Consider the following 57,671-nt stretch of genomic DNA (forward strand, 5'->3'; position numbering starts at 1 on the left):
TTTTGATCATTTTAACGCTTCCAGTGACCGTCCTTTCTCTAGGATTGTTCTTATTTGTCATCAATGCCATTACACTCATGATGACATCAAGCTTTATGGGAGATAGCTTTAACATTGATGGATTCGGAACGGCCATTTGGATGGCTGTCATTTTGTCCATTTTCCATCTGTTGATACAAAAAGGAATCGTAGAGCCGTTAGCGAAAAAAAGCTAACGGTTTTTTTGTGCAAATTTGTATCGTTTCTCCGTTCCATCTGACATAAAAACCACCTTCAGGAGACACAATATCCGAAGGGAGGCGGTGCAAGATGGTGAACGTGAGCAGACAAATCATGCTTTTATGTTTTTTTATCATTCTTTTTTGTTTCAGTCAGCCTGCTTCAGCAAGGCCTTTTCTTCAAACAGAAGTGAATGTACCGGACAAGCCTTTTTCGCCTTTTATCTTTGATCAATTTCATGTGGATGTCCGCCCGGTTCAAGGAAAAAGCCATGACCTTCAGTTTCGTGCGTCCATTAGTGACCAAGAACAGATTTTGTCTGCGAACTTGTATTATAAACAAAGTGATGAACTGGGGTATCGCTTGATTCCAATGGAACGGCTGCCCGGAATGAAGCCAGAATTTACAGCGAAAATTCCGCCAGATCAATTATGGAATCCAACCGTTCATTACTATACTGAGTTCCTTACGCAAAAATCAGTGATCAAAACAGCAGAGAAATCGGTTCATATAAATGGATTTGAAGAGGATCTTTCGCATATCCCGGACTTATTCATCACAGAAATTGTCGTTAATTCAAAAAACCGAAAAGGCAAAGATGCTTTTGAGTTTATCGAAGTATATAACACGACACATGCGCCTATCTCACTTAAACATTATCAGATCCGCTACCGCAATCCCGCGCAGGGCATCGAATTGGATGATGTATATTCCTTTCATAAAAATCCAATCACCATTTCACCTGGAAAACCTTATGTTTTTTGGCTGAGAAAAAAAGGGCAGGAGCATTTAACTGTAGCGGACTTTAATGCCATGTACAAAAGCCAATTAAAAGAGGGCGAGCATCTAACCATTATCGAGAGCAAAGGGCTGTCCAACTCTAAATCTCGTCTTGTTTCGATCACAACAAATATAGGTGAAGAGATTTCTTCTGCCGCATTTCGTTTGAAGCCATCATGGTTTAGCGAGCATAAATCCTTGCTGTTTAAGTATCCAATGGATGGTACGACGCAGACGAAGCTGATTTCGAAAATTGAGGAAGAGCCCACTCCAGGTAAAGTGCTAAAAGCACAAATTCCATCTGAGAAAAAGGAAATTTCTCAAGATATCCATAAACCTGTGATTGAAGATATGACGATAAGGAAACCGGTGAAACCAACTGAAAGCGTAGAGATTAAAGCAGATGTCCAGGATGATCAGGCCGTGAAAACCGTCAAGCTGCGTTATCGAACGAATCGAAAAGAAGCGTTCAAGGAAATACTGCTGCAAAAAGACCAAAATGACCGGTTATTTCATCATATTATTTATTCACCTGAGTTGATTGGGAAGGAACAATTGGAATATCAGCTTGAAGCGTCAGATGGCGAAAATGAAGCCAAAACGTTGAAAAAAACGGTTGATGTGGAGCAGGTTAGCAAAGCCCACGGTCTCCGATTCAATGTAGAAGAGGGAGATACGGTTTCAGGGTTATTTTCATTAAAGGCAACGTCTGATCAGAAAAAAAGCATCGAATTACGGATTGATGGAAAACGGAATCAGCAAGTATCCGCTGCCCTTGAAGCAGATCCATATATCGCATTTGATGTCAAAGGAACAAATTTATATTTTAAAAATGGTGTATCTATAGGTAAGCGTTTACTTTCTGTTTTTGATGATTCGACAAAAGTGTATCGTACCTATACAATGCCAATACCAGAAGAAGAGATAAAAAAGGCAGGTCTCCAAACGATCTCATTCCACGCTGGCACAAAGTCTTCTCCGATAGACAGGCTCCCTGGAGAGAATCATGATGATTTTGAATTGAAAAACGTCAGGATGATCTTATCGAATGGAACACAAATTCATCCAATCAATGCGAAGCCGCAAAAAGAATGGAGAATGGGAGACAGCGGGAACGCAAAAAAGGTTAGAACGTTTCAATTTGAGATTCCAAAAGAGGCTTATGTCTCAACCTATATAAAGTGGGATACAAAAAGGCTGAAAGAAGGGCCGCACCTAATTGAGGCCAAAACCTCAGACGAGCACGCTTCAGTACGTGTGAAAGTTGATAACACTGGGCCGAGAATTAAGACCAACGTACAAGCAAAGGATCAATATAAAGGCGCCTTTACATTAAAAGCAAAAGTAACGGATCGCTGGAGTGACATAGAGGAGCTGAAGGCATATGTAGATGGCAAACCAGTTTCTTTGCCATACCAGACGTCCTCTAGTGAATTAAAGCCTGGGAAGCACACGTTTACGATCAAAGCAAAAGACGCTGCTGGGAACATGTCGACGTTGAAAAAAGAGTTCAAGACTGTACATGAGCATCCAGAAACACCAGAACGGGTGGCAGATAAGACGAAAATGAAATCATCAAAGCAAACTGTGCTAACCAAGGATCCAACCAATGATAAGTTAGATTACTCTTTTTATCGTGCCTATCAATATACATCGCTGCATCCTTCAATGAAGATTTTTAAGTATGCAGCAGAGACAGAGCCGCCAAAGAGTTTTCTCCAAAAAGGAGAAATGATTTTTTCTGATCAAGAAAGGAACCGCATTGCATTTGTTGATGGGAAGGCAGTTGAAACGAAGGATTTACAGCGTTTTCCTTATCATCGTTTTCAAATTAAGGTTCATCATGATGTGCGCGAAAAGGATGTCGTCGAAGCTGTATGGAAAGGGAGTTCATTGTCGGGGAGAAAGGTGACAATGTACGCATGGAATCACCAGCAGGAAAAGTGGGATAAAATCACTCATCACTTTGCCAAGGATCAAAAGGAATTTTACCTAAAAGGGCTGCTATCAGTGAGACAGTACATGAAGAATCAAACGTTTGATTTGCTAGTACAGGATGAAATCAGCAAATCACAAAAGCCATATAAGATGGTGTGGATGTCTGACACTCAATATTATGCAAAGAGCTATCCTCATATCTTTAAACAAATGGTCGAATGGATCAGAGATCAGAGGGAGAAATTAAACATTCAATATGTGTTCCATACAGGCGATATTGTGGATGATTCAAAGGATAAGCAATGGCACCGTGCTGATACATTTATGCGTGTATTAGATGAGAATCACATTCCCTATGGTGTTTTAGCAGGAAATCATGATGTTAGACACAAGGACGGTTTATATGCGGAATACGGGAAATATTTCGGGGAAAAACGCTTTGCTGATAAGCCTTACTATGGTGAATCCTATCGAAACAATAAAGGTCATTATGATCTCATCTCTGCCGGCGGCAATGATTATATGATGGTGTACATGGGCTGGGGGATTAAGCAAGATGAAATTGATTGGTTAAACCGCGTGATTTCTGAGCATCCAGATCGTATTGTCATTTTAAATTTCCATGAGTATTTGTTAGTGAGCGGCAACCGAAGCCCGATTGGCGAGCTCATCTTTCACCAAGTGGTGAAACGCCATCCTAATATTGTGGCAGTATTTAGCGGCCACTACCATGGAGCCAGCAGGAAAGTAGATGAGCTTGATGATGACCATGATGGAAAAGCAGACAGGAAAGTATATCAAATACTCGCCGATTACCAGTCAGGACCTGAAGGTGGGCAAGGGTTTATGAGGGTCATAACAGCGGATCAAGAAAAAAATCAGCTTCATTTTACAACATATTCACCTTACTTGAATAAAGAGCATTTTTACGATCCTAAAACGTATGGAGATCAAGATGAATTTTCAATCGATGTGGATTTGACACCGAAAATGAAATCTGTCAAAACCAATTATTTTGAACTCAATGTGTATACGAATGTTCTTCTAGGAGAAGCGCGCGGCGTAAAAAGCGGCAAAAAAGCGAGCTTTGAGTGGAAGGGCTTAAAGCCAAATGAAGATTATTATTGGTACACTGTAGCAAAAGATCGTTTCCAAGGAAAAGCCATTTCACCAATATGGAAAATTCATACAAAAAATGATGATGAAACAAAATTTCTTAGGAAATAAAAAACAGTGCTCCGTGTCAGGGGCACTGTTTATCTTTCCATTGTATGAATGAGCTTGTAACGATCCCCTCTATAAACGGAAACAACATACTCAAATGGAACGTCTTGTTGAAAAAAAGTCGTTCTTGTTATGGAAAGCACAGGATCGCCTGTTGAAATAGACAGCAAGTATGCTTCTTCCTTTGAGGCAACATTGGCTTCAAGCTCCTGTTTGGCATGAGCAATGACATGACCAGTGTGAGTTTCTATATATTCATATAAAGAGCCAGTTAAATGTTCCTTTGTTAAATCTCCTGCAAATCTTTCAGGTATATAGCTCGTTTCAATCGCCATCGGTTCATCATTTGCAAGGCGTATCCGTTTTAGTTCAAAAACATCATCACTAGTTGACAGTTGTAAGGCTGGCAGCAAGTGCTCTGGACATACGGTTTTTTTGAAGTCAATCAGCTGGCTTGATGCTTTGAGCCCTCGCTGCTGCATATCCTCTGAAAAGCTTGTTAAGCCTTGAAGCGGCTGTTCAAATTTTTTTCGGCTAACAAAAGTGCCTTTACCTTTTTGTCGATACAAATATCCTTCGTTCACAAGATTCGATAAGGCTTGTCTGACAGTCATTCGACTAATACCAAAGCGTTCGGCATATTCTCTTTCAGAAGGAATGAGTGTATCAGGTGCTAATGTTCCATCCTCAATCTGCTTTTTCAAGTTCTCCATAATCTGATGGTACATCGGAATAGGTGACTGCTTATCAATAAACATGTGAAAATCCTCTCGTTTTTAGCGTAGTGATCCAGCTTCTCGATCAATCAAAACTGTTACATCTTCATGGAGTTTCAGTGCAGATGCTGGGAAGTCTGGATGAATCTCTGCCTGTTCTAAATATTGTATCACTTTCGCTTTTGATTTTCCCGAAGCAAGAAGGAGAATCTTTTTACTTGAAAGAATGCTCGCAATTCCCATTGTGATCGCATGAGTAGGTACCTCATCAATAGAAGAAAAGTATCTTGCGTTAGCCTGTCTCGTGTTCTCATCTAATTGCACGACATGAGTCTTTGAGTTGAAAGGGGTACCAGGTTCGTTAAAACCGATATGTCCATTTTGACCGATTCCAAGGAGCTGAAGATCGATGCCGCCTACATCCTCAATAAGCTGGTCATATCTTAAGCATTCCTTTTCTAAGTGAGCTGCATTGCCATTTGGAAGAAAATACTGACCCTGAGGTAGATCAATATGGTCAAATAAATGACGTTTCATGTAGGTCATATAACTATTTTCGTGTTCTGGATCAAGCCCTGCATATTCATCTAAATTGATTGTTTTTGTTTGCTTGAAAGACAATTGATGTGCTTGATGAAGTTGAATTAACTCTTTGTAAGTATCAATAGGTGTACCGCCCGTTGCTAGGCCGAGTACGGCATCGGGTTTAGCAGCTATTGCATGTGCAATAATGGCGGCTGCTTCTTTTCCTAATTGTTCCTTGCTTTCAAATTCGATGATGTTCATTAGTGGTTGGCCTCCTTTTTTTCAAAGACGATTTGTCCACGGCAGATCGTCATCATCAGTTCACCAGATTCATCCCAAATCACCAAATCTGCTAGTTTTCCAACTTCGATGGAACCGAGCTGTTGATCAAGTCCCAGCTGAACGGCTGCATTGGTTGAGGTCATCTTCGCAATCTCTGTCCACTCACAATTTGTGAGCTGTTTCATCCGTTTGACGCCATCTTTCATTCGCAAAATCGATCCTGCAAGTGTACCATCTTCCAGCAATGCCTTTTCGCCGCTGACTGTGACTGTCTGACCGCCAAATTCGTACGTTCCATTACCGAGCCCTTTTGCACGCATCGAGTCTGTGATCATGATTAAACGATCACTTCCTTTTGCCAAATACGCAAGCTTGATGGAAAGAGGATGGGAGTGAATCCCATCAGTGATCAGCTCGGTATAAAGGTTCTCATTCGTAAGAGCAGCACCTACAGCGTTCGGTTCACGATGCTGAAACGAACTTATTGCGTTATAAAGATGCGTTACATGGCGTGCACCATGCTTAGCTGCTAAATTAATCATGTCATGATGGGCATTCGTATGTCCAATAGAAGGGATCATGTTCTTTTCCTGTAACAGGGACAGAAAAGCAAAATCTGTGTCTTCCTCAGGCGCAAACGTGACAATTCGAATTAGCTGTTCAGATGCATCCAGCCATTTTTTAAAAAGCGGAATATCGGGCTGTTTAATCCATTGAACTGGCTGTGCCCCTGCCTTATCTTTAGAAATAAATGGACCTTCTAGGTGGATTCCTAGACATTGCGCCTGACTTCCTGCTTGTTCTTCATTACTTTGTTTCCACTGAGCGACATTTTTAAGTGCCTGCTCAATCTCATGATGGTTTTGTGTAATGGTTGTCGCTAAAAAACTTGTCGTTCCTTCTGATGGAAGGTTGTCAGCGAGTGTATTCATCGCTTCTGCTGTCGCATCCATCATGTCTGCACCATATCCGCCATGAATGTGAATATCAATCATTCCAGGGAGTAAATAAAAGTTTCCCGGGAATATATACTTTTTCATAATTTCCTGTCGGTGGTGATGTTGAAATATAGTCAATCTTGCCATCGCGTAAACCGACAAAACCGTTTTCAATGATCTTTGTCTTTGTCACAATATGAATATTGGAGAGCAATAAAGAACCGCTCATGTTTGAGCCCCCTTATTCGTTATCTTTCATTTAAGTTTACTCTTTTTAAGTATAGTTGTCTATACCAGTTAGGGCGGTGAAACAGGAACAGGATAAAATACTGTTTTGGGTTCATCATTGAAAGTGATAAAATAGAGCTGTATTTCTGAATCGCCTGTGATAAAAGGAGGAAGAAGCGTGCCGAAAGTTCGTACGAAGGACATAATGGAACAATTTCATCTTGAACTGGTAAGTGGGGAAGAAGGGATTAATCGTCCCATTACAATCAGTGATCTTTCCAGACCAGGTATTGAAATGGCTGGTTATTTTACATATTACCCAAAAGAAAGAGTTCAACTTTTAGGGAAAACAGAGCTTTCTTTTTTTGAACAGCTCCCAGAACGCGAACGAAAGCAGAGAATGATGTCTCTTTGTACAGATATTACCCCTGCCATTATTTTGTCTCGAGATCGTGATGTGCCGAAGGAATTAATCGAAGCATCAAATGAAAATGGCGTGCCCGTTTTACGATCTAGCCTAAAAACGACAAGACTTTCGAGTCGATTGACCAACTTTTTAGAAAGTAAGCTGGCACCAACGACTGCCATTCATGGTGTGCTCGTCGATGTATATGGTGTAGGTGTATTATTAATTGGGAAAAGCGGAGTAGGAAAAAGTGAAACAGCCTTAGAATTAGTGAAGAGGGGACATCGCCTCGTTGCAGACGATTGCGTGGAAATCCGCCAAGAGGATCAGGATACGTTAGTCGGAAGTGCACCAGAGCTGATTGAACATCTTTTAGAAATCCGCGGGTTAGGCATTATTAATGTGATGACCTTATTTGGAGCAGGCGCTGTCAGAAGTTATAAGAGAATTACGATTGTGATGAATCTGGAGCTTTGGGAACAAGGCAAACAGTATGATCGTTTAGGACTTGAAGAAGAGAAAATGAGAATTATTGATACAGATGTGCCGAAGCTGACGATCCCTGTGCGGCCAGGTCGAAACTTAGCGGTTATCATTGAAGTGGCTGCGATGAACTTCAGGCTGAAACGTATGGGGCATAATGCAGCAGAACAATTTACAAGTAAACTTGCCGATGTCATTGAAGACAATGGCCAAGATGAATAGGAGTTGACTATATGAACGAAGCAATTCAGCCAATTGATCCGATTGCTTTTCAGCTCGGACCTATTTCGGTTCATTGGTATGGTGTGATTATTGGGGTCGGAGCCTTGCTCGGACTCTGGCTCGCACTGAGAGAATGTGAAAAAAGAGGAATCGATAAAGATCTGTTTATTGACTTAATCTTATTTGCCATTCCAATCGCGATTATTTGTGCCCGAATTTATTATGTATCCTTCGAATGGGATTACTATCAGCAGCACCCAAACGAAATCATTAAAATCTGGAATGGTGGAATTGCAATTCACGGCGGGCTGATTGGTGCTGTGCTGACAGCCATCGTTTTTACAAAAGTGAGAAAGGTATCGTTTTGGAAAATAGCTGATGTCGCAGCACCTAGTATTTTACTAGGGCAGGCAATTGGACGCTGGGGGAACTTCATTAACCAAGAAGCGCATGGTGAGGCGGTTTCAAGAGCCTTTTTAGAAAATTTGCATCTGCCTGAGTTTATCATTAATCAAATGTATATTGATGGTACCTATTATCACCCGACGTTCTTATACGAATCATTATGGAATCTTGCCGGTGTTGTCATATTGATTTTATTACGGAGAACTTCGCTGCGCAGAGGCGAAATCTTCTTGTCTTATTTAATTTGGTATTCAATCGGCCGTTTCTTAATTGAAGGGATGAGAACAGACAGCTTAATGCTGACAGAACATCTTCGAATCGCACAGATGATTTCGATTGCGATATTCGCAGTGGCTGTTCTACTGATTTTCTTTAGAAGAATGAAAGGATACGCATCAATTCCGTATAAAGAGAACAATTCATCGAATTAAGCAGGGGGGATGAGAAGAGATGAGAGAGACATGGAAAAACGGCTTGAAAGCAGGGCTATCGACAACTTGGACTCTTGGCAAAGTTATCTTTCCAGTAACTATTCTCGTCAGTATCTTGCAGCATACGCCTGTCATGGATTGGATCATCCGATTCATTCAGCCATTTATGGGGCTGTTTGGTCTTTCGGGGGAAGCAGCGATTCCGCTTGTATTAGGAAACATGCTGAATTTGTATGCGGGAATTGCAGCCATTTTGACATTAGAGCTTCCTGTGAAGGAAGTGTTTATTTTGGCAGTGATGCTGTCCTTTTGCCATAACCTGATCATCGAATCGACAGTGGCGGCAAAGGTTGGACTGAGAGTATCTGTGATTTTGCTGGTTAGAATCAGTCTTGCTGTTATTTCTGCTATTGTCATTCATCTCGTTTGGCAGGGAGGCGAGGAGCCGGCGCAATATGGACTTTTGAGTGCAGCTCAGGCGGCTGATGTGCCTTCCAGCTGGTACATGATCGTTCTGCTTGCTATACAAAAAGCAGTACTCGGTGTGCTGCAGCTTGCCTGTATCGTTATCCCGCTCATGATCATCATTCAATTCATGAGAGATTTAGGCTGGCTTCATACACTGTCTAAGTGGCTGTCACCTTTTACTAGAATGCTTGGGATGAAAGAAAATACGTCTATGACAATGGTGGCTGGATTAACGATTGGTCTGGCGTATGGAGCCGGCGTGATGATGAAGGCAGTGGAAGAGGACGGTGTGAGTAAAAAGGACTTAACCCTAGCTTTTATTTTCCTCGTTGCCTGCCATGCGGTGGTCGAAGATACGCTGGTTTTTATTCCACTTGGTATTCCAGTATGGCCGCTTCTTGTGATCCGCCTGATTTCTGCAATTTTATTGACAGCTGCCATTAGCTATATTTGGCGGAAGCGGGAACATGCAGCTGTTAGAAAGGAAGCCATATGAACGAATCGACGATCAACACAGTGCTATTTGATTTAGATGGCACATTAATCAATACAAATGAATTAATTATTGCTTCATTTCAGCATACGCTGGATCATTATTACCCTGGTCAGTACAGCCGTGAGGATATTCTTCATTTCATTGGTCCGTCCTTGTTTGATACATTCTCTGCGATGGATCCTGAGTTGACGGATGACATGATTCAGATGTACCGCACGTTTAATCATGAGCAGCATGATCTGCTTGTGACTGAATATGAGACCGTTTTAGACACATTGAAAGTCCTGCAGGATCGAGGATTTAAGCTCGGTATTGTCACAACGAAGATACGGGATACGGTTTTAATGGGATTGAAGCTGACCGGTTTAGAGCCGTTCTTTGAGGTCATTGTGACGCTCGATGATGTACAAAATGAGAAGCCGCATCCGGAGCCTGTTCAGCTGGCATTATCAAAGCTTGGCAGTGATCCGCATGAAGCGGTGATGGTCGGTGATAATTATCATGACATTTTGTCTGGTCAAGCGGCAGGGACAAAAACGGCAGGTGTGGCTTGGTCTATTAAAGGAGAAGAGGCCCTTTTAAAGCATCGCCCTGACTTCATGCTGAAGAAAATGAGTGATCTCCTGGCGATTGTTGGAGCTGATTAAGTTGAGAAAAACAGATCGATATCCTGTAAAAGGGGTCAATTCACTGCGGCAAGTCTATCGGACAGTTCCCTTTTTCAAAGTGGTGAAAAATTTCATTTTTATTCAAATGGCAAGGTACACGCCGTTTATGGGAATGAAAAATTGGATATACCGAACTTTTCTTCGTATGAAGGTCGGCGAGGATACGGCGTTTGCCTTAATGGTGATGGTTGATCTGATGTTTCCTGAGAAAATCACCGTCGGTCGAAATAGTGTAATCGGTTATAACACGACCATCTTATCCCATGAGTATTTGATTAAAGAATACAGACTTGGGGAAGTCTATATTGGTGATGAAGTCTTAATTGGAGCTAATTCCACTATTTTACCTGGTGTGACCATTGGGGATGGAGCAATCGTATCGGCTGGCACACTTGTTCATAAGGATGTGCCAGCAGGCTCATTTGTTGGAGGAAATCCAATGCGTATGATTTATACGAAGGAAGAGATGGAAGCACGTCAATCTAAGTCTGCTGAGTAGCTCGGCAGACTTTTTTGTTGACAATGTGACATGGTGTAACTATAATGATTACAACAGAGGTGAGAAAACATGAAAATCAGCAGCAGATTTACTGTCGCTGTCCATATTCTGGCCTTGCTATCACTTGAAAAAGGATCTTTACAGACATCGGAGGATATCGCAGGAAGTGTGAATACAAACCCAGTGGTCATCCGCCGCATTATGAGTAAATTAAAAAAAGCAGGCCTAATCTCAACGAGTCTTGGCAAAGGTGGTTCGCAGCTGAACCGCAGTGAAGAGGACATCACATTGCTCGATGTGTATAAAGCGGTTGAAGTCGTAGATGAGGGTGAATTGTTTCAAATTCATGAAAGCCCAAATCCTGACTGTCCGATCGGTGCAAATATTCAAGCGGTGCTTGAATTAATTTTATGCCGCGCTCAAAGTGCGATGGAGCAAGTACTTGCTGAGATCAAATTAAGTGAACTAACGCATGTGCTAATCAAAAAAATTGGATGATCAATTCAATTTTTTTTACCTCTGTTGTAACCATATTGGTTACACCTTTCTTTATCAACATAAAACCATATTGCAGGAGGAGTTAACATGAAAATTGGAATTATTGGCGCAACAGGAAAAGCAGGACAAGAAATTGTGAAAGAGGCTCAATCAAGAGGACATGAAGTAACGGCAATCGTCCGCGATGCACAAAAAGTGACTGATTCATCACTAGCTGTTCTTGAGAAGGATGTGTTTCACTTGCAAGCAGATGACATCAAAGGATTTGATGTGATTGTGAATGCATTTGGCGCACCTCCTGGACAGGAGCATCTTCACGTAGAAGCAGGGAAAAAGCTGATTGATATTTTAAAAGAAACACCTGAGACTCGTTTAATCGTTGTTGGCGGAGCAGGAAGTCTATTTGTAGATGAGGCGAAAACAACAAGACTTGTGGACACACCAGAATTTCCGAAGGAGTATGTGCCTACTGCTTCTCAGCAAGGAGAAAATCTAAAAGATCTTCAACAGTCAGAGGGATTAAAATGGACATTCCTCAGTCCAGCCGCATTCTTTAATCCAGCTGGCAAACGTACAGGTTCATACGTGAAAGGGAAAGACAATCTGATTGTCAATTCTAAAGGTGACAGCTATGTAAGCTATGCTGACTACGCCATTGCACTGGTTGATGAAGTGGAGCAGGCAGCCCATGTTGGAGAACGTTTTACCGTCGTATCTGAAGCTGAATAAGCAGGTTCATGGCCGCCTAAAAATGATAAATGGGGAGTCTAACGTATGAACGAGCAAGAATTGTCTTTCATTTATGTATGGGATGCGTATTGTGGCTGGTGTTATGGATTTTCAAACAGTATCCGCACTTTGCATGAAAATCATCCGGATATATCACTAACACTTGTGTCGGGTGGTTTATTTGTAGGGGAAAGGAGTCTTCGGATAAAGGATTATCCGCACATTCCAGAAGCAAATCAGCGTATTAGTCAGCTGACTGGTGTCGAGTTTGGTGAACGTTATCAGAAGCTGCTAGCAAACGGAACGTTTCTTTTAGACTCTGAGGCTGCGGCCATTGGTTTTTCTGCATTAAGATCCATCGCACCTGAGCATTCATTGTACTTGGCTTCATCGATGCAAAAGGCTTTTTATCAAGACGGAAAAAGTCTGAGTGATGAGGAAACGTATCGGGAGATCGCTTTGGCGCATCATCTTGATCCTGACGCAGTCATTGAACGTATGAAAACAAAAGAAGCGATCAATGATGCATATGCTGACTTTGCGAAGGTTCATCAACTTCATGTGAATGGCTATCCTACACTTTTATTAAAAAGAGGGGATGAATACTTCAGCTTGGGCGGAGGTGCAATGACGGCTGAAAAGCTTGAAGACCGCCTGAAGGAATTTCTAGAAAAATAAATCATTTAAAAACAACTCTATGCGGATAGAGGTTGTTTTTTACGCTTTAATGATAATCGCCTGACTGCCCATCTGTTCCCAAGAATCTTCAAATTGATCACGGTCGACCTTTTGATTCTTTTCTCCATATGGGTTATTCAAGTAGACATGCTCCTTGTCATAGCCTGTGATGACTACGCTATGCACATTAAAGCTTACATCTATTTTGCCATTTGGTGTATTCCAAGTTTCGATGTTATCGGTTTTGTCGAAGGTGGATGTCGTAATCACCCAGACGGGATAGCCCTTTTCAAGTGACTGATAGATGGCCTTTTTAACAGGCTTTCCGGTTAAGTCGACAACTTGATCGCCCGCGTATTTTTTCGCAAGCTGATAAATCGGTTCGTGGTAAACCCCAAGACCCGGTCCATTCTCCATATCGCCTACAAATCCGTCATGAGGGTCACCTTTTAAGCCATTTTCATAATTGAGCGGAACACGTTTGATTTCATTTGCCAATGCGTTTTTCGTTACGTGTTCATAGCCGCTGTAATGAAGTAGCATCGCTAAGCTCGTGACTTCGCATCCATTATAAAGCCTTGGTGCATCCATTTGATTGTAGAGAATGACGTCCATGGCTTTTTTGCTTCCTTTTAGTGAATGATGTGTGGTTTCTGCTTTTTTTGTTGAACGAGTTTCTTCAGCCGCGAGTGCCGTATCGTTTTCTTTTTTTGCTGCTTCTTGCGGCGAAGCTGTTTTCTTGACTTGGTCGATTTGTGAAACGTATATAAAGCCGAAATAAACAAGACATGCGCACAACAAAGTTAAGATTAATGTCTGGATGAACTTCACTGTTAATCTCCTGTGTTATTCAATATTTTTAAGTATTATAGCACGTTCCTTCACCGAACATGCAGAAAAGGCACAGGTGTCACTTGAATGTAATAATTCCAGAATATGTTGATGAAAATAGAGAGAAATAAAAATGATTGATTTAATCACTTTATTTTGTTAGCATATTATCATATTAGCGAACTAAAGGATTCGGAATTTTTTGTTTTAATGTGTTGGAGGTGCGGAAGAACATGTTTATGTTTGAGAAACCATATGGTATGCGGGATTCATTACCTGGATTGTATGAGACGAAGAAAAAAGTGAGACATTCTTTAACAGAGGTCATGAATGGTTGGGGTTTCCGTTTAATGGAGACACCAACGCTTGAATTTTACGATACAGTCGGTGTGCAATCGGCGATTACTGATACACAACTTTTTAAACTTCTTGATCAAAACGGGCAAACCCTTGTACTGAGACCTGATATGACAGGTCCGATTGCAAGGGTGGCGGCTTCTAAGCTTCATGAACAGGCGTATCCGCTTCGTGTCGGGTATGCAGCGAGTGTGTTTCGTGCGCAGGAAAGAGAAGGCGGAAGACCATCAGAATTTGAGCAGGTCGGAATTGAATTGATTGGTGATGGTTCGATTAGTGCAGATGCTGAAGTCATCGCACTTGCCGTATTTGCCTTAAAAAATGCCGGGCTAAGGTCCTTCAAAATCGCGATCGGGCATGTCGCTTTAGCAGAGACGTTATTTGTCGATGTACTCGGAAATACAGAGCGTGCAAACGTCCTTCGCCGCTTCTTATATGAAAAGAATTATGTAGGATACCGTCAGCATGTGAAACAATTACCGCTTTCCTCCATCGATAAAATGAGGCTGTTACAGCTTTTAGAGTTAAGAGGCGGCCAAGAAGTGATAGAGCGGGCAGAGGAAATCGTCGTTTCACAAGAAGGAAAAGAGGTGCTCGCACAGCTAAAGTCGCTATGGGAGACACTTGAAGATTACGGCTGTACAGAATATATCCGTTTAGATTTAAGCATGGTGAGTCATATGAGCTATTATACGGGTATTTTGTTTGAAGTATTTGCTGATCATGTTGGATCGGTCATCGGAAGTGGCGGTAGATATGATCAATTACTTGCTCATTTTAATGCACCCGCACCAGCTACAGGGTTCGGACTTCGACTAGACCGTCTTCTTGAAGCGCTGGATGCGAAAGAGATCAATGAGCCGCAGGAAGCTGTGATTTTTAGCAAAGAACAAAGACTTGAAGCTTTTGCTTTTGCAGAAAAGGAGCGGTCAAAAGGGAAAAAGATCGTCCTGCAAGACTTAGCGGGGATTGAAAATATTGACGCGATGACCAAGGCATTTGAACAGGTGACTTATTTTATCGGCGCTAGAAAGGAAGAGCGAAATGGGTAAAGTGTTGACGATGGCGATGCCAAAGGGCCGGATATTTGAAGAAGCAGCCGGGCTGTTAAGACAGGCGGGGTACCAACTGCCAGAGGAATTCGAGGATTCAAGAAAATTAATCATAGATGTACCAGAAGAAAACCTCCGCTTTATTTTAGCTAAGCCAATGGATGTGACCACCTACGTAGAGCACGGTGTGGCGGATGTTGGCATTGCAGGGAAGGATGTCATGCTCGAAGAAGCTCGTGATGTGTACGAAGTGCTCGATTTAAACATCAGTAAATGTCATTTAGCTGTTGCTGGTTTGCCAGGAGCGAGCTGGGGTGGTGTCGCACCGCGTGTGGCAACAAAGTACCCAAATGTCGCATCGTCCTATTTTAGAGAGCAAGGGGAGCAGGTGGAGATCATTAAGCTGAATGGTTCCATTGAATTAGCACCGCTCATTGGGCTTGCCGATCGCATTGTTGACATTGTCTCTACAGGTCAAACACTAAAGGAAAATGGACTTGTGGAAACGGAGCATATTTGTGATATCACCTCACGTTTTATTGTCAATCCTGTGAGCTACAGGATGAAGGATACGGTGATCGATGAAATGGCACAGCGTCTTGCAAGAATCATTGAAGGAGAAGGGGAGGAATCATCATGAACATCACCTGCATACAAGAAGGTGAGACAGATACTCTCTCACTCAAACGGACTTTAGATACAGGAACAGAAGAGCAGCGTCAGGCTGTTCAGCGCATTATACAAAAAGTGAGAACAAATGGTGATGAAGCTGTACGGTCTTTTACAAAGCAATTTGACGGTGTGTTGATTGAACATCCGCTTGTCACAGAAGAAGAAATGGAAGAAGCTTACGAACGTTTGGACAAAGAGATGATTCAGATTATCCAAACGGCTATCAAGCATATTCGCACATACCACGAGCGCCAGCTGACCTCTTCTTGGTTTTATCATCAAAAGGACGGCTCAATGCTTGGTCAAAAGGTGACACCGCTTGATGCGGTAGGTGTGTATGTCCCGGGCGGAACAGCTGCCTATCCATCATCCGTCTTAATGAATGTGATCCCTGCGCTAGTCGCTGGCGTTGAACGAATCGTTCTTGTGACACCTCCTGGGAAAGATGGACGTCTCTCTGACGCTGTCTTGGCTGCGGCGAAGGAGCTTGGTATTTCTGAGATGTATAAAATGGGCGGTGCACAGGCGATTGCGGCACTTGCCTATGGAACGGAAAGCATCAAGCCTGTTGATAAAATCACAGGTCCAGGGAACATTTATGTAGCGCTGGCAAAGCGGGAAGTATTTGGTCAGGTAGATATTGATATGATTGCAGGTCCAAGTGAAATTGCAGTTCTAGCAGACGGAACAGCAGTCGCGCATGAGGTAGCGGCGGATTTACTTTCGCAGGCAGAGCATGATGCCCTTGCATCTAGTATTTTGGTAACACCGTCTAAGACACTTGCTGAAAGCGTGCAGACTGAAGTCAGAAAGCAGCTTGATACTTTGCCGAGAAAATCAATCGCAGCACAATCCATTCAAGATCATGGCCATATTTACGTGACAGAATCAATCGATCGTGCAGTAGACGTCGTCAATCAATTAGCACCAGAGCACTTAGAGGTGCTAACAGCATATCCAGAATCACTTCTTGGTCAAATCAAGCATGCGGGCGCGATTTTCTTAGGACGCTATAGTCCAGAGCCGGTGGGAGATTATTTTGCAGGACCGAATCATGTGCTGCCAACAAACGGAACAGCTCGATTCTCCAGTCCGCTTGGTGTGACTGATTTTCAAAAGAAAACGAGCATTATTTCATATAGTCAAGAGGCCTTTGAAACACATCGGGAAAGCATTGCCGCTTTTGCCCGATTAGAAGGGCTTGAAGCACATGCAAGGTCGATTGAAGCGAGAAAGCGGGAGGAATCGTAATGAGACAGGCGAAAACAGCGAGAAAAACAAATGAAACGAACATTTCATTAGCGCTAGAAATTGATGGAGAAGGAAAAGCGGATATTCAAACAGACGTCCCTTTTATGACGCACATGCTTGATTTATTTACGAAGCATGGACACTTTAATTTGACCGTCGATGCGAAAGGAGATACGGATGTTGATGATCACCACACAACAGAAGATATCGGCATTGTGCTCGGGCAAATGTTTAAGGAAGCGTTAGGCGATAAAAAGGGAATTAAGCGGTATGGTTCAAGCTTTGTTCCGATGGACGAAACTCTTGCCCAGGTCGTGGTCGATTTAAGCAATCGTCCTCATTTGGAAATGAGAGCGTCCTTTCCAAGTCAAAAGGTGGGTACCTTTGATACAGAGCTAGTACATGAGTTTCTGTGGAAATTTGCACTTGAAGCCCGGATCAACCTTCATGTCATTGTTCACTACGGAACCAATACACATCATATAATTGAAGCCATTTTTAAAGCGATGGCACGTGCCTTAGATGAAGCAACAACCATTGATCCACGTGTGAAAGGAATTCCTTCGACAAAGGGGATGCTCTAATGATCGGAGTCATTGATTACGGAATGGGAAATTTGTTCAGCGTATCAAAAGCACTGGAACGAGCAGGTGCCCGTTATATCGTTTCCTCTGATGTGGAGGAGCTGAAAAAAGCAGATGCTTATATTTTGCCCGGAGTTGGTTCGTTTCGTGATGCAATGCAGCTGTTAAAAGAGACTGGACTTGAGGCGTTTATTCATCAAGTTGTGCAGGAAGGAAAGCTGTTATTCGGCATTTGCCTTGGCATGCAGCTGTTATTTGAAGAAAGCGAAGAGGCAGCCCGCACAAAAGGATTGGGGCTGTTAAAAGGGCGTGTCGTTCTTTTAAAAGATCGTGATCAGGACGGGCAAAGGCTGAAGGTACCTCATATGGGGTGGAATGAGCTCACATTTCATCAGCCCTCCCCATTGTTTGACGGTGTACCAGAAGGATTTGCATACTTTGTTCACTCTTATTATGTGAGTGATATGAATCCAGATGAGCAATTAGCAAGCGCGGACTATGGTGTTCAAGTACCAGCAATCGTTGGCAAGGGAAATGTGCTTGGTGCACAGTTTCACCCTGAAAAAAGCAGTACAACGGGAATGGCGCTGCTCAAACAATTTATTCAATTAGCAAACGAACAGAGGGTGAGCAAATGAGTGAGTTTACATTATATCCAGCGATTGATATGAGAAATGGCAAATGTGTACGTCTTGTACAAGGTGATTATGATCAAGAAACCATTTATGGAGATTCACCGCTCGACATGGCCGCGAAATTTGCGAAGGATGGAGCAGCGTGGATTCATCTTGTGGATCTAGATGGTGCAAAAGCAGGGAAACGTGTCAATCATGAGCATGTGCTGGCGATTGCATCTTCTTTAGATGTGAAGGTACAAATCGGCGGCGGTATTCGGACAGAAGAAGACGTTGCTTTTTATTTAAAGAGCGGCGTCGATAGAGTGATACTTGGCAGCTCAGCTGTATCTAACCCAGCCTTTGTGAAAAAAATGCTGGCGCAATATGGAGAGAAAATCGCAATTGGGATTGATGCGCGAAATGGCTTTGTATCGACTGAAGGGTGGCTTGAAACGTCTAAAGTGAAGGCAGAGGAGCTCGGCAGGGAATTGGCAAAGGAAGGCGCAGAGGTCTTTATTTTCACCGATATTCAAATGGATGGCATGCTGTCTGGTCCCAATGTGGAAAGCACGGTTCGCTTAGCAGAAGCAACCGGCAAACAAGTGATTGCTTCAGGCGGTGTCAGCGCGGTAGCTGATCTTCAAAAGCTGTCAGCGCAAAAAGAAACTGGTGTGTCTGGTGCGATCATTGGAAAAGCACTTTACACGAAGCAGTTTACTTTAGCGGAAGCATTTGAAGGGCTTGACCGCATATGATGACAAAACGAATCATCCCATGTCTTGATGTGAAGGAAGGGCGTGTTGTCAAAGGAGTGCAATTCCTAGGCTTAAAGGATGCTGGTGATCCGGTAGAATTAGCGCAGATCTATGATGAGGCAGGGGCGGATGAACTCGTCTTTCTAGATATTTCTGCGTCGCATGAAGGCCGGAAAACGATGGTGGATGTGGTCAAACAAGTCGCGTCCACTCTTGCCATACCATTTACGGTAGGAGGCGGGATTAACCACCTTGATGACATGAAGCGTATATTAAGAGCGGGTGCAGACAAAGTATCTGTCAATACAGCAGCTGTGTTAAGGCCAGAACTGATTTCAGAAGGCGCTGACTTTTTTGGCTCCCAGTGTATCGTTGTCGCAATTGATGCAAAATACGATGAAGAGAAAAAAGCATATATGGTCTATACACACGGAGGACGCCGTCAAACAGATTTAGAGGTTAGCGACTGGGCGAAGGAAGCTGTGCAAAGAGGTGCAGGAGAGATTTTACTGACAAGTATGGATGCCGATGGTGAAAAGACAGGCTTTGATCATCGATTGACAAAGCTTGTATCAGAGGCAGTCACTGTGCCAGTTATCGCTTCTGGCGGCGCTGGCAATGCCCAGCATATGCTGGAGGCATTTACAAAAGGAGAAGCTGATGCAGCATTAGCAGCCTCCATTTTCCATTACAAAGAAACCTCCATTCACGAGGTGAAGACATATTTGAGAGAACACGGGGTGAAGGTCAGATGAAACAGGCAAATGAATTAACTTTTAATGAAGCAGGCCTGATTCCTGCGATTGTACAGGATGCTCAAAGTAAGGAAGTACTGACGCTGGCATATATGAATCAAGAATCCTATGAAAAAACGCTGGAGACAGGTGAAACATGGTTTTATAGCCGGTCGAGAAACGAGCTTTGGCACAAAGGCGCCACCTCTGGGCATACCCAGCAAGTGATTTCTATTCGATATGACTGTGACAAGGACGCTTTGCTTGTCCTTGTCGCGCCAAGCGGCCCAGCCTGTCATACTGGCAGCTATAGCTGTTTTTCGGAAGAAGGCGTAAAGCGTCAAAGCGAAGAGCAGGATCGTTTTGCGATATTAAATGAACTTGAACAGGTCATTGCAAAGCGTCAGGCGGAAATGCCTGAAGGTGCTTATACTACCTATCTATTTGAAAAAGGGGTCGATAAAATCCTGAAAAAGGTAGGGGAAGAAGCGTCTGAGGTGATCATTGCAGCGAAAAACCGAGATCAAGAAGAATTGAAATGGGAAACAGCGGACCTCCTCTATCATCTTCTTGTGCTATTACGTGAACAGCAATTACCGCTTGATGATGTATTAAAGGTATTAAAAAAGCGTCATCAAGGTGAATAAAAAGCCGGGGGATATCCCAGGCTTTTTATTTTTAAATGAAAAACAAATCCTTCCTTTCCTTTTGTTCTATGTGACGACTGGTGAAGTATGTTATACTACACACGGTACACTGTTCGAAATGGAGGGTATCGGTGAGTAAATACACTTCTCAAAATAATCACACACAAGTCGTCCAGCTTTTTCAAGATGGGCATTACTTTTTTCATAAAGGTCTTAAAGCATATAGAGAAAGAAATTTGTCTAGGGCAAGTAAGCTAATACAGCGGGCTATCGTACTTGAGCCTGAAAATGTAGAAATGTTGTCACAGCTTGCCATTATTTATACTGAAATGGGTCATTACCAGCAATCAAACGAACTGCTTGATTTCATCCTCGAACACATCGATGAAAACATGTCTGAGTGTCACTACTTTAAAGCCAATAATTATGCCAATCTCGGACTATTTCAAGAGGCATATAAATCAGCTACTGCTTATGCCGCGCTGGAAGAGAACGGGGAATTTGCGGATGAAAATGACGACCTTCTTGACTTGCTCGATATGAGCGACGAAGAGAACGAAGATTTTCCTTATGATCAGGATGACCTGATTGTGAAGCAGGATCAAGCAAACCATTTGCTAGAAAGCGGCAGACTCGATGAAGCCATTGAGATGCTGGAACAGATGATTGTTGAGTATCCAGAATTTTGGTCAGCGTATAATAATCTCGCTTTGGCCTATTTTTATTCTGGTCGAATCCATCAGGCGAAAGAAATGTTGAACCGGGTCCTTCATGAAAATCCCGGTAATCTGCATGCCCTTTGCAATCAGCTAGTCTTCTACCATTATGAAAAAGAAGAAGAGAAGGTCAACAAGTTAGCGAAGCAATTAACGCACGTGTATCCAATACTAAGTGAACAGCGTTATAAGCTTGGTGCAACATTTGCCCTTGTAGGAGAATTTGAATGGGCCTTTAAATGGCTTTATTCTTTGTACAAATCAGGTTTTCAGGGAGATAGTACATTTTTATACTGGCTTGCAAGCGCAGCCTATCATACAGGTCACAAGACGCTCGCCCAAACGGTTTGGGATAAGATGGTCGAAGAAGACATCGACGCAGATGAAATCAAGCCGTGGCAGGATAAACCTGAGGTGACTGAGCCAATAGTCTCAATTGAGGAACGGCTGACTGCGTATTATGTCAGTAAACAAAAAGGGGAACGTGACGTTCTGCAGTCTGTCCTTGATGCACGCGCAGCGAAAACGGCCTTTGAACAGCAATTCATAGAACTGCTTTTGTATGAAGATGAAATGAAAGAAAAGTCTTTTTCAGAAGATGCAGTTTTTGCAAAACAGGCGGCATCTAGTTTGGAGGAAGCCGTTCAGCCTGACAGCCATATGCCTTATTTTTGGTTATTCCATATTATTCAGCAGGCACGTGCTTCTGGTATTGATAAGAAAAATGCGCCTGCCTGGGCAGCAGCATCTTATTATCTATGGATGAATGAACAAGAAGAATCAGCTGTCAGCAAAAAAGACATTGCGTCTGCTTTTCAGATCAGTGTTCAAACACTGTCAAAATACGAACGAGAAATCTGTACGTTAATTGATTAAATAGGTAAATAGATTCAGAACATCCCAGCATGGCCGAAAAGGTCATGCTTTTTTCTTGGATAAAAAGGTGGGATTTGCAAGGAATTGGCGAAGTATGACAATCACGACATGTTTTTGAAACATAAATGTAATAAAAATATTAGCTCATTTTGTCGATGTCTCATGTATAATGAAAATCGTGGATTAAAACAAAGATAGATATTTAAATATTTTACTATACATAATGAAACACCTAGTGATAGAAACAATCTGGTCAACATCTGACTGAACAATCAGGAAGAAAGACATAGAGAGCACAGATTGGTCGCAGAGAATTTGCTGCTTTCTAATGTCGCTTGGGAAATTGTCAAAGGAGGAACTATTTGTGAAAAAGTTTATTACTTTCGGTTTAGCTTCGGTGATCGGAGCGAGCGGTTTATTTATTCCATTTACACATGAAGCAAACGCACAGAACTTTGAACAAAAGAAACAAGAACTAGACAGCAAGCAATCTGAGGTAAACAAGAATCTTCAAAAGAAAAAAGAAGAGCTTTCAAAGCTTGAAGCAAAACAAGAGGCACTTGCACAAAAGCTTAAAGATATTGATGAGAAAGCTTTAAAAACAAGTGATCAAATCGAAGAAAAACAAAAAGAAAATGAAAAAACAAAAAAAGAAATCAAAGCACTGAAAAAAGAAATTGCTGATACAGAAAAACGTATTGAAGAAAGAAACGAGTTCTTGAAAAAGCGTGTACGTGCCCTTCAAGAGAGCGGCGGTTCTACGAAATACATAGATGTATTACTAGGAGCAAAAAGCTTTAGCGATTTCATCAGCCGTGCAGGTGCAGTTTCTACACTGATCAACGCAGACAGTGAAATCATTAAAGAGCAGGAAAAAGACAAAGCAGAGCTTCAAAAGTCTGAAAACGAATTAAACACAAAGCTTGAAAATGTGCAAAGCACACTTGCAAAGCTTGAAACACTTCAATCAGACCTGAATAAACAGCTTGATGAAAAAGACAAGCTATTCAAGCAAGTGAAAAAGCAAAAAGGAAGTGCTTTTTCTGAAATCAGCGAGTTAAACAGTGAGGCTAACAGCATTGCATCTGAAAAGGACGCAACAGTAGCTGCACAAAAACAAGCTGAAAAAGAAGCTAGAGAAGCAGCTCAAAAAGCAAAAGAAGAAAAAGCGCAAAGACAACAGCAGCAGCGTCAAGCTAGTGTTCAAGCGGAAGACAACAGCTCAAATAACGATAGCATCCCATCTTCAAGTAACAGCGGGTCATCTAATAACAACAATAACAATAATAACAGCAACAGCAGTTCACCAAGCAAGAAGCCATCTACTGGCGGTGGATCACCTGTCAGCAGTAACGTAGGCGGAATTGAAGGTGCAATCAGCACAGGTTCTACTATTGTTGGACAATCTCCATATAAATGGGGCGGCGGCAGATCACAAGCCGATATTGACGCACGTCGTTTTGACTGTTCTTCATTCGTTCGCTGGGCATTTGCATCAGCAGGTATCAACCTTGGACCAGTTGGCGGTACAACAACAGATTCGCTTGTAGGTAAAGGAAGAGCTGTAAGTGCATCTGACATGAAACGCGGAGACCTTGTGTTCTTTGATACGTATAAAGTAAATGGACACGTTGGTATTTACTTAGGAAACGGTACATTCTTGAACGATAACAGCTCTCGCGGTGTTTCAGTTGACTCAATGAGCAACGTATACTGGAAAAAAGCATTCAAAGGCGTTGTAAGAAGAGTCGTTGAATAAATCATTACTTTTTATATAACCGTAAACAGGCTTCCTTAAACAGCAGTTTAAGGAAGCTTTTTCTTTTTTTGAAGATATGAGCAAATGATTCGCTTATTCCCCGCAGATTTAATAGGATATGGGTAAGGAATAAAAACTAAGAGTGGAAATGATGCTCTCTGTCATGAATGGAAGCATCACCCAAGGGCATTCTAATAAGAAATGCGAGCAGCAATTGAAGAGGGAGTGACAGTTGTGTCAGAAGAAAAAATCTACGATACGATCATCATTGGAGCGGGTCCTGCCGGAATGACAGCCGCTGTTTATACATCACGGGGAAATCTTTCAACATTAATGATTGAAAGAGGAATTCCAGGCGGACAAATGGCGAATACGGAAGATGTCGAGAACTATCCTGGCTTTGAAAGTATTTTGGGGCCGGAACTTTCAAATAAAATGTTTGAGCATGCGAAGAAATTCGGTGCAGAGTATGCGTATGGCGATATCAAAGAAATCGTGAACGGTGAAGAATACAAAATCGTCAAAGCCGGCTCAAAAGAATACAAAGGACGCTCTGTCATTATCGCGGCAGGGGCTGAATACAAAAAAATCGGTGCACCAGGTGAAAAAGAACTTGGCGGCCGCGGCGTATCATATTGTGCAGTATGTGACGGAGCATTCTTTAAAAACAAAGAGCTTGTCGTCATTGGCGGCGGAGATTCTGCTGTAGAAGAAGGTGTGTATCTCACACGCTTCGCTTCTAAAGTAACGATTATCCATAGACGCGATAAGCTTCGTGCACAAAGCATTTTACAAGCACGTGCCTTTGATAATGAAAAAATTGACTTCATGTGGAACAAAACCGTCAAACAGATCAATGAAGAAAACGGGAAAGTCGGCAGTGTGACATTGGTTGATACGGTGACTGGTGAAGAAGAAGAGTTTAAAACAGACGGCGCCTTTATCTATATCGGAATGCTGCCACTGTCTAAACCATTTGAAAATCTCGGCATTACAAATAAAGAAGGCTACATCGAGACAAACGAAAGAATGGAAACGAGAGTGGAAGGTATTTTCGCAGCGGGTGACATTCGTGAAAAAACACTTCGTCAAATTGTCACAGCAACAGGAGACGGAAGTATTGCAGCACAAAGCGCACAGCATTATGTAGAAGAGCTTGCTGAAAAACTCAAAGCAACGAAATAATTGGCTGTCGTAAATCCTTAATATAGCGTCATGGGCTTTTAACTGGAATGTAACACGGGTGAAATAATTTTCCGTTATGATAAAACTAGTAATTGACCCCCTTTTATAAGGAATACATGTTTGGCACGGATGTGAATCCGTGTCCTTTTTTTTGCCTAAAATCAGAAATTCACGAGATGTTCACAAATGACGCATGGAGAACCGTTAGATGCTGTAAAATAAAGAGTAGAGAAATGGCTCGTTACATCATTCAAACGAAAACCCGTCTGTTTTCGGGGAAGAACGGGCATGTTCATTGTGGGAGTCAGGTTGAACCTGTATAATAAGTTAAAGACATAAAAGAGTAGGTGACAGCTGATGCAACGAGTAACCAATTGTGTGCTGCATCACGAAGATCAAGTTCTCTTGCTGCAAAAGCCAAGACGGGGCTGGTGGGTAGCACCGGGCGGCAAAATGGAAAGCGGAGAATCGGTCAAGGATTCAGTCGTTCGAGAATATAGAGAAGAAACAGGTATTTATATTTTAAATCCGCAGCTGAAAGGTGTTTTTACCTTTATCATAAAAGAAGGCGATCAAATCGTTCAAGAGTGGATGATGTTCACCTTTATGGCAGATTCATTTACCGGAAAAAACGTAACAGAGTCAGAGGAAGGCATTTTAAAATGGCATGACGTAAAGGATGTGCCTCATTTGCCGATGGCTCCAGGAGATTCCCATATTCTTGATTTCATGCTCAAAGGAAAAGGACTTCTGCACGGCACTTTTACGTATACACCCGATTTTGAGCTGATTGCTTATCGGTTAGATCCTCAGGGAGAATAATACATGAACCGTTTTCATAAAGAAGGAGAGGAAGCAGGCATGAATACACACAAACAAGAAGATATTCAGCTTGTGATTATTACAGGAATGTCAGGTGCGGGGAAAACCGTCGCCATTCAAAGCTTTGAAGATTTAGGCTACTTTTGTGTTGATAACCTGCCGCCATCACTTTTACCGAAGTTCCTAGAGCTCATGAAGGAATCGAATTCCAAGATGAGCAAGGTCGCTCTTGTGATGGATTTGCGCGGACGCGAATTTTTTGACAGCTTAATTGCGGCATTAGATGAAATGAATGATCTTGATTGGATCACGCCAAGAATTCTATTTTTAGATGCAAATGATAAGGTACTTGTCTCAAGATACAAAGAAACGAGACGTTCGCATCCCCTTGCGACAACAGGTTTGCCGCTTGAAGGAATCGCAATGGAGCGCGAGCTGTTAGAGGAGTTAAAAGGCCGGTCTCAAATGATTTTTGATACATCGGATTTAAAACCAAAACAGCTGCGAGAAAAAATCGTCACGCACTTTGCCACAAACCAAGGACAGGTGTTTACAGTAAACGTGATGTCCTTTGGCTTTAAATATGGTCTGCCGATTGATGCTGATCTTGTCTTTGACGTGAGATTCCTGCCGAATCCTTACTATATTGAGAGTATGCGTCCACAGACTGGAAACGATGAAGAAGTGCGCTCCTATGTGATGAAATGGAGTGAAACGCAAAAATTCACAGAGAAATTAATCGATCTTCTCAGCTTTATGCTTCCGTCGTATAAGAGGGAAGGAAAAAGTCAGCTTGTGATCGCCATCGGCTGTACAGGCGGGCAGCATCGATCTGTAACGCTTGCCAACTATTTATCGGAGTATTTTAAAAACGATTACTATACACATGTCACTCACCGGGACATTGAAAAGAGAAGCAGAAAATAGATGACGACACTACCAAAGGTGGTCATTCTTGGCGGTGGCACTGGCTTATCTGTTTTGCTCAGAGGGCTAAAAACGAAGCCAGTGGACATTACCGCTATAGTAACGGTTGCTGACGACGGAGGCAGCTCAGGCAGACTGCGGCATGATTTGAATATTCCCCCTCCAGGTGATATTCGAAATGTCCTTGCGGCTCTCTCTGATGTTGAACCGCTTGTAGAAGATTTATTTCAGCACCGTTTTAACAAAGGGAATGACTTAACAGGCCACTCACTCGGCAACCTCATTCTTGCGGCCATGACAAATATAACCGGTGATTTTTTTCATGCCGTCACTGAAATGAGCAAGGTTTTAAATGTGAGAGGAAAAGTCTTGCCAGCAGCAAATTCAAGTGTTGTTCTTCATGCGGAATTAGAAAATGGGCAAATGGTGACAGGAGAATCGAAAATTCCCACCTATGATGAGCGAATTAAACGAGTGTTCCTCACACCCGATACGATTGAACCGCTGCCAGAATCTATTCAAGTCATTCGTGAGGCGGATTTGATCGTCATTGGGCCTGGCAGTCTGTATACGAGTATTTTGCCAAACTTGCTTGTCCCGCATATTGGAGAAGAAGTGATTCGCTCAAAGGCGAAAAAAGTGTATATATGCAATGTCATGACGCAGCCGGGGGAAACGCTTTCCTACAGTGCAGCTGATCATGTTCAGGCATTAAATGATCATATGGATCGTCCATTTATCGATACGATTTTTGTGAACAATAAAGAAATTCCAGAAGAAATTAAAGCAAAATATGCAGAAGAACAGGCACAGCCTGTCCAATTCGACACAGATGCACTGAAAGCAATGGGACTAGAAGTGATTCCTGGAGAAATCATTACATATGACCAGCATGTCATTCGTCATGACACGCTGAAAGTAGCCTCGCTGCTTGTCGATCTACTGCATCAGAAAAAATAGGAATGGGGGTGGCAAGGATGTCATTTGCATCCGAAACAAAAAAAGAGCTGACTAATCTGGACGTGAAGGACTGCTGCACAAAAGCAGAGCTTTCTGCCCTCATCCGTATGAACGGTTCATTATCTTTCTCTAATCGAAAATTGATTTTAGACATACAGACAGAGAACGCCGCCATTGCAAGACGTATTTATACGCTGCTCAAAAAGAAATACGATGTGACAGTCGAGCTGCTCGTCCGTAAAAAAATGAGATTGAAAAAGAATAACGTGTATATTGTCAGACTGGTAGAACGAGCGAAAACCATTTTAGAGGATTTGAAAATATTAGGTGAGCAATTTGTATTTGAGCGCAATATTTCAGAAGAGCTCGTGAAGAAAAGATGCTGCAAGCGCTCCTATATGAGAGGTGCCTTTTTAGCAGGCGGTTCTGTGAATAATCCAGAAACGTCCTCCTATCACCTTGAGATTTTTTCACTATATAAAGAACATAATGATGCCCTTTGTGAGCTGATGAATCAATTTCATCTCAATAGTAAAACACTTGAGCGCAAAAAAGGGTACATTACGTACATGAAGGAAGCAGAAAAAATCACGGAATTTTTAAGTGTTGTGGGCGCTCATAACTCACTGCTTCGCTTTGAAGATGTGCGTATCGTCCGAGACATGAGGAACTCCGTCAACCGGCTCGTCAATTGTGAAACAGCAAACTTGAATAAAACGATTGGTGCATCACTGCGTCAGGTCGAGAACATTCAATTTATTGATGAAAAAATTGGACTTGATGCCCTGCCGGAAAAGCTGCGTGAAATTGCTAAACTGCGAGTCGACTATCAAGAAGTCACGCTGAAGGAACTTGGAGAAATGGTGGAAAGCGGCAAGATCAGCAAGTCAGGGATTAACCACCGTTTAAGAAAGCTAGATCAAATCGCAGAACAATTACGAAACGGACAAGCTGTTACACTCAAATAGGAGAATGAAAAAGGGAGGCAGATCATATGGTGGAAAAAACGGTCACCATCCAGCTGAAAACAGGCTTACAGGCACGTCCAGCTGCTTTGTTCGTACAAGAAGCCAATCGCTTTGGAGCTGATATTTTTCTAGAGAAAGATGGGAAAAAAGTCAATGCGAAAAGCATTATGGGTCTTATGAGTCTTGCGATCAGCTCTGGGGTTACTGTCACACTGATTGCAGATGGTGCGGACGAACAAGAAGCCATTGAGGCGTTAACAGATTTTATCAATCAAGAAAACTGAGTCTCTTCAAAGGCTCAGTTTTTTTAGGAGGGAATGTCATGATTCAATCAGCTTTTTTACAGAAGATCGGATATGAAGGTCAGTCCATCACCTTTAATGACTTACCTGTATTATTAAAAAAAATGGCCTATACCTTTCCATTCGAAAATAGATCTGTTCTGAACAAACAATCCTACGCTTTGAATCAAGAAGGGTTGAAGCAGCATCTTCTTGAAGAAAACAGAGGAGGTCTTTGTTACGATCTCAATCCTCTCTTATACTATGTGTTAAAAGAGGCAGGGCTCTCTGTACAGCTTCTTCAAGGGACAGTGTATATCAAAGAAGCGGACACGTGGGCCATTGATGGCACGCATGTAGCCATCATGTTGAAGCATCATAACGAACGCTTTCTCATTGATGCGGGATTTGGTGTGAATTTACCTCTTCAGCCTGTGCCTTTTACAGAAGATTGGGTGGAAGGAGCGTCTATTCGGTTTCGCGTCAAAGCAGAGAAAACCGAAAAGGGGACACATCTACTCCAATTAGATAGGGGAGATGGTGCTGAAACAGGCTATGCTTTCACATTGAACAAGGTGGACGAGGCTGCATTGGTCGAATTGAGACACGAGATTTATGAAAATGAATCCTCTCCTTTTAACAAAAGACCACTTGCGTCAAAGCTCACGCCAACAGGACGTGTGGTCGTTACTGAGGATCATGTCACCACACATGAACATGAAGAAGTGTCGAAAAAGCTGCTTCCGATTCCTTTTGAGGATTACGTGAAAAAGCTTATACCGTAAACCATACTAAAAGACAGCCCCAGATGAAACAGGGCTGTCTTTTTTATTGATTATCGAATACGTGTGAAAGTCGCATAATGGTCTGTTGTTTTGTAAATGAGCCAGTCGCTTGAATACACAAGACGGTCAGCATTGCGGAAGCCTGAAACGTAGTTGATGTCTGCCTCACGCCATGTGCGGTCGCTTGCTGAAGGAAGACGTCCTTCCCGGTTTGAGAAAATATCTCCACCGATGCTTTTACCTGGCGCCACTTCTGCTAGATTTCCCTTAGATGCCACCCATCCGAGAGCACTTGCTTGTGATTTCGTAATGTAGTTATCAGGCAGTCGTTTGTAGCGAATTAAATAATCTGCTACACCATCAAACGTATTAATGACGGCAAGGGTACGTACATCTGGCGTGAGCTGAATAGAAGCATTTTCAGTTGTGGCTGTTGGTGTAAGAGGTGTTTCTGCATGAACTTGCTGCGGGATAAATCCAGAAAACAGAATAGCAGCGATCAGGGCGAACATAGTAAAAACCGAACTTAATCTTTTCATCTTCATCCTCCTATTAAGGAAATCCGATGCCGTCCTCTTGATGCTTGTCTAGCTCATATTATAGCACCCGAACATGAAGGAAATGTAAAGAATCAGGATCTTTGCTAAAATGAGTCTTTTCTCCTGATGTCTCCTAAAGAAATAAATAAAAAGACGCAGTTTCTGCGTCTTTTCAGTTCAAGATGAAGCAAGCTCCTTCACAACATCAACAGGTGCCTTCCCATCTATTCCGTGAATCACATTATGAATGGCTCGTTTCAGCATGAGATCCCTTGTTGTTTCAGTAGCGGAACCGATGTGAGGGGCTAGGGTGACATTGTTCATCTCTTTGAAAGGATGATCCTCTTGAAGCGGCTCCTGCTCATACACATCAAGACCAGCTCCTTTGATCCATCCCTCCTGAAGTGCTTGAATGAGGCTTTTTTCATCCACTGTTTTCCCGCGGGAAATGTTTACAAATAAAGCCGTTTGCTTCATTAACTTCAATTCTCGTTCCCCAATCATATGATACGTTTCCGCGGTCAGCGGTGTAATCAACACGATGATATCAGCTTGTTTTAAAAGATCATCAAGTGCACAATAGACAGCGCCATACGCCGATTCAGCCTTTTCATTCCGGCTTCGGTTATGATAAAGGACGTTCATATCAAAACCATGTGCTGCCCGTTTGGCAACTTGTTCTCCAATACGCCCCATGCCAATAATACCGAGCGTTTGGTGATGTACATCGATACCAAAGATCTCTTCTTCCTGTACGAATTTCGTCCATTTTCCTTCACGGATAAAACGATCAAGCTCGGCAATTCTTCTCGCAGAGGAGAGTATGAGTGAAAAGGCAAGGTCAGCCACGGTATGATCGAGCGTATAAGGGGTGTGCGTACCAATCACGCCTCTTTGTCTCATCACTTCTATATCGAAATTGTCATAGCCGACAGAGTTATTACTCACTACCTTGAGTTTTGGTGCGTGATCTAACAGCTCTTGATCGATTTTCGTCCCAGACGTTAAAAGACCATCAGCGTGCTGCAGCTTCTCAAACAAAATGTCTCTTGGAATAGGGTCTTTAGATTGCCAAACCTCGTATGTACAATGTTCCTTTAGCATTTCCTCAAAAGAAGCAGGTAAGGGTTTGGCGACAAAAATGTGTGGTATCACAGTCAATTCGCTCCTTTCACATGGTTATCTTACTCCTTTTATTATAAAGCAACCATTTCGGCAGAACACGTTTGAATGTTAGCAGCTCAATATTTAATATACTAAAATAACGGTAAAGAAAGACATTTTCTTAGTGAAAAAGTAGATTCATATGCCATCTGATGCATTTTTTATCTATATAAAAATAATTGGATGGTAGAGGAGACATGTGAATTTGCAAGATTTTACGAGAGATTATCTGACAAACTGGAAAATAGATCGAGACTTTTTGATAGAAAATTTATTATATTTGAAATGTATTAAACGGGATGGTCATTTTCTACTAAACCATTTTATTGTCTTTTAGTGTGATGAGAATAATAGATTGAAAACAAACCCGCGTATCCGTTGGGATGCAGCGTAAAATAGAGAAAATAATGATATTTCTTCTCATCGTTTTCTCATTTTTTTCTTTTTTTTCTATCATTTTTCTTCTCTATTCTTGAGAACACGAGAAGGAAAAGGGGGACGGGCACGAGCTTACGTTACTTAAAAAAAGATGGGAGATGGCAAAATGGGATCAAAATTAGAACAGATTCTTCAGCACAATTCAGAGTTTGTGAATGAGAGACACTATGAGCCTTACAAAGCGGGAAAATTCCCTGAGAAGAAATTGGTCATTTTAACGTGCATGGATACCCGTCTTTTGGAATTATTGCCGCAATCTATGGGGCTGCGCAATGGGGATGCAAAGATCATTAAGAATGCGGGCGCCATCGTGACACATCCGTTCGGCAGTGTGATGCGGAGTATCCTTTTAGCTATCTATGAGCTAAAGGCAGAGGAAGTATGCATTGTAGGTCATCATGAATGCGGAATGGCAGGTCTTGCGGCGGATCCTTTACTTGAAAAGGCGAAAGCACGAGGAATCGAAGAGAAATGCTTAAGCATTGTGAAAAACTCAGGTGTCGATTTAAAGGGCTGGCTGACAGGCTTTGATTCAGTTGAAGAGAGCGTGGCCCAAAGTGTGAAATTAGTGAAAGAGCATCCACTGATGCCAAGTGATGTGGCTGTTCATGGACTGGTGATTCATCCAGCAACAGGAAAGCTGGATGTCGTTGTGAAAGATAAACTGATTGACCCGCAGTATACCTAAATCATCTACACATACTTAAAGGAGGCCAACACATACCATGCGTTTTTATGGAAGATTTGAAGGGTACAATTCATCAAAGTTTAGACGCGATTTAATCGCTGGGCTTGTCGTGGGGGTTGTGGCAATTCCTTTAGGCATGGCATTTGCCATTGCATCTGGTGTCGGACCAGAATATGGATTATACACAGTCATCGTTGCCGGCATTTTGATTTCATTGTTTGGTGGTTCAAAGTATCAGATCGGCGGGCCGACTGGGGCGTTTGTTCCAATTTTATTCGGGATCGTCAGCCAGTACGGTATTGAAAACTTGCTTATTGCCGGTTTTATGGCAGGCTGTATGCTTGTATTATTCGGAATATTCAAACTAGGAAAGCTCATGAAATTTATTCCTCGTCCGGTTATCATCGGTTTTACTGCTGGCATTGCTGTCATTATTTTTTCAGGACAGATTGCCAACTTCCTCGGATTAAAGGGTGTTGAAAAACATGAAAGCTTTTTCCTCAATATGAGAGAAATCGTGGTCCATCTCGGTACCACAAACAGTCTCGCCATCATCACAGCCGTCACCGGGCTCATCGTGATTTTGGCGGCACAAAAATACATTCCCAAAATACCTGGTGCTCTATTAGGTCTATTGGCTTCTACGTTTCTCGCCGTTCTCTTCTTTCAAGGACAAGTTGAAACGATTGGCTCTGCATATGGTGAAATCCCTCGTCAGCTGCCAACCTTCGCTTTTCCTGAATTGACGATTGAAAAAATGATATACCTCCTGCCTCCAGCAATTATCATTGCACTTTTAGGCGGCGTGGAATCGATTTTATCCGCAATGGTTGCTGATAATATGAAAGGCTCTAAGCATGACAGCAATAAAGAGCTTGTTGGGCAAGGAATTGCCAATATGGCGGCACCGCTTTTCGGAGGAATTCCAGCGACGGGCGCTATTGCCCGCACGGCAACGAACATAAAAAATGGCGGAGCAAGTCCGATTTCTGGTGTTGTGCATGGCGTTGTCGTTTTGTTAATTTTAATGGTATTTGCGCCATATGCGTCAATGATTCCACTTGCTGCAATGGCACCAATTTTAATGTTTGTTGCTTGGAATATGAGTGAGAGAAAAGAATTTATCAATATTGTGAAAGTGAAAAATGCCGATTCGCTTGTACTTGTCGTGACCTTCCTGCTCACAGTGATCGGTGATTTGATTATTGGCGTCACCGCTGGTCTCATTTTAGCGTTTATCGCTTTTATCAAAAAAATGAGCCAGACGACCAATATCCATACAAATGTTGCTGTTCCTCAGATGGAAACAGCAGCTGCTTTAGAAAAACAGGTAGACGAGAAAGGGATCAGTATGTATTCCATCGAAGGGCCGCTCTTCTTCGGAACAACAGATTCATTGGAAAATTCGATTTTGGACCATGTTCAAACAAAACCGAAAACACTCATTCTGCTTATGAATAAAGTCAATTATATGGACACGTCGGCAGAAGCGGTTCTCATGAATATCTCCAATCGGTTAAAGCATCATAATGGAAAGCTGATGATCGTTGGGCTTCAATCACAGCCTAAGGAGCTTTTGCATCGAACAGGTCTTTTCCATCATATCGGAAAGCAGCATTTCTTTGAACGAACAGATGACATCTCACCACAGCATCTTTAAGGCTTAGAAAAACACGTGACAGCTTGGTCACGTGTTTTTTACTGACTCTTTTTCTCCAGAAAAACGCTTTGTGAGTTTCTGTTGATGAGTGCTGAAGACCTCTTCTACTGTGACGTCATAGAGATCCGCTAAAATGAGGAGGTTTGCTAAGACATCTCCCATTTCTTCAATGAGTTCTTTCTTCAGCTCAGATGATTCCTGTCTCTGCTCATCAGGCCGGTCTCGTCCAATTTCTATTGCTCTAACAGCACGAGCGAGTTCTCCCGTTTCTTCCATTAAGAAGCCTAACCGGATAAACGGTCCATATTCTGTCCAGTTCCTCATTTGATAAAAATCCTTGATCCACTTCTCCATTTCAGTTGTTTGCATTCTCTCTATACAGCTCCTTATATGGTGTTCACTCTTTTGATTTTACACTATATATAGAAGAAACGGCTGTTTCTTTACAAATCATTATAGTAGAATGAGTGAGTGAAGAAATCATAGAGAGAGATGGAGCTGTTTTGATGAAAACGATTTGTGTGTTTGCTGGTTCGAATCCAGGTGTAAACGATGTCTACAAACAAAAGGCTGTAGAGCTGGGGGCTTATATGGCAAAGCAAGGCATTCGTCTTGTTTACGGCGGATCGCGTATTGGGTTAATGGGCGCGATTGCCGATGAGGTCATGAGACATGGCGGACAAGTGATCGGGGTCATGCCTAAGGGGCTTTTTAGAGGAGAAGTCGTGCATCAAGAGCTGACAGAGTTAATTGAGGTAACAGGCATGCATGAACGAAAAGCGAAAATGAGCGAGCTGGCCGATGGGTTTATTGCGATGCCAGGTGGCTTTGGTACATATGAAGAATTATTTGAGGTGCTGTGCTGGGCACAAATCGGTATCCATCAAAAGCCGATTGGATTGTATCAAGTGAATGACTATTTCAACCCGCTTATGGACATGGTGAAGTTTAGTGTACAGGAAGGCTTTTCAAATGAATCACACCTTCAATTGTTACATGCTTCGAGCGAACCGGAGGAATTAATCACGCAGATGGCTTCTTATCAAACACCGTCTCTTCAGCAGAAATGGACGGAGCTGTCTTAAAGTATGTTTAAATGACAAAAAACCGTCTGTTCAAGGAACAGACGGTTTGTGTTGTGATCATTATTTTTGGTCTTCTGTATTACGGGTCAAGACTTTGTCAATGAGTCCGTATTGAAGTGCTTCTTCCGCTGTTTTGAAGTTGTCACGATCTGTATCGCGCTCAATGACTTCAATTGGCTGACCAGTACGTTCAGCAAGTACTTGGTTCAGTTTATCGCGTAAAGAAAGGATTCGTTTTGCCGCAATTTCAATTTCTGTTGCTTGACCTTGGGCTCCGCCTAGTGGTTGGTGAATCATGACTTCACTGTTTGGAAGAGCATAACGCTTACCTTTTTCACCAGCAGCAAGCAGGAACGCACCCATAGATGCAGCCATACCAATACAAATAGTTGATACCTTTGGTTTAATAAATTGCATCGTATCGTAAATGGCCATACCAGCTGTGATTGAACCGCCAGGGCTGTTAATGTAGATAGAAATATCTTTTTCTGGATCTTCAGCTTCTAAGAAAAGCAGCTGTGACACGATGGAGTTGGCAACATTGTCATCGATCGCAGAACCAAGCATGATAATACGGTCTTTTAAAAGACGAGAATAAATGTCGTAAGCTCTTTCCCCACGATTTGTTTGCTCAATGACTGTAGGTATTAAATTCATAATGTTCCTCCTTCACCTTTTAGGTAAGTATGTAATTCTTAATTCAATGATACATTTTTGGTCAATAAAGGTCAAACAAAACGCTGACCTAAATTCAAATACCCCTATCCATTTTCCCCAAAATCATTCCACTTCAAACCATCATATTAGTTTATGTATCCAAAGTAAGAAAATACATCATCATGACGAATGATTAATCATTGCTTTCTCGCAGTATTTCCCTTATAATTTGATATGCTGACGTTCAAAAAACATATCGTGCGCTCGTAGCTCAGTTGGATAGAGCGGTGGTTTCCGGTACCACGTCTGCCGGGGGTTCGAATCCCTCCGAGCGCGTACTTGACCTTGTTTACGATGATAAAGGTTATTCATGAACCCCTCTTCATTTAGAAGAGGGGTTTTTGTATGTTCAATCGGATTCATCGTTCTCTTCTAATAAAGCTAGGGTAAGCAAGTGAAAAAACGATCTTGTTGCAAAACAGCAACATCTATCCGAATATAATAAAATAACCCCCACTCTTAACATAAGGATGGGGGTTATTGCTATAAAGGGGTTACCTGCCTTTTTGGCCTTTCCTGTAAATAGCCGCAGGTATAATTGTAAGAAGAACAATGATAAATCCAATCACGGATACAGTATTTTTTATTGTATTGTCATTCACAGTGAAGTTTGTCACGATCATTGCCGCCAGACAAAGAATGATGATTAAATAACTGTATTTCTCCAAGACTTTCACAAAATATCCCTCCAATATGAATCTATAAAATTGAAACAATTATTATAATATGATATTTTTACCTCATATACAAAAAATAAACAAGAAAGGGGTATATTGGATGACAACTATTTTTCATAAGAAGAGTGTTATATGCTTCATAACAGCTCTTTTCATGTTATTGTCAACGATTTTTACTGCGAATGCAACAGCAATTAGTCCTAATTCAGAAGTGGATGAAGAGTATCAAGAGTTGCTAGAGGTTTTATTGGCGATTGAAGCTTTACCTGACAGCGTTATTGCAAAAGGAGATGAAGCCGTAGTTAAATGGTTGAAAGAGAACTCTAATATCCCTCTTCAACGACATGGTGAGGTTGTTACTATGGGTGTAGTTGGTTGTATTTCTGCGGTTGGAACTGCCATTATAACCAATGTTATACCAATAGCAAAAATCGCAAAAGTCAAGTCCGCAATAAAAGCTGCAGGAGGCGCGACAAAATTTGTTAAAACATTGATTCCAGCGTATAAAGCCGCCAGACAGGCGGGGAAAAGTAAGTGGAATGCTGTAAAAGCAGCTGTAAATAAAGCAGCGAAAAATGCTAGTCCTGAAGCAAAAAGAGCACTGCTTGAATTTTTCAATATAGGAAATGTGTATTCAGCGTGCTTTGAATAAATATCAAAACATCAGATCCGATCTCCATTGAAAAACAGTCTGATGCATTTAAAAAAATGCTGCTCAAATCATAATGTGAAAAAGACAAAGTGCTTATTAGGAGACTTTGTCTTTTTTTCTGCCACTTTATGATGAAATACTGGACATAAGACTCATTTCTTCCCTTTTCAGGCGTATTTGTTGAGCCGGCTTGCTGTATATGATTAACATGGAAGGGAATTGACAATGAGGAGGGATTTCTTGTGGCGAAGATTTTATTGATTACGTTTCCAGCTGAAGGACACGTGAACCCTATGTTAGGAATGATCAAATCATGGGCGGATCGAGGCGATGAAGTGCATGCGGTCACAACTGTACATTATCAGGAACGAATCAAACGCTTAGGCGCTCACGTACATATACATCCAGACTATATTCGGACATTACATGTGGAAGAAGGAGATTTAGATTCCATGCAGCCGTTCTTTCATGCCATGCTGCAGACATCATATGATATTTTAGAGGTAGTGGAAACACTTTCCGATAAGCATTCATTTGATTTGGTCTACTTCGATATGTTTGGGGCAGGGGAGCTTGTTCGAGATTACTTGCGCATTCCGAGCATTGGGTCCAACCCATCTTTTGTGCTGCAAGAGGCGCATTTTGATACACCGTTATACAGGAAGGATGAGAATGCCGAGCATCTGTTAGAAAAAATACAAGAGCGTTTTGGCGTTCAGCCAACGCGTTTGATGCAATTTATGAAAAACCGTGGAGAATTGAATATCGTCTATACAAGTGAATATTTCCAGCCGTCTGTTGATTCATTAAACGATTCGTTTGTCTTCATTGGACCGAGCTTTCTAAAAAGAGCCGACCAGCATGATTTCCCGCTGGAAGCACTTGAACAAGAAAAAGTCGTTTTTATTTCCATGGGAACCGTTCTTGGGGATACAGAAGCATTTTTTAATATGTGTATAGATGCCTTCGCAGACTTTGACGGAAAAGTAATCATCGCAACAGGTGAAAAAGTAGATCGTTCTCTCTTAAAAGAGGCGCCTGCTCATTTTCTGATCGAGTCTTATGTGCCGCAGCTTGAAGTGCTCGAATTGACAGATGTGTTTGTAACGCACGGCGGAATGAACAGTGTCAATGAAGGTATTCATTACCACGTTCCGATGGTCGTCATTCCAGTCGACAAAGATCAGCCGATGGTGGCACAAAGACTGACTGAATTATCTGCTGCCTGTGCACTTGATAAAGATCATCTGACAGCAGAGCAGCTAAGAGAGACCGTTGAGACGGTTTTAGGCAGTGATACGTACCGGGCGGGGATTGAGAAAATTGAAGAAAGCTTCCAAGCAGCAGGTGGAACAGAAAAAGCATTAAGGGTGATCGATCAATTCATACAAGCGAAACAGACTCAATCATGAGTCTGTTTTTTTATGAAAAGACGTTGTATTTCCCATTTCTGTATGCTAATATTCAATTCGTAATCATTTCGATTGATAATCGTAATGATTACGATAATGTTGAATTGGAGGAAATACATATGAGTGATCAACCTGTTTACATAAAGAAGAAATATGAGAAAAAGCATCCCTATGTGACATACACCTTGATGCTGTTTTCAGTGATGGCTTGTTTTTTATTGGCCTCATGCTCTGGAAACAAAGCATCTTCCAGCATGAATGATAGAGAAGAAGATGAGCTCGTGTATGCAAGTACAAAAGATATCAGGGACATCAATCCCCATCTATACGGCGGAGAGATGGCTGCTCAAAATATGGTGTTTGAATCGCTTGTCGTCAATACAGAGAAGGGCGTTCAGCCTGCCTTAGCGAAAAGCTGGGACATTTCAAAAGATGGAAAAACCTACACCTTTCATCTTCGAAAAGGTGTGACTTTTTCAGATGGTGAGCCTTTTAATGCAAAGGCAGTGAAATTGAATATTGATGCTGTCGTCAAAAATATTGAAAAGAACGCTTGGCTTAATCTCGTATCCGAAATCAAATCCACAAAGGCGTTAGATGACGATACATTTGTTCTCACGTTGAAAGAGCCTTATTATCCTACGTTAGAAGAGCTGGGCTTAACACGCCCCTTCCGTTTTATTTCTCCAAAAAGCTTCATTGATGGAACGACTGCAAAAGGAGTCAAAAGCTATGCAGGTACAGGTCCTTATGTTCTAAAGGAACATAAGAAAAATCAATATGCCGTTTTTGAAATGAATGACCACTATTGGGGGAAAAAGCCGAAAATTTCAACCGTGAAATGGAAAGTCATGCCGGATCACCAGACCATCTTACTTGCGCTCCAAAAAGGAGAGATAGATCTTTTATTTGGAGCAGATGGTGACATGATCGATGGAGACTCATTCCAGGCTTTAAAAGAAGCAGGTCAATATGGTGTAACCGTGAGTCCTCCTGTTGGTTCAAGATCGATAGTCATTAATTCAAACCAGCCAATCACAAAAGATCCGAAAGTAAGAGAAGCGTTTCAATACGCCATTCAAAAGGACATGATCACAGAAGGCATTTTAAATGGAACGGAAAAGGTGGCACACACATTGCTTGCCCCTTCTGTCCCTTACGCAAATATTCCATTGAAAAAGAAAACTTATCAAAAGAAGAAAGCAGAGGCAATATTGGATGAGGCAGGCTGGAGGATGAAAGAAGACGGGTATCGCTATCAAAATGGCAAACTGCTGAGTGTGGCTATTTACTATAATTCCGATAATGCAGGGGAAAGAACGATCAGTGAATCGATTCAACAAGATTTCAAGCAGGTGGGGATCAAGCTGGATATTAGAGGAGAAGAAAAACAGGCATTTTTAGATCGCCAAAAAACAGGAAAGTTCGATCTGATGTACTCGCTGTCTTGGGGACTCCCATATGATCCACAAACTTATGTCTCTTCATTCCGTGTAGCATCCCATGCTGATTATCAAGCCCAATTAGGACTGAAAAAGAAAAAGTGGCTGGATGAGACGATTACGGAAGTATTAGTAGAACCAGATGAGCAAAAGCGGAAACAAATGTATCAAGAAATATTGACGTATATCCATGATGAAAATGTCTACATCCCAATCTCTTATTCTGTGACAAAGGCCGTTTATAATAAGCGCCTGAAAGGCGTAGGTTTTCATGTGTCTCAGTATGAAATCCCATTTGACCGTATGTATTTTGCGTCATAAAACGAGGTAGAGACATGACTCGCTATCTCTTAAAACGAATACTGATGCTTTTTCCGCTTATGATCTTCATCACCTTCTTTGCTTTTGTCCTGCTGACGATGCGGGCAAGTGATCCAGCTGAGGTCGCTTTGCGGGTGAATCAAGTCACTCCAACAGAAGAAATGATTGAATCGATGCGTCAGGAGTTAGGTTTAGACCAGCCGTTTTTCATCCGCTATGCCACATGGCTTAAAGATGGATTAACAGGTGATTTTGGTAAGAGCTATGTCACACAGGAGCCGGTTTTTAATCTTATCATGGAGGCGCTGCCTGCTACATTGCAGCTTGCAGGAGCAGCGCTCTTTTTGATCATATTGCTCAGTTTGTTGTTCGGGGTGATTTGTGCATATGCTGCTCATTCCTGGGTGGACCGGATCTTGAGAGCCTTTGTGTTTATCGCCGCTTCAATGCCTAGTTTTTGGCTGGGGATATTGTTGATTTGGCTTTTTTCTGTCAAATTCAATTGGGTCAATACGAGTGGAATGGAAGGGTTCAAATCGATTCTTCTTCCAGCTGTCACATTATCATTTGGCTACTTATCGACCTATGTGAGACTGATACGCAATCAAATTCTAAAATTTCAGCACGAGCCCTTTGTTTTTTACGCAAGAGCACGTGGTTTAAAGGAACGAACCGTTCAACTGAAGGTCATGAGGCATGCCCTGCAATTAGCGGTGACAGCACTTGGCATGTCTATTCCAAAGCTCATTGCAGGAACTGTTATTATTGAGAACCTTTTTGCTTGGCCAGGGGTTGGCCGGTTGTGTGTAACAGCTATTTTCCATGCTGATTTCCCTATTATTCAAGCCTATTTGTTTGTGATGGGGTTCCTGTTTGTTATGTGCAATCTCATCGCTGATGTGATCCAAATGACCATGAATCCGCAGTTGCGAAAGGAGGTCTGACAACGATGATAGGGTGGCATCAATTAAGAAAAGACCGTATGGCGATTCTTTCAATCTGGCTGTTAGCACTTGTCGCATTAGCTGGACTGTTTGCACCAGTGTTAGCACCACATGACCCAACAAATACGAACATTCTTCAAAAATATGCCGGTATCAGTCTTACTTATCCACTAGGAACGGATCATCTAGGGAGATGTGTATTGTCTCGCCTTTTATATGGCATTCGGACAACAATGCTTGCGGCCATGCTGACGATGTGTATCACGATGCTCATTGGCAGTGTACTTGGACTCATGGCGGGATTCTTTCGAGGAAAGGTGGATGGGGTTTTGATGAGGCTGTGTGATGTCATGCTTTCCTTTCCAGCAGAGGTGATGATCCTTGCGGTTGTGGGAATCCTCGGACCTGGACTATTCAATATTATTTTGGCGAATGTCCTAGCGAAATGGGCCTGGTATACAAGAATGATTCGTTCATCTGTCCTTCAATATGCGAATGAACCTTCTGTTCAGTTTGCGAAGGTGTCTGGCGGCACACCCTTTTACATATTGAGGAGACATCTATTTCCTCGCATCTCAGGAGAAATTGCTGTTTTTGCGACACTTGATGCGGGCTGGGTAATCTTAAATATATCAGCACTGTCTTTTCTTGGGTTAGGTGTGAGTGCACCTACACCAGAATGGGGTATGATGCTCAACGAGGCGAAGAATGTCATGGTGACACATCCTGCCCATATGCTTGCGCCTGGACTTGCCATCTTGTTTGTGGTCATGGCGTTGAACTTTTTAGGAGACAGCCTTCAGCATGCCGCGAATCCTGCCATGCATCATGCAAGAAAGAAAGGGGTGAGGCCATTTGCCTTTAATCGACGTAAAAAATCTGTCCGTACATGATCCACAGCAGCAAAAGAATATAGTGACGAATATCACATTTTCTTTACACCAACAACGCTGTTTAGCCGTCATTGGAGAAAGTGGCAGTGGAAAATCAACTCTCGCAAAAGCGTTAATTGACCTTGTCGCCCCTTCGCTAGAAGTGGAAGGAACGATCATTTTTTACGGCAAAACATTGACAAATCAAGAAGCACATCAATGGCGGGGGAAACGAATAGGTTTCATCTCACAAGATGCTATGAATGCATTCAATCCCATCGAAACGATTGGTCATCAAATATTGGAAACATTTCAGCAGCATTTGGGCTTACGCGGGAAAGAAGCAAAAGCACATGCTATGGCTGGGCTTGCACGTGTTCATTTAAAAAATCCATATGATTTGATGAAAAAATACCCGTATGAACTGTCTGGAGGAATGCTTCAGCGTGTGATGATTGGCATCACGTTGATGCTTTCTCCTGACGTGATCATTGCAGATGAGCCAACTGCATCGCTTGATGCCTTTAATCGGCGTGAAGTCATCAGACAATTACACAGGCTAAAGGAAGAAACCGGTGTCACCTTGATCGTTATAACGCATGATTTAGGCGTCGTTCAGGCAATCGCCGATGAGTTGATGGTCATGCACCAAGGAGTGATGCTTGAGCATGGGTCAGCCAAGGAAGTGTTCACATCACCCGAGCATCCCCAAACAAAGCATTTACTGGAGACGAGGCTTCGATTATCTGCTCCTATTAAAGCACTGCGGCAGCAGAAGAGAGCGGAGGCGTTTCCATGTTGATCACAGCTATAAATCTAGTCAAACACGGTGAGAAGAAAGGTCTTTTTTCACATCAAAAGAAACCAAAAGACCGCATATCAAACGTTTCGTTTCAAATTGAAAAAGGACAATGTGCCGGATTAGTCGGTGAGAGCGGCAGTGGCAAAAGTACATTGGCACGTATCCTGCTCGGTTTAGAAAAAATAGATAGAGGCGAGGTACAGATTGATGGCATGCCAGCTGACAAGTGGCGGAGGGTGAATCGGGGGAAAATGAGTGTTGTTTTTCAGGATTATCTATCTTCTGTTCATCCCTCCTTTACGGTGAAAGAGATCGTAGCAGAACCGATGCGTTTGTTAAAGCAGAATCAGAATCTGGATCAGAAAGTTTTGTCATTACTTCAGCAAGTCAGGCTGCCCTCGTCTGTACTGAATCAATATGCTCATCAGCTAAGCGGCGGTCAGCTTCAGCGAGTGTGCATCGCACGAGCCATATCAACGCACCCATCCATTCTCATACTAGATGAAGTCCTGAGTTCACTGGATGTTTCTGTTCAAGTACAAATATTGGAGTTGCTTGAGACATTAAAACAAGAGCTAGACATGACGATCCTTCTCATTACCCATGATGTAGAAGCAGCGGTGTATCTATGTGACCGTCTTCTATTTTTACATGAAGGAAGCCTAGTGGAGGAATGCAAAAAGGACGAATTGTTTGAAGTGTCCCATCCATTTACACTCCAGTTAATCGACTCACTTATGCCTTTTCAGCTTGACAAAAAATAACCAATCTTTTATCGTATACGTAACAAACGACGGAAGGGTGACCCAATGCAATGAAGTACTAATCCTATGACCTGTAAGCAAAATGAATGAACGAAGGCAGTGAGCAAACGATCGGTTTGCCATGTTTGCTGCGTTTTCATTTTTTAGCTTCGGAATAGGATGGTACAGCTTGGGAATCAAAGAATGAGGTGTTTGATACGTGGGATGTGTGTGTTCAAATTGGAACGGCACACCATACTGGATCAATCCGCTTATTTTTGTACACCATTTTGCCTCCTATTCTGAGAATGGGAGGCTTTTTCATGTCTCCTGATATGAAAGGAGAGGATTGGATGTTATTAAAAGCCAATCAGTTAAAGGTATTTCGAAAAGATCGCTTGTTATTTGATATTGAGGAACTAGCCATTCATCAAGATGATCGCATTGGTCTTGTAGGGACAAATGGCAGCGGCAAAACGACTTTATTGCATGTGCTGGCGGGGCAAGAAACACCAGACAGCGGCACGGTGGCCGCCACTGCGACTTGTACCCTGCTTCCACAATTGAAACAAGGAGATGGCAGACAGAGTGGCGGTGAAATGACCCAGACTTATATTGAAAGAGCATTAAGCCGGCCGTCAGCCCTTTTATTAGCAGATGAACCGACAACTCATTTGGATACAGAGCATATTGAGTGGCTGGAAGATAAGCTGCGTCATTATCAAGGAGCTCTCATTGTTGTTTCACATGATCGTGCTTTTTTAGATGCAATATGTACGGAGATTTGGGAGCTGGATCATGGGAAGCTTCATCATTACAAAGGCAACTACACACATTTTGCACAGCAAAAAGAGCTGGCACATCGTCAGCAGGTGGAAGCGTACGAAGCTTATACACAAAAGAAAAAACAATTAGAGCATGCACTGGAAAAGAAAAAGAAAAAGGCGGACAAAGCGACAAAGCCATCCCAAAAGGTGAAATCCTCAGGACCTAAAATTGCAAAGCCCTACTATGCAAATAAGCAAAAAAAGCTGCAAAAAACAGCCAAATCCATTGAAACCAGGATGGAGAAATTAGAAAAGGTTGAGAAAGTAAAGGACATTCAGCCGATCCAAATGACTCAGCATACGATGAAGGAAGTAGCTAGCCGTACCATTTTGCGAGTGGAAAATGTAGATGGCAAGGCGGGCGATAAAGTGCTTTGGAAGCAGGCGAATGTGGAAGTGAGGGGCGGAGACAAGGTTGCCATTATCGGAAACAACGGGAGCGGCAAAACGACATTTCTCCGTATGTTAGTGAATGGACATCCCGGAGTTACTCGCTCAGAGGCTGTCAAGCTAGCGTACTTCCGTCAGGATCTTTCAGGATTGAAGGTAGATGAATCGATTTTACAAAATGCGCTGAAAGAGGCGGTTCAAGAAGAGACAGTGGTTCGAACGGTTTTGGCGAGACTAGGATTTAGAGGGGATGATGTGCATAAGCCTGTTGGCGTATTAAGCGGGGGAGAACGGGTGAAAACGATGCTTGCGTCCTTACTTGTCAGTGATGCCAATGTTCTCATGCTGGATGAACCGACGAACTTTTTAGATCTGGCCGCAGTTGAAGCACTTGAAGGTCTCTTGAAAGATTATCCAGGTACCGTTGTGTTTGTTTCCCACGATCGCAGGCTGATTGAGGAGGTTGCCACTCGTATTTTCCATATTCATGAGGAACGTATTGAAGGATTTGATGGCACATATGAAGCATATAAACAAAAGGAAGAAAAACCAGCTGTGACAAATAGAGATGAGGAGCTTCTGTTAATTGATATGGAGCTGTCTGAAGTGCTCAGCCGTTTAAGTATTGAGCCGTCGCAAGAGCTTGAAGAGAGATTTCAAGCATTATTGAAGCAAAAAAAGTCTTTGGAGTCATAAAACAAAAACCCCTGTTTACTTTACAGGGGTTTGTTCATGTCGTTCTTTTTTTAATTGTTCAAGTTCACTCACTGTGACGAGCTGGTAGCCTTGTTTGGTGAGTTCACGGATGATCTTTACTGCTGCTTGAGCTGAGCTTTCATAAATATCGTGCATTAACACTGTTCTGCCATCTGCTGCATGTGAGAGAACGCGGTTTGTGATCTGCTGGCTGTTGCGGATTTTCCAATCCTCAGGATCAACATCCCACAAAGTGACCTTCATCCCAATCGCCTCATTGATGTCTTGATTTGTACCGCCATATGGCGGTCTAAAGTGCGTAGGTGTATATCCGCTTGCTTTCTCAATCAGCTGCTGGGTGTCCTTCACTTGTTTCACGGCTTCTTCTAAAGGCAGTCTTGTTAATAAAGGGTGATTGTAGGAATGGTTTCCGATCTCATTCCCGCCTTTTAGAATGTCGGCAAGCATTCCAGGATAATACTGCACCCTGCTGCCTAAGACGAAAAAGGTGGCATGTCCTTTATTTTTCTTCAGCGCATCTAAAATTTTTGAAGTTGTCGCTGGATTCGGTCCATCATCAAATGTGAGTGCGATGGCTTTTTTATTCGGGTCAAGCTTTGATTTTTGCGGAAGCTTGACGGCTTTTCTTTTTGGGTTCGGTTCTTTCATTTCATTTTTATTTTTGATTTTATCCATATATTCTGGCTTTAATATGTCCTTCAGCAATGTCTTTTTGATTGCGAGTGTTTGCGAACCAAGATCCTCTGCGGCTACTTGAGATGCAGGGAAATAAAATTCTACATATTTGTCTTTCAAGGCAAATTGACTGAAGTTTTGAGCATCAGGGGCTGTTCCTTTCTGAAGGAGAGGCTGATCCTTAGATAAGGTTTTGTCCTTTCGAAGCTCCGTATATGTAATATAGGATAATTTCTTTAAATAATTGGTTTTAGGCAGAAATAGATCTTTTGTGTCAAGAAAGGTTTTTTTCTGAAAATCAAAGTTAATCGTGAGATGATTGGTGGTTCCATTTTGCTGACCAGTATACGTATAGGTCGTAAAGCGAATGGCAGCAGACTGCTTTGCATAATGCACCATTTCATAATCAATATTCAGTTCATAGCGTTTATGTTCATCGATATCCTTTGCTTCGCTGAATGTTTTTTTGAAATGCTCTAATGCTGAATTGGCATAGCTTTGAATCTTGTCATCTAGCTCTTTTTGATGAAAAAGAGGATAGTTGACTGCATATCTCATAAATTTCCCGTCATTTACGAGAGTGACAATTTCCACGTTTTTATAGTTCGTATCTTGCTTTACATTTTTCTTTTCTGTACCGCTTGCTTGTTGATTTTGAAAGAAAGCAACTGCTCCAATGACGACTGCAAGCGCAAATAGGACGATACTCCATTTTCCCTTTACTGACACAACTTTCAAATCTCCTCTCATGACGGGTCATTCTTTATTATTTTGACATCTGTTTGTAATATTTTTATAACATTTGACTTACTTTTGTAATTTTAGTGGATATTCATGCAAAATGTCAACTATTTTCCTATTAAAATATGAGAAAACATGATAGGTCGTTCTATGAGGCAAAAAGAACCCCGCCTTTCTCTGCTCCGCACATACCTTCATTAATTAAAAAATAGGGTGTACATTGATTTTTTAGAGGCTGGCGGCTATAATTTTGTTGATTATGATTCTCATTTTCAAACTGACTTTTAATGAAGAAAAGGATGACACCGATTTTGCAGGATAAGCGAAAACCTCAACAAAAGCGATCATCACATATTCTGTTCTTTTTAATATTTTTCCTCGCCGTTATTGGTTTAGCGGCTGCCATGTTTTTTGCTGTGTCATACGGTGCAAAAACATTGTCTCTGCAAACGGTTTGGACAGCTGTATTTGACTACCAGTCAAATGTCACAGAGCAGCAGATCATCCATGAATTAAGACTTCCACGTGTTTTAGGGGCAGCTCTAGTGGGAGCGGCGTTTGCCGTAGCGGGTGCTCTTATGCAGGGCATCACAAGAAATCCACTGGCAGATGCGGGGATTTTGGGTATTAATGGCGGTGCGATGTTTGTGGTCGCTCTCTGTTTTGCTTTTTTCCCAGGAATGCCTTATTCGGCACTGATGTTTTTTTCCTTTATTGGTGCTGTGCTCAGTACGCTACTGATCTTTGCGATTGGGGCGGCTGGCGGCGTATTGACACCGCTGCGTCTCACTGTAGCGGGAGCGGTTGTCGCCGCATTGCTTCATGCGCTCAGCTCTGGGATCGCGATTTATTTTGATCTGAGTCAGGATCTGGCCTTTTGGTATGCAGGCGGGGTAGCTGGTGTGAAATGGCCGCAGCTGACGATTCTTGCTCCGGTCATTCTGATTGTGATCGTATGGGCAATACTATTAGGCAGGTCACTTTCCTTACTATCGCTCGGTGAAGATACAGCGGCGAATTTAGGGGTGAAAACTCGACAAGTGCGAATACTAGGCATGACCGCTGCTGTGTTATTAGCAGGGGTTTCTGTATCAGCCGTCGGGTCGATTGGGTTTGTCGGTCTCGTCATCCCGCATATTGCACGAAAGCTTGTTGGTGTAGACTATCGTTTCGTTATTCCGATGTCAGCGATATTAGGCGCAATGCTGCTTGTCTTTGCAGACCTTGCCAGCCGTACAGTCAATCCGCCAAGAGAGCTTGCCATTGGCGTGATGGTGGCACTTGTTGGTGTTCCTTTCTTCTTATACATTGCCAGAAAAGAAGGGAGGAACCTGTCATGAGAGAGAAACAGCGTGCTCTTGCCGTGACAGTCGTTTTGCTTTGCCTGAGTGCGGCTGTTGTGCTGTATAGTTTAAATACCGGTACGCTGAAACTCAGCCCTGTTATGGTTGTCAAGACGTTATTTGGCTTTGGAGATTTCCAAAGTGAAACGGTGCTGTTTGACTATCGTCTGCCTCGAATCGTGGTGACGATGTTAGCTGGTATTGGTCTTGGCATTGCTGGCGGCATTTTGCAGAGCTTATCCCGTAACCCGCTGGCTGATCCTGGAATCATTGGACTGAATGCAGGGGCAGCATTTGGCTTAATTGTGTTTGTGACATATTTTCATGCACTTGAAGGCAATCCGTCTCTTCTTATTCCGCTCTTTACGTTTGGCGGCGGACTGCTTGCGGCAGCGGTTATTGTGCTTCTTGCATATGACCGGCATGAGGGGCTTGTTCCTATCCGTCTGATCTTAGTTGGCATTGCGGTTGCTGCGGGATTTAGTGCACTCACCTTATATTTGTCATTGAAGCTGGATGAAGATACATACACGTTTGCTTCGAGATGGCTTGTGGGCAATGTATGGGGGAGAGACTGGATTCATGTACTGGCACTTCTGCCTTGGATTGTATGCCTTGTGCCGCTTACGCTGATGCAGTCAAACACGCTCAATGCATTGACATTAGGAGACGCTGTCGCCTCAAGTGTAGGTGTACGAGTCCAGCGTAAACGTCTCCTCTTGCTGACCTTAGCGGTAGGCCTCGCGAGTGCAAGTGTTTCGATGACAGGCGGTATTGGCTTTATTGGACTCGTCGCCCCGCATTTGGCCAGACGGCTGGTCGGGTCATTGCATCAGTATTTTTTACCAGTTAGTGCGCTGCTTGGCTTGTTGATTTTGGTCAGTGCAGATACAATCGGGCGATCCATCTTTGCTCCAAATGCGATACCAGCGGGTGTGGTTGTGGCCTTTATCGGTGCCCCGTATTTTCTCTATTTATTAACTAAAACGAAATAAACATGAAAGAGGAACTCATCATGAAAAAACTACTAGTGTTTGGATTAACGCTCTGTTTCTTGCTGCTTGCCGCTTGCGGACAACAGGAAACAAAGAATACAACAAATGAAAAGACCAATGGAACACCAAAGATTGCTTCCTTGTCCATTCATTTAACAAATGACTTGTTAGCCCTCGGTATCAAACCAGCGGGCTCTGTTGTAGGAGGAGACTTAAAAGATTTCCTTCCACATGCGAAAAAGCAGCTGAGTCAGACAAAGAAGCTCGGCATTGCAGCTGATCCAGATATGGAATCACTGCTTGCGTTACAACCAGATGTCATTTATGTTGATGAAGAATTAGCCGGACAAGACTTATCGAAATATAAGAAGATCGCCAAAACAGAAGTGTTTAATTTAAATGATGGCACATGGCGGGATCACTTGAAAAAAATCGCCAAACACGTCAATAAAGAAAAAGAAGCGGACCAATATATTAAGAATTACAATCAAGAAGCAAAAGAAGTCAAATCGCTCATCAAGAAAAAGATTGGAAACGGAAAAGTTATGGCGATCCGTGTGACAGCAAAGGAGCTTCGCGTATTTAGCATGAAGCGCCCAATGGGTCCTATTTTATACGATGATTTAGGCCTGACACCTGTCGATGGTGTGAAAAAGCTGGACAGCAAGCGCCCATTTGAAGTGATTTCTCAAGAGGTTCTTCCTGATTATGATGCTGATGCGATCTTTGTTGTCGTCAACCGTGATGATAAAGCACAGCAGGCATTCAAGCAATTAGAAAAGACTCCAATTTGGAAGGGTCTAAAAGCAGTGAAGAAAAACCAAGTCTATCCGATTGCCGATCAGCCATGGCTCGATTACTCAGCTCTAGGCAATAAAATGGCATTGGATGAAGCAAAAGAGATGTTTTCTAAATAAATAGCAAATGAAATCAGACATCATTCCGCGTATAGGAATGATGTCTCTTTTTTTGATTCGTTCTTCTATTCATTCGGCCGCTGCATACATATGAGAGAGAACGAGCAATACCGCCCGTGAGAAGAGGAAAGGGAGGGGTTACAGTTGAAGGTTCAAAAAATTAGTGCAGGTACAATTGCAAGGCTTGTGCTGCTTTTACTGGCGCTTGTTAACAGTGCGCTAACCGCTGCGGGAAAAAGCCCAATTCCTATTGATGAAGAAGGCGTTCAGCAATTCATCACGCTGGCCTTTCTAGGAATTACATCACTATGGGCCTATTGGAAAAACAATGATATAACGAAAAAAGCACGAACAAAAAAAGAAGAATAAGAGAAAAAAGAGCCTTTCATGAATCAAAGGCTCTTTTTCATCGAAGCGTCAAACGCCTCTCCCCGCAATCATTCTTCCTGAAAGGCTTACGCCCTGCGTTCTCCCATGTTGTTGAGGAAAGCTTTTACTTCCTCAATGCTTAAGCCAATTGCCTTCGCTTCACTCATTAGACGCTTCCACTCTGCAATATTTGAGTCAGTCAGCTTTCTATGGGTGACATGTATTGACTTTTCTTCCTGCTCCTTTCGGTACGTTTGGAGCAGCTGATAGAGCTCTTCTTTAGGCATGCCGGCTTGGACGGCATTGACGATATGCTCCCGCCATTCGTGTTCATCACCCTCAGTGTAATGAAACATCATCGTCTCTGCATCAAACAGCTCTTGTAAATCAATCTCTAATGAAGAGGATACCTTTTTTAAGAACTGGACAGATGGATTCCTGTGGACACCACGCTCAATTTTGCTCAAATATGACTTAGAGACATGAGCATCCTCAGCCAGCTGCTGAATCGAGTATCCTTTTCTCTTTCGGTAAATGCGTATCACCTTGCCTATCATTCGATCAATGATCTCCCTTCTCCCCGGCGAATAGTTCTGCGACCTTTTCGTTCATTATAAGAAATAAATTGTTCTTTATAAAATTCAAAAACGTAAGAATCAGGAAGTAAACAAAAGAAAACGAACGATTTCGTTCTTTAAAAAGAACTATAAGACCTATTATGACATTTTTCTTTGCGGGTATTATCTTTTATAATCCAATCATTAACAAAAAGAAACCATATATAACCTTTTTATGATGAAATCGGGAGGTATCTATGAATGAGAATATAGGTTTTAAGCAGCTGTTTTCTGTCATTAAAGAGAAAATGGCCCTTCTGATCCTGATTGTCCTGATCGTAACGGGCATTTCAGCCTATTATCAGTTCTATGTCTCGACTCCTGTATATCAGGCAACCACTCAAATTCTTGTTCATAAACGCAGCAATGACGCACAAGCAGATTTAAACGATATTCAGATGAACCTTCAATATACACGTACCTTTCAAGTTTTATTAAAAAGCCCAATCGTCATTGAAAAAGTAAAAGAAACACTCCATCTCACAGAATCAGCAGAAGGACTAAAACACAAAATTGCCACAAGTACAGAAAATGAGTCTGAGGTCATCAATATTTCTGTACAAGATGAGGATCGCGCGAAGGCAGTCGCCATTGCGAATACTGCAACAGAGGTGCTGCAAGAAGAAATCAAAAAAACAATGAATATGGATCGCATTAATGTTTTGTCTGAAGCCAAGCTGTCCAACACGATTCTGATGAATTCGAGAAAATTCGTTCATATCGTTCTGGCACTAGGCGCCTCTTTATTAGGGGGAATGACACTCATTTTCTTAATGAATTTACTCGATGATACTGTAAAACGAACACATCAAATAAGAGAAGAGATCGGATTGCCGTCCCTTGGCAGTGTCTATCAGATGCAGGCAGACAGGAGGGCCAAAAAAGACAAGCAGTCCGTCATAACGGGAGGACAGAACATTGATCTTTAAGAGGAAGAAGAGAGAAAAGAGAGATTTATCCTGTATTTCTGTATTAAATCCTCACTCTGTCATTGCGGAACAATTCCGTACGATCCGAACAAACATCGAATTCACATCGATCCAAACAAGGCTGAAATCGATATTAGTGACCTCCTCCTTGCCGAAGGAAGGGAAATCATTTACGGCTGCAAACTTAGCAGCTGTTTTTGCACAGCAGAACAAGCGGGTGCTGCTCATGGACGCTGATTTGCGAAAGCCGGCCGTTCATGAATATTTTGACCTGAGTCATCACACCGGTTTGACAAATGTGCTATTAAATAATTGCAGCTTGGAAGAAGCAATTTTACCGACACCGATTGAACATTTAGAGCTGCTTCCGAGCGGAACCATTCCGCCGAATCCAGCAGAGCTGCTCTCCTCTTCTGTGATGAAGCAGCTATTTTATGAGATTGAACAGCAATATGACATGGTGATTGTTGATTCCACGCCGCTTCTGCCAGTTGCAGATGCAAAGATCTTGGCGAACCGGACGGATGGGAGCATTCTCGTTGTCTTAAGCGGCAAAACAAAGATTGCTGCTGTGAAGAAATCAAAAGAAGTATTAGAGGGAACAACAAGTAAACTGCTTGGAGCTATGCTAAATGGCAAGAAAGAGAAAAAGGGCAGGCTGTACATGTATTAAAAAGATTGATAGGTGATGTCTCCTAATCTTTAACAATGGAGGCACTCGATCCTGCTGTGGGCACAACCGGTGCCTTAGATGCTCGTCATCAGTAGTGGGATGTGAGGACGGGTTTGATGCCCATGTTACGTAAGAATAGTGATGCTTTAAAAAGGGGGAGGAGCGTTGACTTACGCCCAAAGATTATCAATCATCGTAGCACTAGATTCATATCTCATCTTAGTTGCCGTCTTTTTTGGTTTTCAATTTGTCCAAGAGGCGGCTTTAACCGTTTATACATTTGAAATGCTCGCCATTTCTTCACTCAGTCTGCTCATTGGGCACCATCTATTTGCCTGCATATTTCATGTGTACAAGCAAGTATGGGCTTATACAGGAGTAAGAGAGTTATTTTCTTTAATGAAGACCTTTGTGTGTTCTTTTTTATTTTCGATGACGATGCTGTACCTTTTCGTGCAGACATGGCCATTTCGGTTTTTATTCATCGTATGGCTTTTTCATATCTTATTCATCGGTGCCTCTCGGATGGCTTCCAGGCTATTTCATGACGGAGCAAAGCGGCTTCAGGCAGAAAAGGAGCGGGCATTAATCATTGGCGCCGGATCAGCGGGGACCATGCTCGTTCGTCAGCTACAGCAATCGAGTGATGTACATATTGAGCCAGTCGCCTTCATCGATGATGACAAGACGAAACATAGGCTTGAAATTATGGGTCTGCCTGTCATAGGAGGAAAAGAACAAATTCAAACAGCTGTCGTGATGATGGATATTCAGAAGATCATCATTGCCATTCCATCTAAAAGCAGCCACACCTTAAAAGGGCTGTATAAGGAATGTGTAGCGACTGGAGTCAAAACACAGATCATGCCGGAAATGGAGCAGATTTTAAAAGGAACCCATGCGCTGAATCAATTACGGGATGTACAGCCAGAGGATTTACTAGGGAGAGAACCGATTCAATTAGATACGAGCCGTCTATCTGCTCATTTAAAAGGAAAAACGATCATGGTCACAGGGGCAGGCGGATCAATTGGGTCAGAAATCTGCCGTCAAATTTGTGTGTTTGCTCCTCAAGCGATTGTACTTGTGGGACATGGAGAATTTAGCATTCATTCTATTTTACTAGAGCTGAAAGAATTATATGGAGACAGCATCAGACTCTATCCACAAATTGCGGATATTCAAGATAAACAGAAAATGAGTGAAATCGTTGGTCAGTTTCAACCGGATATGATTTATCATGCTGCGGCACATAAGCATGTTCCGCTCATGGAGATCAGTCCGAAAGAAGCTGTGAAAAACAATATTATCGGCACAAAAAATGTCGCGGAAGCCGCACACGAGCACGGCATTGAAACATTCGTCCTCATCTCATCTGACAAAGCAGTCAACCCTGCCAATGTGATGGGAGCCACTAAGCGGTTTGCTGAAATGCTGATTATGCAAATGGGGGCAAGCAGCGAAACAAAATTTGTCGCCGTTCGATTTGGAAATGTACTTGGAAGCAGAGGGAGCGTCATCCCTATTTTTAAGAAACAAATCGAGCAAGGCGGGCCGGTGACAGTCACGCACCCAGCCATGACAAGATATTTTATGACCATCCCAGAAGCATCAAGGCTTGTGATTCAGGCAGGTGCACTGGCAGAAGGAAGACAGATTTTTGTTTTAGATATGGGGGAGCCAGTGAAAATCGTAGACCTCGCAGAAAACCTCATTCACCTCTCAGGCTACACCACAGACCAGATTCCGATCACTTTCACAGGCATTCGTCCTGGGGAGAAAATGTACGAAGAACTACTGAACCAGCATGAAAAAGCACAGGAACAAATCTTCCCGAAAATTCATATCGGCCATGCGCTGGATGGTGACCCATATGTGCTGAACCGCTTTATCCATGAATTTGACATGATGAGTGAAGAGCAAATGAGACAAGCATTATTTGCGGCCATTGAGTCGCATGATATGTTGTCCGAACAGATGAAACGAGAGGAGGAGCCGCTTGCCAATGAAGAAAAAAGTCTTGTTTTGCGCAACGGTTGATTATCACTTTAAGGCCTTTCATCTTCCATATTTCCGGTGGTTTCAGGAAAAAGGATGGGAAGTGCATACAGCGGCAAATGGCCAGCTTGAGCTGCCCTATGTGAATCAAGCTCACTCGATTCCAATTCAGCGCTCTCCTTTTCATGTCCGCAACCGGCTTGCGTATGTAGAACTGAAGAAGCTGTTAGCGAAAGAGCACTATGATTTCATCCATTGCCACACACCAATGGGAAGTGTCATTGGCAGGCTTGCAGCCAAGGGCGCGCGCAAAAAAGGAACGAAGGTTCTTTACACGGCACATGGCTTTCACTTTTGGCAGGGGGCGCCGCTTCAAAACTGGTTGCTCTATTATCCAATTGAGAGATTTCTTGCTCGCTATACAGACGCACTGATCACCATTAATGGGGAGGATTTTAAAAGAGCAGACCGTCTATCAAAAGAGCGGACATCTGTTTATTATGTGCCTGGTATGGGTGTGGATATGAAACGGTTCGCACCAGTTGATGAAAAAGAGAAACAGCGTCTCCGCGCAGCCTACGGCTTTTCTGCGGAAGATTTTATCGTACTGTGTGCTGGCGAATTAAACATGAATAAAAATCAAGGAATGCTCATCAAAGCATGTGCACAGCTGTCTAGGAAAATACCAAATATAAAGATCGTGTTTGCCGGGGAAGGGACAATGAGACCAAACTATGAAAAGCTTACCCGCCAGCTCCAGCTTGAAAAGCATGTTCACTTTGCTGGGTTTTGCAAACAAATGGAGGAATGGATGCATTTGAGCGATGTGTGTGTTTCCACCAGCTTGAGAGAAGGGCTCGGCATGAACCTGCTTGAAGCGATGTCGGCAGAAAAACCCGTGATTGCAACGGAGAATAGAGGGCATTGTGAGCTTGTCAAACATGGCGTCAATGGTTTTTTAGTTAAACCGCAGGATGTGAATGGTTTAGCTGATTACTTGCAGCAGCTCTATGACAAAAAGGATCAGCTGCTTCTCATGGGAAAAGCGGGACGCTCTATCGCTCATGCATTTGCACAGGAGCAGACGGTCAGTGCAATGGAAGAAATTTATACAATTTATATGGATCAAGCAGAGAAGGTGATACAGCATGCGTAAACCAAAGGTGTCTATTATCATGGGTGTCTACAATTGCCAAGAGACAGTAGAAGAAAGTATTGAATCCATTCTTCATCAAACATATGAAAACTGGGAGCTCATCATATGTGATGACGCATCAACAGATGGCACTTATGAGAAGGTGCTGTCTTATACAAAACGAGATCCTAAAAGAATTCGCCTGATCCGTAATCAAGAAAATCAAAGGCTCGCTGCCAGTCTCAATCGCTGTCTGGCTGAAGCGAGGGGAGAGTTGATTGCAAGGCAGGATGGCGATGATCTATCGGTGCCTATTCGTTTAGAAAAACAGGTTCATTTCCTCGATACATATCCTGAATACGATGTGGTCGGTACGGCGATGACGGTTTTTGATGAAACGGGAACAAGGGGTGTGCGGGCACTTGTTTCAGAGCCTGATCGGAAGGTGATGGCAAGAGGAACTCCTTTTTGTCATGGGACCATTATGATGAGGGCTTCTGCTTACAAAGCTTTAAATGGATATCGCTCTGTGAAAACAACAAGGCGGATGGAAGATATCGATCTTTGGATTCGCTTTTTTGCTGCTGGGAGGAAAGGCTTTAATTTACAAGAGCCGTTATATCTTGTGAGAGAGGATGAAGCAGCCTTTCAGCGGCGAAAGTTTCGATATTCGATGGATAATGCCTGGCTCGTTTTGAAAGCATGCTGGCTATTAAAGCTATCGCCGCTTGACTATTTATTTGCTCTAAAACCGGTGGTCCGTGCCTGCTTGTCACCGAAGGTCATGAAGCTTTATCATCGCCGGAAGCTGGCGTCGTCTATGCTGAAGAGGAGGGCTGTTCGGGATGAGTGAGCCAAAGCGCGTGCTTCATATTGTGGGCGGGATGAACCGCGGCGGAGCTGAAACGATGATTATGAACATTTATCGTGCACTCGACAGGAATGTCCTTCAATTTGATTTCATTACCCACCGGCAGGACGTCTGTGATTATGATGAGGAAATTCGCGGGCTTGGGGGACGCATCTTTTATGTCCCGAGTATTGGGGCGTCCTCTCCGGTTGCTTTTGTGAAAACATTGACAAAGACAATTAGGCAAACAGGACCCTATCAGGCCGTGCATGCACATACGGATTTTCAGACAGGCTTCTCCGCATTTGCTGCAAAACTAGCGGGTGTGAAGGTGCGCATTTGCCATTCGCATAATACAGCGTGGAAGCAGTCGCCAAACTGGCTGGATCATATGATGCTCAAAGGGTTTCGCCAGCTGATCTTTGCATTCTCTACACAGCTTGTTGCATGCGGCGAGGATGCCGGAGTCTTTTTATTTGGACAGAAAAAAATGCAGAACGGGCAAGTTGAGGTGCTGCCAAATGGGATTGATTTATCCCTTTTTTTTCAGCCTGATCCAGACGAAAAGGCGGAGATCAAAAAGCAGCTCCATCTTCACGAAAAAAACATGGTCATCGGTCATATTGGGCGGTTCCATGAGCAAAAAAATCATGTTTTTTTATGGAGCTGGCCCAGACCTTAAAGAAGCAAGGCGTTTCATTTCAGCTTGTCCTCGTAGGAGATGGAC

57 protein-coding genes, 1 tRNA gene and 2 pseudogenes (1 of these 60 running past the window's edge) are annotated in these 57,671 nt (G+C 42.6%); 49 read left to right on the plus strand and 11 right to left on the minus strand.

Annotation, left to right across the window (positions count from 1 at the left end; genetic code table 11):
- A partial coding sequence (locus AOQ70_RS12485; RefSeq protein WP_197414608.1) for a phage holin family protein occupies positions 1 to 215 on the plus strand: 215 nt, incomplete at its 5' end.
- Positions 216 to 309: 94 nt separating this feature from the next.
- Positions 310 to 4,164, plus strand: coding sequence for a metallophosphoesterase (locus tag AOQ70_RS12490; protein ID WP_059376586.1), 3,855 nt, complete (start codon positions 310 to 312; stop codon positions 4,162 to 4,164).
- A gap of 29 nt (positions 4,165 to 4,193) precedes the next feature.
- Here AOQ70_RS12490 and AOQ70_RS12495 read toward each other — a convergent pair whose 3' ends face one another.
- From AOQ70_RS12495 to nagA, 3 genes and pseudogenes are all read right to left on the minus strand, one after another.
- Positions 4,194 to 4,919, minus strand: a complete 726-nt coding sequence (locus AOQ70_RS12495; protein ID WP_059376589.1) for a GntR family transcriptional regulator — start codon at positions 4,917 to 4,919, stop codon at positions 4,194 to 4,196.
- An 18-nt stretch (positions 4,920 to 4,937) separates the two neighbouring features.
- Positions 4,938 to 5,663: a glucosamine-6-phosphate deaminase gene (nagB, locus tag AOQ70_RS12500; protein ID WP_059376596.1), complete on the minus strand. Its 726-nt coding sequence runs from the start codon at positions 5,661 to 5,663 to the stop codon at positions 4,938 to 4,940.
- A pseudogene (gene nagA, locus AOQ70_RS12505) lies at positions 5,663 to 6,851 on the minus strand (N-acetylglucosamine-6-phosphate deacetylase). The gene nagB and the pseudogene nagA overlap by 1 nt, the downstream one beginning before the upstream one ends.
- A gap of 177 nt (positions 6,852 to 7,028) precedes the next feature.
- Here nagA and hprK point away from each other — a divergent pair.
- The 8 genes from hprK to AOQ70_RS12545 all read left to right on the plus strand — a co-directional run bounded on the left by hprK (position 7,029) and on the right by AOQ70_RS12545 (position 12,833).
- Complete coding sequence (hprK, locus tag AOQ70_RS12510) at positions 7,029 to 7,961, plus strand: HPr(Ser) kinase/phosphatase (protein ID WP_024423572.1); 933 nt, start codon at positions 7,029 to 7,031, stop codon at positions 7,959 to 7,961.
- 11 nt (positions 7,962 to 7,972) lie between these two features.
- Positions 7,973 to 8,797, plus strand: coding sequence for a prolipoprotein diacylglyceryl transferase (gene lgt, locus AOQ70_RS12515; RefSeq protein WP_059376599.1), 825 nt, complete (start codon positions 7,973 to 7,975; stop codon positions 8,795 to 8,797).
- A 19-nt stretch (positions 8,798 to 8,816) separates the two neighbouring features.
- Positions 8,817 to 9,761 carry a nucleoside recognition domain-containing protein gene (locus AOQ70_RS12520; RefSeq protein WP_039181688.1) on the plus strand — a complete coding sequence of 315 codons (945 nt, stop codon included), beginning with the start codon at positions 8,817 to 8,819 and terminating at the stop codon, positions 9,759 to 9,761.
- Entirely contained in the window at positions 9,758 to 10,408 is a 651-nt protein-coding gene (ppaX, locus tag AOQ70_RS12525; RefSeq protein ID WP_039181686.1) for a pyrophosphatase PpaX, read from the plus strand. Before AOQ70_RS12520 ends, ppaX begins: the two co-directional genes overlap by 4 nt.
- Position 10,409: 1 nt before the next feature.
- A complete protein-coding gene (locus AOQ70_RS12530; protein ID WP_039181684.1) occupies positions 10,410 to 10,928 on the plus strand; it encodes an acyltransferase in 519 nt (172 codons plus the stop codon).
- 69 nt (positions 10,929 to 10,997) lie between these two features.
- Complete coding sequence (locus AOQ70_RS12535) at positions 10,998 to 11,426, plus strand: Rrf2 family transcriptional regulator (RefSeq protein ID WP_059376601.1); 429 nt, start codon at positions 10,998 to 11,000, stop codon at positions 11,424 to 11,426.
- An 87-nt stretch (positions 11,427 to 11,513) separates the two neighbouring features.
- Positions 11,514 to 12,155 carry an NAD(P)-dependent oxidoreductase gene (locus AOQ70_RS12540; protein WP_058837565.1) on the plus strand — a complete coding sequence of 214 codons (642 nt, stop codon included), beginning with the start codon at positions 11,514 to 11,516 and terminating at the stop codon, positions 12,153 to 12,155.
- A 45-nt stretch (positions 12,156 to 12,200) separates the two neighbouring features.
- Positions 12,201 to 12,833, plus strand: coding sequence for a DsbA family protein (locus AOQ70_RS12545; RefSeq protein ID WP_058837566.1), 633 nt, complete (start codon positions 12,201 to 12,203; stop codon positions 12,831 to 12,833).
- 39 nt (positions 12,834 to 12,872) lie between these two features.
- On the opposite strand, the gene AOQ70_RS12550 is transcribed toward AOQ70_RS12545, so the two are convergent.
- Positions 12,873 to 13,664: a C39 family peptidase gene (locus AOQ70_RS12550; protein ID WP_058837567.1), complete on the minus strand. Its 792-nt coding sequence runs from the start codon at positions 13,662 to 13,664 to the stop codon at positions 12,873 to 12,875.
- Positions 13,665 to 13,897: 233 nt separating this feature from the next.
- On the opposite strand from AOQ70_RS12550, the gene AOQ70_RS12555 reads away from it, so the two are divergent.
- The 17 genes from AOQ70_RS12555 to AOQ70_RS12635 all read left to right on the plus strand — a co-directional run bounded on the left by AOQ70_RS12555 (position 13,898) and on the right by AOQ70_RS12635 (position 29,612).
- Positions 13,898 to 15,073, plus strand: coding sequence for an ATP phosphoribosyltransferase regulatory subunit (locus tag AOQ70_RS12555; RefSeq protein WP_058837568.1), 1,176 nt, complete (start codon positions 13,898 to 13,900; stop codon positions 15,071 to 15,073).
- Positions 15,066 to 15,713 (plus strand): ATP phosphoribosyltransferase, encoded by a 648-nt coding sequence (hisG, locus tag AOQ70_RS12560; RefSeq protein WP_059376603.1) that lies wholly within the window; start codon positions 15,066 to 15,068, stop codon positions 15,711 to 15,713. The genes AOQ70_RS12555 and hisG overlap by 8 nt, the downstream gene beginning before the upstream one ends.
- Positions 15,710 to 16,996, plus strand: a complete 1,287-nt coding sequence (gene hisD / locus AOQ70_RS12565) for a histidinol dehydrogenase (RefSeq protein ID WP_059376606.1) — start codon at positions 15,710 to 15,712, stop codon at positions 16,994 to 16,996. Before hisG ends, hisD begins: the two co-directional genes overlap by 4 nt.
- Positions 16,996 to 17,580: an imidazoleglycerol-phosphate dehydratase HisB gene (gene hisB / locus AOQ70_RS12570; protein WP_059376608.1), complete on the plus strand. Its 585-nt coding sequence runs from the start codon at positions 16,996 to 16,998 to the stop codon at positions 17,578 to 17,580. The genes hisD and hisB overlap by 1 nt, the downstream gene beginning before the upstream one ends.
- Positions 17,580 to 18,218 (plus strand): imidazole glycerol phosphate synthase subunit HisH, encoded by a 639-nt coding sequence (hisH, locus tag AOQ70_RS12575; RefSeq protein WP_059376609.1) that lies wholly within the window; start codon positions 17,580 to 17,582, stop codon positions 18,216 to 18,218. Before hisB ends, hisH begins: the two co-directional genes overlap by 1 nt.
- On the plus strand, positions 18,215 to 18,952 hold the full coding sequence (gene hisA, locus AOQ70_RS12580) for a 1-(5-phosphoribosyl)-5-[(5-phosphoribosylamino)methylideneamino]imidazole-4-carboxamide isomerase (protein ID WP_059376610.1): 738 nt from the start codon (positions 18,215 to 18,217) through the stop codon (positions 18,950 to 18,952). Before hisH ends, hisA begins: the two co-directional genes overlap by 4 nt.
- Positions 18,949 to 19,707, plus strand: coding sequence for an imidazole glycerol phosphate synthase subunit HisF (hisF, locus tag AOQ70_RS12585; protein ID WP_047201833.1), 759 nt, complete (start codon positions 18,949 to 18,951; stop codon positions 19,705 to 19,707). Before hisA ends, hisF begins: the two co-directional genes overlap by 4 nt.
- Entirely contained in the window at positions 19,704 to 20,333 is a 630-nt protein-coding gene (gene hisIE, locus AOQ70_RS12590) for a bifunctional phosphoribosyl-AMP cyclohydrolase/phosphoribosyl-ATP diphosphatase HisIE (RefSeq protein WP_041115607.1), read from the plus strand. The genes hisF and hisIE overlap by 4 nt, the downstream gene beginning before the upstream one ends.
- Before the next feature lie 131 nt (positions 20,334 to 20,464).
- Positions 20,465 to 21,925 carry a tetratricopeptide repeat protein gene (locus AOQ70_RS12595; RefSeq protein WP_059376611.1) on the plus strand — a complete coding sequence of 487 codons (1,461 nt, stop codon included), beginning with the start codon at positions 20,465 to 20,467 and terminating at the stop codon, positions 21,923 to 21,925.
- A 364-nt stretch (positions 21,926 to 22,289) separates the two neighbouring features.
- A complete protein-coding gene (locus tag AOQ70_RS12600; protein ID WP_059376613.1) occupies positions 22,290 to 23,684 on the plus strand; it encodes a C40 family peptidase in 1,395 nt (464 codons plus the stop codon).
- A 234-nt stretch (positions 23,685 to 23,918) separates the two neighbouring features.
- Complete coding sequence (gene trxB / locus AOQ70_RS12605; protein WP_039183330.1) at positions 23,919 to 24,869, plus strand: thioredoxin-disulfide reductase; 951 nt, start codon at positions 23,919 to 23,921, stop codon at positions 24,867 to 24,869.
- Positions 24,870 to 25,226: 357 nt separating this feature from the next.
- Positions 25,227 to 25,691, plus strand: a complete 465-nt coding sequence (locus AOQ70_RS12610; protein WP_024423553.1) for an 8-oxo-dGTP diphosphatase — start codon at positions 25,227 to 25,229, stop codon at positions 25,689 to 25,691.
- Positions 25,692 to 25,730: 39 nt separating this feature from the next.
- Positions 25,731 to 26,618 carry an RNase adapter RapZ gene (gene rapZ / locus AOQ70_RS12615; RefSeq protein ID WP_047203874.1) on the plus strand — a complete coding sequence of 296 codons (888 nt, stop codon included), beginning with the start codon at positions 25,731 to 25,733 and terminating at the stop codon, positions 26,616 to 26,618.
- Positions 26,619 to 27,578 carry a gluconeogenesis factor YvcK family protein gene (locus AOQ70_RS12620; protein ID WP_059376616.1) on the plus strand — a complete coding sequence of 320 codons (960 nt, stop codon included), beginning with the start codon at positions 26,619 to 26,621 and terminating at the stop codon, positions 27,576 to 27,578.
- Positions 27,579 to 27,595: 17 nt separating this feature from the next.
- A complete protein-coding gene (gene whiA / locus AOQ70_RS12625) occupies positions 27,596 to 28,546 on the plus strand; it encodes a DNA-binding protein WhiA (protein WP_024423550.1) in 951 nt (316 codons plus the stop codon).
- 26 nt (positions 28,547 to 28,572) lie between these two features.
- Entirely contained in the window at positions 28,573 to 28,830 is a 258-nt protein-coding gene (locus AOQ70_RS12630) for an HPr family phosphocarrier protein (protein WP_024423549.1), read from the plus strand.
- Positions 28,831 to 28,868: 38 nt separating this feature from the next.
- Positions 28,869 to 29,612 carry an arylamine N-acetyltransferase family protein gene (locus AOQ70_RS12635; protein WP_059376620.1) on the plus strand — a complete coding sequence of 248 codons (744 nt, stop codon included), beginning with the start codon at positions 28,869 to 28,871 and terminating at the stop codon, positions 29,610 to 29,612.
- A 50-nt stretch (positions 29,613 to 29,662) separates the two neighbouring features.
- On the opposite strand, the gene AOQ70_RS12640 is transcribed toward AOQ70_RS12635, so the two are convergent.
- Both AOQ70_RS12640 and AOQ70_RS12645 read right to left on the minus strand, forming a co-directional pair.
- On the minus strand, positions 29,663 to 30,151 hold the full coding sequence (locus AOQ70_RS12640) for a ribonuclease domain-containing protein (RefSeq protein WP_059376623.1): 489 nt from the start codon (positions 30,149 to 30,151) through the stop codon (positions 29,663 to 29,665).
- A 177-nt stretch (positions 30,152 to 30,328) separates the two neighbouring features.
- Positions 30,329 to 31,306 (minus strand): 2-hydroxyacid dehydrogenase, encoded by a 978-nt coding sequence (locus AOQ70_RS12645; RefSeq protein ID WP_059376626.1) that lies wholly within the window; start codon positions 31,304 to 31,306, stop codon positions 30,329 to 30,331.
- Positions 31,307 to 31,859: 553 nt separating this feature from the next.
- Between AOQ70_RS12645 and AOQ70_RS12650 the strand changes: the two genes are divergently transcribed.
- Positions 31,860 to 32,441 (plus strand): beta-class carbonic anhydrase, encoded by a 582-nt coding sequence (locus AOQ70_RS12650; protein WP_047203875.1) that lies wholly within the window; start codon positions 31,860 to 31,862, stop codon positions 32,439 to 32,441.
- 37 nt (positions 32,442 to 32,478) lie between these two features.
- Complete coding sequence (locus tag AOQ70_RS12655; RefSeq protein WP_047203861.1) at positions 32,479 to 34,101, plus strand: SulP family inorganic anion transporter; 1,623 nt, start codon at positions 32,479 to 32,481, stop codon at positions 34,099 to 34,101.
- Between the two features lie 27 nt (positions 34,102 to 34,128).
- On the opposite strand, the gene AOQ70_RS12660 is transcribed toward AOQ70_RS12655, so the two are convergent.
- Entirely contained in the window at positions 34,129 to 34,470 is a 342-nt protein-coding gene (locus tag AOQ70_RS12660; protein ID WP_047203862.1) for a MazG nucleotide pyrophosphohydrolase domain-containing protein, read from the minus strand.
- A gap of 137 nt (positions 34,471 to 34,607) precedes the next feature.
- Here AOQ70_RS12660 and AOQ70_RS12665 point away from each other — a divergent pair, with 137 nt between their 5' ends.
- Positions 34,608 to 35,186, plus strand: a complete 579-nt coding sequence (locus AOQ70_RS12665) for a TIGR00730 family Rossman fold protein (protein WP_041088147.1) — start codon at positions 34,608 to 34,610, stop codon at positions 35,184 to 35,186.
- A 60-nt stretch (positions 35,187 to 35,246) separates the two neighbouring features.
- Here AOQ70_RS12665 and clpP read toward each other — a convergent pair whose 3' ends face one another.
- Positions 35,247 to 35,843 carry an ATP-dependent Clp endopeptidase proteolytic subunit ClpP gene (gene clpP / locus AOQ70_RS12670; RefSeq protein WP_024427684.1) on the minus strand — a complete coding sequence of 199 codons (597 nt, stop codon included), beginning with the start codon at positions 35,841 to 35,843 and terminating at the stop codon, positions 35,247 to 35,249.
- A 260-nt stretch (positions 35,844 to 36,103) separates the two neighbouring features.
- Between clpP and AOQ70_RS12675 the strand changes: the two genes are divergently transcribed.
- Positions 36,104 to 36,179 (plus strand) — tRNA-Arg (locus AOQ70_RS12675).
- Between the two features lie 218 nt (positions 36,180 to 36,397).
- On the opposite strand, the gene AOQ70_RS12680 is transcribed toward AOQ70_RS12675, so the two are convergent.
- On the minus strand, positions 36,398 to 36,580 hold the full coding sequence (locus AOQ70_RS12680) for a hypothetical protein (RefSeq protein WP_012011344.1): 183 nt from the start codon (positions 36,578 to 36,580) through the stop codon (positions 36,398 to 36,400).
- Positions 36,581 to 36,680: 100 nt separating this feature from the next.
- On the opposite strand from AOQ70_RS12680, the gene AOQ70_RS12685 reads away from it, so the two are divergent.
- From AOQ70_RS12685 to abc-f, 8 genes are all read left to right on the plus strand, one after another.
- A complete protein-coding gene (locus AOQ70_RS12685) occupies positions 36,681 to 37,232 on the plus strand; it encodes a hypothetical protein (protein ID WP_058837579.1) in 552 nt (183 codons plus the stop codon).
- Between the two features lie 242 nt (positions 37,233 to 37,474).
- Positions 37,475 to 38,644 (plus strand): macrolide family glycosyltransferase, encoded by a 1,170-nt coding sequence (locus AOQ70_RS12690; protein WP_059376630.1) that lies wholly within the window; start codon positions 37,475 to 37,477, stop codon positions 38,642 to 38,644.
- A gap of 119 nt (positions 38,645 to 38,763) precedes the next feature.
- Complete coding sequence (nikA, locus tag AOQ70_RS12695) at positions 38,764 to 40,407, plus strand: nickel ABC transporter substrate-binding protein (RefSeq protein WP_058837581.1); 1,644 nt, start codon at positions 38,764 to 38,766, stop codon at positions 40,405 to 40,407.
- A 14-nt stretch (positions 40,408 to 40,421) separates the two neighbouring features.
- Entirely contained in the window at positions 40,422 to 41,351 is a 930-nt protein-coding gene (gene opp1B / locus AOQ70_RS12700; protein ID WP_058837582.1) for a nickel/cobalt ABC transporter permease, read from the plus strand.
- Positions 41,352 to 41,356: 5 nt separating this feature from the next.
- Positions 41,357 to 42,244, plus strand: coding sequence for a nickel/cobalt ABC transporter permease (gene opp1C, locus AOQ70_RS12705; RefSeq protein WP_059376656.1), 888 nt, complete (start codon positions 41,357 to 41,359; stop codon positions 42,242 to 42,244).
- Positions 42,207 to 43,025, plus strand: a complete 819-nt coding sequence (locus AOQ70_RS12710; protein ID WP_059376632.1) for an ABC transporter ATP-binding protein — start codon at positions 42,207 to 42,209, stop codon at positions 43,023 to 43,025. The genes opp1C and AOQ70_RS12710 overlap by 38 nt, the downstream gene beginning before the upstream one ends.
- Entirely contained in the window at positions 43,019 to 43,789 is a 771-nt protein-coding gene (locus AOQ70_RS12715; RefSeq protein WP_059376637.1) for an ABC transporter ATP-binding protein, read from the plus strand. Before AOQ70_RS12710 ends, AOQ70_RS12715 begins: the two co-directional genes overlap by 7 nt.
- Before the next feature lie 332 nt (positions 43,790 to 44,121).
- Positions 44,122 to 45,681: a ribosomal protection-like ABC-F family protein gene (abc-f, locus tag AOQ70_RS12720; RefSeq protein ID WP_197414610.1), complete on the plus strand. Its 1,560-nt coding sequence runs from the start codon at positions 44,122 to 44,124 to the stop codon at positions 45,679 to 45,681.
- Between the two features lie 15 nt (positions 45,682 to 45,696).
- On the opposite strand, the gene AOQ70_RS12725 is transcribed toward abc-f, so the two are convergent.
- Positions 45,697 to 47,106, minus strand: coding sequence for a polysaccharide deacetylase family protein (locus AOQ70_RS12725; protein ID WP_059376641.1), 1,410 nt, complete (start codon positions 47,104 to 47,106; stop codon positions 45,697 to 45,699).
- 323 nt (positions 47,107 to 47,429) lie between these two features.
- Here AOQ70_RS12725 and AOQ70_RS12730 point away from each other — a divergent pair, with 323 nt between their 5' ends.
- The 4 genes from AOQ70_RS12730 (at position 47,430) to AOQ70_RS12745 (ending at position 50,742) form a co-directional block, all read left to right on the plus strand.
- The gene (locus AOQ70_RS12730; protein WP_180272443.1) at positions 47,430 to 48,458 is read left to right on the plus strand and encodes a FecCD family ABC transporter permease; all 1,029 of its coding nucleotides are present in this window, start codon (positions 47,430 to 47,432) and stop codon (positions 48,456 to 48,458) included.
- A complete protein-coding gene (locus AOQ70_RS12735; RefSeq protein ID WP_039181585.1) occupies positions 48,455 to 49,456 on the plus strand; it encodes a FecCD family ABC transporter permease in 1,002 nt (333 codons plus the stop codon). Before AOQ70_RS12730 ends, AOQ70_RS12735 begins: the two co-directional genes overlap by 4 nt.
- 17 nt (positions 49,457 to 49,473) lie before the next feature.
- A complete protein-coding gene (locus AOQ70_RS12740) occupies positions 49,474 to 50,373 on the plus strand; it encodes an iron-hydroxamate ABC transporter substrate-binding protein (RefSeq protein ID WP_039183325.1) in 900 nt (299 codons plus the stop codon).
- A 144-nt stretch (positions 50,374 to 50,517) separates the two neighbouring features.
- Entirely contained in the window at positions 50,518 to 50,742 is a 225-nt protein-coding gene (locus AOQ70_RS12745; RefSeq protein WP_008347764.1) for a phage holin, read from the plus strand.
- An 86-nt stretch (positions 50,743 to 50,828) separates the two neighbouring features.
- Here the strand turns inward: AOQ70_RS12745 and slrR are convergent, their stop codons facing one another.
- Entirely contained in the window at positions 50,829 to 51,299 is a 471-nt protein-coding gene (gene slrR / locus AOQ70_RS12750; protein ID WP_058837587.1) for an HTH-type transcriptional regulator SlrR, read from the minus strand.
- Positions 51,300 to 51,556: 257 nt separating this feature from the next.
- Between slrR and AOQ70_RS12755 the strand changes: the two genes are divergently transcribed.
- The 6 genes and pseudogenes from AOQ70_RS12755 to AOQ70_RS12780 form a co-directional block, all read left to right on the plus strand.
- The gene (locus AOQ70_RS12755; RefSeq protein ID WP_024423528.1) at positions 51,557 to 52,288 is read left to right on the plus strand and encodes a YveK family protein; all 732 of its coding nucleotides are present in this window, start codon (positions 51,557 to 51,559) and stop codon (positions 52,286 to 52,288) included.
- Positions 52,278 to 52,961 carry a CpsD/CapB family tyrosine-protein kinase gene (locus tag AOQ70_RS12760; protein ID WP_024423527.1) on the plus strand — a complete coding sequence of 228 codons (684 nt, stop codon included), beginning with the start codon at positions 52,278 to 52,280 and terminating at the stop codon, positions 52,959 to 52,961. The genes AOQ70_RS12755 and AOQ70_RS12760 overlap by 11 nt, the downstream gene beginning before the upstream one ends.
- A gap of 165 nt (positions 52,962 to 53,126) precedes the next feature.
- Positions 53,127 to 55,001, plus strand: coding sequence for a polysaccharide biosynthesis protein (locus AOQ70_RS12765; RefSeq protein ID WP_039181574.1), 1,875 nt, complete (start codon positions 53,127 to 53,129; stop codon positions 54,999 to 55,001).
- Positions 54,967 to 56,115 carry a glycosyltransferase family 4 protein gene (locus AOQ70_RS12770; RefSeq protein WP_058837589.1) on the plus strand — a complete coding sequence of 383 codons (1,149 nt, stop codon included), beginning with the start codon at positions 54,967 to 54,969 and terminating at the stop codon, positions 56,113 to 56,115. Before AOQ70_RS12765 ends, AOQ70_RS12770 begins: the two co-directional genes overlap by 35 nt.
- Positions 56,108 to 56,947, plus strand: coding sequence for a glycosyltransferase family 2 protein (locus AOQ70_RS12775; RefSeq protein ID WP_059376644.1), 840 nt, complete (start codon positions 56,108 to 56,110; stop codon positions 56,945 to 56,947). Before AOQ70_RS12770 ends, AOQ70_RS12775 begins: the two co-directional genes overlap by 8 nt.
- A pseudogene (locus AOQ70_RS12780) lies at positions 56,940 to 57,671 on the plus strand (glycosyltransferase family 1 protein) (it continues 398 nt past the right edge of the window). Before AOQ70_RS12775 ends, AOQ70_RS12780 begins: the two are co-directional and overlap by 8 nt.

Origin of the sequence: Bacillus sp. AM 13(2015) (assembly GCF_001518755.1) — a bacterium.
Lineage (GTDB): Bacteria > Bacillota > Bacilli > Bacillales > Bacillaceae > Bacillus > Bacillus safensis.

Bases quoted from the DNA above. Each gene is read 5' to 3' on its own strand.
- hisG (WP_059376603.1), top strand. From the start codon at position 15,066: ATGGGTAAAGTGTTGACGATGGCGATGCCAAAGGGCCGGATATTTGAA.
- hisD (WP_059376606.1), top strand. From the start codon at position 15,710: ATGAACATCACCTGCATACAAGAAGGTGAGACAGATACTCTCTCACTC.
- AOQ70_RS12555 (WP_058837568.1), top strand. From the start codon at position 13,898: ATGTTTATGTTTGAGAAACCATATGGTATGCGGGATTCATTACCTGGA.
- hisA (WP_059376610.1), top strand. From the start codon at position 18,215: ATGAGTGAGTTTACATTATATCCAGCGATTGATATGAGAAATGGCAAA.
- AOQ70_RS12715 (WP_059376637.1), top strand. From the start codon at position 43,019: ATGTTGATCACAGCTATAAATCTAGTCAAACACGGTGAGAAGAAAGGT.
- AOQ70_RS12660 (WP_047203862.1), bottom strand. From the start codon at position 34,470: ATGCAAACAACTGAAATGGAGAAGTGGATCAAGGATTTTTATCAAATG.
- AOQ70_RS12735 (WP_039181585.1), top strand. From the start codon at position 48,455: ATGAGAGAGAAACAGCGTGCTCTTGCCGTGACAGTCGTTTTGCTTTGC.
- opp1B (WP_058837582.1), top strand. From the start codon at position 40,422: ATGACTCGCTATCTCTTAAAACGAATACTGATGCTTTTTCCGCTTATG.
- nagB (WP_059376596.1), bottom strand. From the start codon at position 5,663: ATGAACATCATCGAATTTGAAAGCAAGGAACAATTAGGAAAAGAAGCA.
- AOQ70_RS12610 (WP_024423553.1), top strand. From the start codon at position 25,227: ATGCAACGAGTAACCAATTGTGTGCTGCATCACGAAGATCAAGTTCTC.
- opp1C (WP_059376656.1), top strand. From the start codon at position 41,357: ATGATAGGGTGGCATCAATTAAGAAAAGACCGTATGGCGATTCTTTCA.
- AOQ70_RS12520 (WP_039181688.1), top strand. From the start codon at position 8,817: ATGAGAGAGACATGGAAAAACGGCTTGAAAGCAGGGCTATCGACAACT.
- nikA (WP_058837581.1), top strand. From the start codon at position 38,764: ATGAGTGATCAACCTGTTTACATAAAGAAGAAATATGAGAAAAAGCAT.
- AOQ70_RS12620 (WP_059376616.1), top strand. From the start codon at position 26,619: ATGACGACACTACCAAAGGTGGTCATTCTTGGCGGTGGCACTGGCTTA.
- hisIE (WP_041115607.1), top strand. From the start codon at position 19,704: ATGAAACAGGCAAATGAATTAACTTTTAATGAAGCAGGCCTGATTCCT.
- AOQ70_RS12755 (WP_024423528.1), top strand. From the start codon at position 51,557: ATGAATGAGAATATAGGTTTTAAGCAGCTGTTTTCTGTCATTAAAGAG.
- AOQ70_RS12635 (WP_059376620.1), top strand. From the start codon at position 28,869: ATGATTCAATCAGCTTTTTTACAGAAGATCGGATATGAAGGTCAGTCC.
- lgt (WP_059376599.1), top strand. From the start codon at position 7,973: ATGAACGAAGCAATTCAGCCAATTGATCCGATTGCTTTTCAGCTCGGA.
- slrR (WP_058837587.1), bottom strand. From the start codon at position 51,299: ATGATAGGCAAGGTGATACGCATTTACCGAAAGAGAAAAGGATACTCG.
- AOQ70_RS12685 (WP_058837579.1), top strand. From the start codon at position 36,681: ATGACAACTATTTTTCATAAGAAGAGTGTTATATGCTTCATAACAGCT.
- AOQ70_RS12775 (WP_059376644.1), top strand. From the start codon at position 56,108: ATGCGTAAACCAAAGGTGTCTATTATCATGGGTGTCTACAATTGCCAA.
- hisH (WP_059376609.1), top strand. From the start codon at position 17,580: ATGATCGGAGTCATTGATTACGGAATGGGAAATTTGTTCAGCGTATCA.
- rapZ (WP_047203874.1), top strand. From the start codon at position 25,731: ATGAATACACACAAACAAGAAGATATTCAGCTTGTGATTATTACAGGA.
- ppaX (WP_039181686.1), top strand. From the start codon at position 9,758: ATGAACGAATCGACGATCAACACAGTGCTATTTGATTTAGATGGCACA.
- AOQ70_RS12640 (WP_059376623.1), bottom strand. From the start codon at position 30,151: ATGAAAAGATTAAGTTCGGTTTTTACTATGTTCGCCCTGATCGCTGCT.
- hisF (WP_047201833.1), top strand. From the start codon at position 18,949: ATGATGACAAAACGAATCATCCCATGTCTTGATGTGAAGGAAGGGCGT.
- clpP (WP_024427684.1), bottom strand. From the start codon at position 35,843: ATGAATTTAATACCTACAGTCATTGAGCAAACAAATCGTGGGGAAAGA.
- AOQ70_RS12545 (WP_058837566.1), top strand. From the start codon at position 12,201: ATGAACGAGCAAGAATTGTCTTTCATTTATGTATGGGATGCGTATTGT.
- abc-f (WP_197414610.1), top strand. From the start codon at position 44,122: ATGTTATTAAAAGCCAATCAGTTAAAGGTATTTCGAAAAGATCGCTTG.
- AOQ70_RS12665 (WP_041088147.1), top strand. From the start codon at position 34,608: ATGAAAACGATTTGTGTGTTTGCTGGTTCGAATCCAGGTGTAAACGAT.
- AOQ70_RS12495 (WP_059376589.1), bottom strand. From the start codon at position 4,919: ATGTTTATTGATAAGCAGTCACCTATTCCGATGTACCATCAGATTATG.
- AOQ70_RS12535 (WP_059376601.1), top strand. From the start codon at position 10,998: ATGAAAATCAGCAGCAGATTTACTGTCGCTGTCCATATTCTGGCCTTG.
- AOQ70_RS12770 (WP_058837589.1), top strand. From the start codon at position 54,967: ATGAAGAAAAAAGTCTTGTTTTGCGCAACGGTTGATTATCACTTTAAG.
- AOQ70_RS12650 (WP_047203875.1), top strand. From the start codon at position 31,860: ATGGGATCAAAATTAGAACAGATTCTTCAGCACAATTCAGAGTTTGTG.
- hisB (WP_059376608.1), top strand. From the start codon at position 16,996: ATGAGACAGGCGAAAACAGCGAGAAAAACAAATGAAACGAACATTTCA.
- AOQ70_RS12490 (WP_059376586.1), top strand. From the start codon at position 310: ATGGTGAACGTGAGCAGACAAATCATGCTTTTATGTTTTTTTATCATT.
- whiA (WP_024423550.1), top strand. From the start codon at position 27,596: ATGTCATTTGCATCCGAAACAAAAAAAGAGCTGACTAATCTGGACGTG.
- AOQ70_RS12630 (WP_024423549.1), top strand. From the start codon at position 28,573: ATGGTGGAAAAAACGGTCACCATCCAGCTGAAAACAGGCTTACAGGCA.
- AOQ70_RS12540 (WP_058837565.1), top strand. From the start codon at position 11,514: ATGAAAATTGGAATTATTGGCGCAACAGGAAAAGCAGGACAAGAAATT.
- AOQ70_RS12655 (WP_047203861.1), top strand. From the start codon at position 32,479: ATGCGTTTTTATGGAAGATTTGAAGGGTACAATTCATCAAAGTTTAGA.